Source organism: Bradyrhizobium algeriense, from assembly GCF_003062295.1.
Taxonomy (GTDB): Bacteria; Pseudomonadota; Alphaproteobacteria; order Rhizobiales; family Xanthobacteraceae; genus Bradyrhizobium; species Bradyrhizobium algeriense.
This window is the reverse complement of record NZ_PYCN01000009.1, coordinates 1-57,671: the sequence shown is the minus strand read 5'-3', so window position 1 is coordinate 57,671 and position 57,671 is coordinate 1. Positions and strand designations below refer to the sequence as shown.

The 57,671-nt window shown below is 59.3% G+C and carries 42 protein-coding genes and 11 pseudogenes (1 of these 53 running past the window's edge); 30 read left to right on the top strand and 23 right to left on the bottom strand.

The features are described from left to right. The 5 genes from C7G61_RS18940 to C7G61_RS18920 form a co-directional block, all read left to right on the top strand. Positions 1-958 carry the 3' portion of a phosphoribosyltransferase-like protein gene (locus C7G61_RS18940; protein WP_244608359.1) on the top strand. Its footprint begins 191 nt before the window's first position, so only the last 958 of its 1,149 coding nucleotides appear in the window; the start codon falls outside the window, past its left edge; it ends in the stop codon at positions 956-958. After that, the gene (locus C7G61_RS18935) at positions 955-2,862 is read left to right on the top strand and encodes a hypothetical protein (RefSeq protein ID WP_108517019.1); all 1,908 of its coding nucleotides are present in this window, start codon (positions 955-957) and stop codon (positions 2,860-2,862) included. The genes C7G61_RS18940 and C7G61_RS18935 overlap by 4 nt, the downstream gene beginning before the upstream one ends. A 5-nt stretch (positions 2,863-2,867) precedes the next feature. Further along, the gene (locus C7G61_RS18930; RefSeq protein WP_108517017.1) at positions 2,868-3,983 is read left to right on the top strand and encodes a hypothetical protein; all 1,116 of its coding nucleotides are present in this window, start codon (positions 2,868-2,870) and stop codon (positions 3,981-3,983) included. 119 nt (positions 3,984-4,102) lie between these two features. After that, entirely contained in the window at positions 4,103-6,031 is a 1,929-nt protein-coding gene (locus C7G61_RS18925) for an HAD family hydrolase (RefSeq protein ID WP_108517015.1), read from the top strand. Positions 6,032-6,046: 15 nt separating this feature from the next. Beyond that, a complete protein-coding gene (locus C7G61_RS18920; RefSeq protein WP_108517013.1) occupies positions 6,047-7,042 on the top strand; it encodes a PfkB family carbohydrate kinase in 996 nt (331 codons plus the stop codon). A gap of 4 nt (positions 7,043-7,046) precedes the next feature. On the opposite strand, the gene C7G61_RS18915 is transcribed toward C7G61_RS18920, so the two are convergent. Next, a complete protein-coding gene (locus C7G61_RS18915; RefSeq protein ID WP_108517011.1) occupies positions 7,047-7,550 on the bottom strand; it encodes an NADAR family protein in 504 nt (167 codons plus the stop codon). A 113-nt stretch (positions 7,551-7,663) separates the two neighbouring features. Here C7G61_RS18915 and C7G61_RS43970 point away from each other — a divergent pair, with 113 nt between their 5' ends. Next, entirely contained in the window at positions 7,664-7,981 is a 318-nt protein-coding gene (locus tag C7G61_RS43970) for a hypothetical protein (protein WP_145963650.1), read from the top strand. Positions 7,982-8,572: 591 nt separating this feature from the next. On the opposite strand, the gene C7G61_RS18905 is transcribed toward C7G61_RS43970, so the two are convergent. Continuing rightward, positions 8,573-9,775 carry a tyrosine-type recombinase/integrase gene (locus C7G61_RS18905; protein ID WP_108517009.1) on the bottom strand — a complete coding sequence of 401 codons (1,203 nt, stop codon included), beginning with the start codon at positions 9,773-9,775 and terminating at the stop codon, positions 8,573-8,575. Positions 9,776-11,142: 1,367 nt separating this feature from the next. Here C7G61_RS18905 and C7G61_RS18900 point away from each other — a divergent pair. Beyond that, positions 11,143-11,715 (top strand): gluzincin family metallopeptidase, encoded by a 573-nt coding sequence (locus C7G61_RS18900; protein ID WP_108517007.1) that lies wholly within the window; start codon positions 11,143-11,145, stop codon positions 11,713-11,715. Positions 11,716-12,227: 512 nt separating this feature from the next. On the opposite strand, the gene C7G61_RS44730 is transcribed toward C7G61_RS18900, so the two are convergent. Further along, positions 12,228-12,536 (bottom strand): hypothetical protein, encoded by a 309-nt coding sequence (locus C7G61_RS44730; RefSeq protein ID WP_108517005.1) that lies wholly within the window; start codon positions 12,534-12,536, stop codon positions 12,228-12,230. Between the two features lie 233 nt (positions 12,537-12,769). On the opposite strand from C7G61_RS44730, the gene C7G61_RS43960 reads away from it, so the two are divergent. From C7G61_RS43960 to C7G61_RS18860, 7 genes are all read left to right on the top strand, one after another. Next, on the top strand, positions 12,770-12,967 hold the full coding sequence (locus tag C7G61_RS43960) for a hypothetical protein (protein ID WP_145963647.1): 198 nt from the start codon (positions 12,770-12,772) through the stop codon (positions 12,965-12,967). Positions 12,968-13,032: 65 nt separating this feature from the next. Beyond that, positions 13,033-13,947 carry a ComEC/Rec2 family competence protein gene (locus C7G61_RS18885; protein WP_145963646.1) on the top strand — a complete coding sequence of 305 codons (915 nt, stop codon included), beginning with the start codon at positions 13,033-13,035 and terminating at the stop codon, positions 13,945-13,947. A 348-nt stretch (positions 13,948-14,295) separates the two neighbouring features. Then, the gene (locus C7G61_RS18880) at positions 14,296-14,508 is read left to right on the top strand and encodes a hypothetical protein (protein ID WP_108516999.1); all 213 of its coding nucleotides are present in this window, start codon (positions 14,296-14,298) and stop codon (positions 14,506-14,508) included. Positions 14,509-14,567: 59 nt separating this feature from the next. After that, positions 14,568-16,772, top strand: a complete 2,205-nt coding sequence (locus C7G61_RS18875) for a tetratricopeptide repeat protein (RefSeq protein ID WP_108516997.1) — start codon at positions 14,568-14,570, stop codon at positions 16,770-16,772. Positions 16,773-16,958: 186 nt separating this feature from the next. Continuing rightward, on the top strand, positions 16,959-19,634 hold the full coding sequence (locus tag C7G61_RS18870; RefSeq protein ID WP_108516995.1) for a xanthine dehydrogenase family protein molybdopterin-binding subunit: 2,676 nt from the start codon (positions 16,959-16,961) through the stop codon (positions 19,632-19,634). Beyond that, positions 19,627-21,354 (top strand): ferritin-like domain-containing protein, encoded by a 1,728-nt coding sequence (locus C7G61_RS18865; RefSeq protein ID WP_108516993.1) that lies wholly within the window; start codon positions 19,627-19,629, stop codon positions 21,352-21,354. The genes C7G61_RS18870 and C7G61_RS18865 overlap by 8 nt, the downstream gene beginning before the upstream one ends. 147 nt (positions 21,355-21,501) lie before the next feature. Beyond that, complete coding sequence (locus C7G61_RS18860) at positions 21,502-22,188, top strand: SMODS domain-containing nucleotidyltransferase (protein WP_338026096.1); 687 nt, start codon at positions 21,502-21,504, stop codon at positions 22,186-22,188. A 179-nt stretch (positions 22,189-22,367) separates the two neighbouring features. Here C7G61_RS18860 and C7G61_RS18855 read toward each other — a convergent pair whose 3' ends face one another. Beyond that, complete coding sequence (locus tag C7G61_RS18855; protein ID WP_108516991.1) at positions 22,368-22,580, bottom strand: DUF2188 domain-containing protein; 213 nt, start codon at positions 22,578-22,580, stop codon at positions 22,368-22,370. 334 nt (positions 22,581-22,914) lie between these two features. Next, complete coding sequence (locus C7G61_RS18850) at positions 22,915-23,352, bottom strand: hypothetical protein (protein WP_108516989.1); 438 nt, start codon at positions 23,350-23,352, stop codon at positions 22,915-22,917. 171 nt (positions 23,353-23,523) lie between these two features. Here C7G61_RS18850 and C7G61_RS18845 point away from each other — a divergent pair, with 171 nt between their 5' ends. Beyond that, positions 23,524-24,450 (top strand): ImmA/IrrE family metallo-endopeptidase, encoded by a 927-nt coding sequence (locus C7G61_RS18845; protein WP_108516986.1) that lies wholly within the window; start codon positions 23,524-23,526, stop codon positions 24,448-24,450. 56 nt (positions 24,451-24,506) lie between these two features. Here the strand turns inward: C7G61_RS18845 and C7G61_RS18840 are convergent, their stop codons facing one another. From C7G61_RS18840 to C7G61_RS44725, 3 genes are read right to left on the bottom strand one after another with little or no spacing between them, the layout of a single operon-like run. Further along, the gene (locus tag C7G61_RS18840) at positions 24,507-24,833 is read right to left on the bottom strand and encodes a hypothetical protein (RefSeq protein ID WP_108516984.1); all 327 of its coding nucleotides are present in this window, start codon (positions 24,831-24,833) and stop codon (positions 24,507-24,509) included. A gap of 8 nt (positions 24,834-24,841) precedes the next feature. Then, positions 24,842-25,147, bottom strand: a complete 306-nt coding sequence (locus tag C7G61_RS18835; protein WP_145963645.1) for a hypothetical protein — start codon at positions 25,145-25,147, stop codon at positions 24,842-24,844. Between the two features lie 27 nt (positions 25,148-25,174). Next, a complete protein-coding gene (locus C7G61_RS44725) occupies positions 25,175-25,315 on the bottom strand; it encodes a hypothetical protein (RefSeq protein WP_190241882.1) in 141 nt (46 codons plus the stop codon). Positions 25,316-25,665: 350 nt separating this feature from the next. On the opposite strand from C7G61_RS44725, the pseudogene C7G61_RS18830 reads away from it, so the two are divergent. The 3 pseudogenes from C7G61_RS18830 to C7G61_RS18815 form a co-directional block, all read left to right on the top strand. Further along, a pseudogene (locus C7G61_RS18830) lies at positions 25,666-25,904 on the top strand (transposase); the annotation flags it as partial. 69 nt (positions 25,905-25,973) lie between these two features. Continuing rightward, positions 25,974-26,538, top strand: a pseudogene (locus tag C7G61_RS18825) (transposase); the annotation flags it as partial. Positions 26,539-27,388: 850 nt separating this feature from the next. After that, positions 27,389-28,604 (top strand): annotated as a pseudogene (locus C7G61_RS18815) (IS256 family transposase). A gap of 138 nt (positions 28,605-28,742) precedes the next feature. On the opposite strand, the pseudogene C7G61_RS18810 reads toward C7G61_RS18815, so the two are convergent. The 7 genes and pseudogenes from C7G61_RS18810 to C7G61_RS44720 form a co-directional block, all read right to left on the bottom strand. Continuing rightward, positions 28,743-28,879: pseudogene (locus C7G61_RS18810) on the bottom strand (IS110 family transposase); the annotation flags it as partial. 100 nt (positions 28,880-28,979) lie between these two features. Continuing rightward, positions 28,980-33,713, bottom strand: a complete 4,734-nt coding sequence (gltB, locus tag C7G61_RS18805; protein WP_108516980.1) for a glutamate synthase large subunit — start codon at positions 33,711-33,713, stop codon at positions 28,980-28,982. Positions 33,714-33,830: 117 nt separating this feature from the next. Beyond that, on the bottom strand, positions 33,831-34,952 hold the full coding sequence (locus C7G61_RS18795) for a TlpA disulfide reductase family protein (protein ID WP_244608358.1): 1,122 nt from the start codon (positions 34,950-34,952) through the stop codon (positions 33,831-33,833). A 658-nt stretch (positions 34,953-35,610) separates the two neighbouring features. Beyond that, complete coding sequence (locus C7G61_RS18790) at positions 35,611-35,856, bottom strand: ABC transporter permease subunit (protein ID WP_244608357.1); 246 nt, start codon at positions 35,854-35,856, stop codon at positions 35,611-35,613. A 50-nt stretch (positions 35,857-35,906) separates the two neighbouring features. After that, positions 35,907-36,191, bottom strand: a complete 285-nt coding sequence (locus C7G61_RS43955; RefSeq protein ID WP_145963644.1) for a hypothetical protein — start codon at positions 36,189-36,191, stop codon at positions 35,907-35,909. Positions 36,192-36,453: 262 nt separating this feature from the next. Further along, a pseudogene (locus C7G61_RS18785) lies at positions 36,454-37,218 on the bottom strand (IS5 family transposase). Positions 37,219-37,467: 249 nt separating this feature from the next. After that, on the bottom strand, positions 37,468-37,641 hold the full coding sequence (locus C7G61_RS44720) for a hypothetical protein (protein WP_190241881.1): 174 nt from the start codon (positions 37,639-37,641) through the stop codon (positions 37,468-37,470). Between the two features lie 1,225 nt (positions 37,642-38,866). Here C7G61_RS44720 and C7G61_RS18770 point away from each other — a divergent pair. The 3 genes and pseudogenes from C7G61_RS18770 to C7G61_RS46085 form a co-directional block, all read left to right on the top strand. Continuing rightward, the gene (locus C7G61_RS18770) at positions 38,867-40,051 is read left to right on the top strand and encodes a TlpA disulfide reductase family protein (RefSeq protein ID WP_108516975.1); all 1,185 of its coding nucleotides are present in this window, start codon (positions 38,867-38,869) and stop codon (positions 40,049-40,051) included. Between the two features lie 93 nt (positions 40,052-40,144). Continuing rightward, a pseudogene (locus C7G61_RS46090) lies at positions 40,145-40,298 on the top strand (FAD-dependent oxidoreductase); the annotation flags it as partial. Then, a pseudogene (locus C7G61_RS46085) lies at positions 40,292-40,463 on the top strand (transposase domain-containing protein); the annotation flags it as partial. The pseudogenes C7G61_RS46090 and C7G61_RS46085, both read left to right, overlap by 7 nt. A gap of 455 nt (positions 40,464-40,918) precedes the next feature. Here C7G61_RS46085 and C7G61_RS18760 read toward each other — a convergent pair. Next, positions 40,919-41,136, bottom strand: a pseudogene (locus C7G61_RS18760) (transposase); the annotation flags it as partial. Between the two features lie 1,129 nt (positions 41,137-42,265). Here C7G61_RS18760 and C7G61_RS18755 point away from each other — a divergent pair. Then, positions 42,266-42,622: a hypothetical protein gene (locus C7G61_RS18755; RefSeq protein WP_190241880.1), complete on the top strand. Its 357-nt coding sequence runs from the start codon at positions 42,266-42,268 to the stop codon at positions 42,620-42,622. A gap of 290 nt (positions 42,623-42,912) precedes the next feature. Further along, positions 42,913-43,248 (top strand): hypothetical protein, encoded by a 336-nt coding sequence (locus tag C7G61_RS44715; RefSeq protein WP_190241879.1) that lies wholly within the window; start codon positions 42,913-42,915, stop codon positions 43,246-43,248. Here the strand turns inward: C7G61_RS44715 and C7G61_RS18745 are convergent, their stop codons facing one another. Continuing rightward, positions 43,249-43,938: an IclR family transcriptional regulator gene (locus C7G61_RS18745; protein ID WP_108516971.1), complete on the bottom strand. Its 690-nt coding sequence runs from the start codon at positions 43,936-43,938 to the stop codon at positions 43,249-43,251. Between the two features lie 192 nt (positions 43,939-44,130). On the opposite strand from C7G61_RS18745, the pseudogene C7G61_RS18740 reads away from it, so the two are divergent. From C7G61_RS18740 to C7G61_RS46080, 3 genes and pseudogenes are all read left to right on the top strand, one after another. Then, a pseudogene (locus tag C7G61_RS18740) lies at positions 44,131-44,881 on the top strand (ABC transporter ATP-binding protein). Next, positions 44,865-45,632, top strand: coding sequence for an ABC transporter permease (locus C7G61_RS18735; protein ID WP_108516969.1), 768 nt, complete (start codon positions 44,865-44,867; stop codon positions 45,630-45,632). The pseudogene C7G61_RS18740 and the gene C7G61_RS18735 overlap by 17 nt, the downstream one beginning before the upstream one ends. Positions 45,633-45,662: 30 nt before the next feature. Further along, positions 45,663-45,932, top strand: a complete 270-nt coding sequence (locus C7G61_RS46080; protein ID WP_244608355.1) for a substrate-binding domain-containing protein — start codon at positions 45,663-45,665, stop codon at positions 45,930-45,932. Here the strand turns inward: C7G61_RS46080 and C7G61_RS46075 are convergent, their stop codons facing one another. Further along, positions 45,933-46,076 carry a hypothetical protein gene (locus tag C7G61_RS46075; protein ID WP_244608354.1) on the bottom strand — a complete coding sequence of 48 codons (144 nt, stop codon included), beginning with the start codon at positions 46,074-46,076 and terminating at the stop codon, positions 45,933-45,935. A gap of 263 nt (positions 46,077-46,339) precedes the next feature. On the opposite strand from C7G61_RS46075, the gene C7G61_RS18725 reads away from it, so the two are divergent. Beyond that, a complete protein-coding gene (locus tag C7G61_RS18725; RefSeq protein ID WP_108516966.1) occupies positions 46,340-47,602 on the top strand; it encodes a CaiB/BaiF CoA transferase family protein in 1,263 nt (420 codons plus the stop codon). Between the two features lie 63 nt (positions 47,603-47,665). After that, a complete protein-coding gene (locus C7G61_RS18720) occupies positions 47,666-48,493 on the top strand; it encodes a citryl-CoA lyase (RefSeq protein WP_108516964.1) in 828 nt (275 codons plus the stop codon). A gap of 950 nt (positions 48,494-49,443) precedes the next feature. Here the strand turns inward: C7G61_RS18720 and C7G61_RS18710 are convergent. Then, positions 49,444-49,642, bottom strand: a pseudogene (locus C7G61_RS18710) (IS5/IS1182 family transposase); the annotation flags it as partial. A gap of 896 nt (positions 49,643-50,538) precedes the next feature. Here C7G61_RS18710 and C7G61_RS18705 point away from each other — a divergent pair. Continuing rightward, a complete protein-coding gene (locus C7G61_RS18705; RefSeq protein ID WP_108516962.1) occupies positions 50,539-52,779 on the top strand; it encodes a hypothetical protein in 2,241 nt (746 codons plus the stop codon). 189 nt (positions 52,780-52,968) lie between these two features. Here the strand turns inward: C7G61_RS18705 and C7G61_RS18700 are convergent, their stop codons facing one another. After that, positions 52,969-53,229, bottom strand: coding sequence for a hypothetical protein (locus tag C7G61_RS18700; RefSeq protein ID WP_057902868.1), 261 nt, complete (start codon positions 53,227-53,229; stop codon positions 52,969-52,971). A gap of 963 nt (positions 53,230-54,192) precedes the next feature. Between C7G61_RS18700 and C7G61_RS18695 the strand changes: the two are divergent. After that, positions 54,193-54,949, top strand: a pseudogene (locus tag C7G61_RS18695) (IS5 family transposase). Between the two features lie 105 nt (positions 54,950-55,054). Here C7G61_RS18695 and C7G61_RS18690 read toward each other — a convergent pair. From C7G61_RS18690 to C7G61_RS18680, 3 genes are all read right to left on the bottom strand, one after another. Continuing rightward, positions 55,055-55,639 (bottom strand): anthranilate synthase component II, encoded by a 585-nt coding sequence (locus C7G61_RS18690; protein WP_057846708.1) that lies wholly within the window; start codon positions 55,637-55,639, stop codon positions 55,055-55,057. Next, positions 55,636-57,027, bottom strand: a complete 1,392-nt coding sequence (gene pabB, locus C7G61_RS18685) for an aminodeoxychorismate synthase component I (RefSeq protein WP_190241888.1) — start codon at positions 57,025-57,027, stop codon at positions 55,636-55,638. The genes C7G61_RS18690 and pabB overlap by 4 nt, the downstream gene beginning before the upstream one ends. 117 nt (positions 57,028-57,144) lie before the next feature. Beyond that, the gene (locus C7G61_RS18680) at positions 57,145-57,504 is read right to left on the bottom strand and encodes a Dabb family protein (protein ID WP_057854456.1); all 360 of its coding nucleotides are present in this window, start codon (positions 57,502-57,504) and stop codon (positions 57,145-57,147) included. Positions 57,505-57,671: the final 167 nt, after the last annotated feature.

Here is a 57,671-nt window from a genome sequence, read left to right as displayed (position 1 = left end):
GGCCGACCGACAGGCGGCATACGATTTCATCAAGCGGCGGCTGGTCTACATATCTCTCGCCGAGATGCAGTGTCTGGTCGAAACGTTCGTACCGGAGGTTGTGACGCCGCACTTGCGCCGGATGGTCGCGTCGCGGCTCGGTATCAAGGCCTATGAGGTTTGGGCAGACAAAAAGGGAGCGGATGAATTCAAGCGGAGCTTGCGCAAGACCCTTTTTGTCGGAATGAGCGACGGCAGCCGGATCGATATGCTCCGGCGCGCGAACGCAGGTCGGATCTCGACCGAGCAGGTCATCCCTATGATGAACGTGGACCGGGAGAAGTGGCTCGACCTCAGCAAAAACCTCAGGGAGGCGCCAGGCATGTCACCTTCCGAGAAGTTTGATTGCGTTTATCTCATCGACGACTTCACAGCGTCAGGTACCACGTTCATCCGTCGAAACGAGAAAGGCGAATGGAAGGGCAAGCTGAAGAAATTCAACGACCTTATCCGGTCCGCACGCGTCGACCTGAATGAACACTTCCCCATCTCAGCGGACTACGAGCTGCGTATACACCACTACATATCGAGCGCTCAGGCGCGACTGGCTCTGGTCGAACGCTTGGAACTCGCAAAGGCGGAATGGAGCGAATGGACGTGTTCGGCGTACACGGCCACGGAGAGCCTTCTGCTGCCGGACTCTCTGCCTTTGACGCGCTCCCTCGATGGTCCGATGTTGGACTTGGGTGACAAGTACTACGACCACGAGATCTTCAAACGCGCCGAGAGGCATTGCCGCGAGGCCGGCCAGACCGATATGAAGCTCGGATACGCGAATTGCGCCCTGCCTGTCGTCCTCGAGCACAACACGCCGAACAACAGCATTCCGTTGTTGTGGGCAGAAACGGCGGGGAAGGGCGGTGCACACAAGATGCGCCCGTTGTTCCAGCGGCGTGACCGGCACGGATCCCTGCAATGACCAATCCCTTCCTCAGGCGGGCGACGGAATACATCCGGGACGATTCCGCCTTTCTAGCGATCGTCAGCCCGGAGCCGCTGACCACGTTCGTCGCCAAACACAAGAAGCGCGAGCTTCTCTTCGACTATCCGGTCCGGGTCATCGGGACTCCGGGAAGCGGCAAGACCATGATGGCCAGCTTGGTCGAGTTTCGGCTCATCGAGTCGATCCTCCGCGACCAGAGTAGCGAGAACAACCGCTCGCTTGCCTCAGTCCTTGCACGCTGTGGCTTCACGCACGACGAGCGGCCCCGTGTCGCGGGCGTCAGGATCCCGATGGAATCGGAATATCGCGATTTTTGGGAGCTTCCTTACGAGCCGGCGGTGAAGACCAAGCTAGTCTTGGCCCTCATTCAGGCTCGCACGATCCTAGAACTCGTGCGAAATCTCACTTCCAATCGGCGGCGCGCGATCAATGAGATAAGGTTCATTCCGCGCGACGGCGCGGGGGCGCAACTCGAGCAGATCGGCGGCGCTGACGCCGAGAGCATCGTCGCACGCGCCCGCAGCGTCGAACGCGCGGTCTATTCCATCGGAGCAAGTCTTCTCCCTCCATCGCTCGATAACATCCCGGAGGAGGCGCGCGAGCCGTATCAGCCGTTCGAGGCCATTCAGGAAATCGAGATCGAATGGAGCGGTACGCCGTGCCGCCTTCGCCCCATGACCATCCTGGATGACGTGCACACGCTGCATCCAGATCAGTTCGAGGCGCTCTTCAGAGCTCTCGCGCGACGCGAGATCCGATTCGCGCGTTGGTTGATGATGAGGATGGATGCCCTCTCGCCCAGCGCAGTCTTCCGATCGGCGGGCGCGGATGCCCTGCCCGGGCTGAAGGTCGAACGCGATTATCTCGATATCTTCATGCAGACCGACAGCGCCCGCTCCGACGAGCGCCGTCAGTTCCGCAAGATGGCGACTGACATGGCGGATCGCTACCTCCGTCTCGTGCAACCGCTCCGCGATCGAAACTACACCCGCTTCAAAGATCTCCTCGGCGAAGAGCCGCCGAGCCTCTCGGCCGGCCAGATGAACGAGTTGCGGGCGCTGATCGATCGCGAGCAGAAGAGCCTCAGGATCTCGCAGGACCGGCAGCACAAGATCCGGCAGATCGTCGACCGTTACGTAAAAGGAGCGAAATCGCTCGACCTCGGCGAAGACGTCCGCTTGATGATGTTTCGCGTACTACTGCACCGCTACGTGGTCCGCACCACGGGCCAGACCAGCGATCTCTTCGCCGACGACCCCGAGCCCCGGCAGCCGCTCAGGGTCAAAAGCACGATTGCCGATGCGGCTCGCCTGATCCTGAATCACAAGTTCAATCGGGCGTTCCACTTCGGACTAGACGTTCTTTGCGATGCAAGCAACGAAAACGCGGAGGTTTTTCTGCAGCTCGCAGGCGCGCTCGTGGAGCGAATGGAAACGAAGGCGATCCGGAATCAGGATCCGGCATTGACACCCGCGCAGCAGCAGAGCGCGCTCCGCGACAAATCCAAGGAAATGTTGAAGGAGTGGCGATTTCCCTTCGCAAGAAAGGTGCGCGCCTTGATCGATCGGTTCGCGCAGGACTGTCTGGAAGTCTCTGCCGAGCCCAACGCGTCTCTCGGAGCCGGAGCAAATGCCGTGGGCATTCCGGAGACAGAGATGCAGGATCTGCTCGCTGGCGACAGCGAAATCGCTCTCGTGCTCAAGTATGCGATCGCGTACCAGGCCATCGTCGCCATCCGTGACTACGGTCAGGGAGGAAAGAATTGGTGCCTTCTCGAGCTGTCCGGTCCGGTATGTCTCGCATACGGCTTGACCTTGAATCGCGGCGGGTTCCTCGAGCGTCGCGTTCCAGACCTCGTCTTGGCCGAAGAGAAGGTCTGACGATCATGCGCCGCCACTGGGAGAACTGCATCACTCACTTCGACAAGGACGTCTCCGGCTTCATCGACGACTACTTTTCTCAGACGTCCCGTCGCTGCGTTCTCGTGGCGGGAGCGGGCTTCGACCCACGAGCCAAAAGCATCGCCCACCGGCTTGCCGCCACCATGGGAGACCGCGTACACGGTCTCTTCATTCGAGAGGATCGCGGCGACCCGGCGGTTAACCTCCAGCAGCTCGCCGACGAGAACGAAGCGCGCCTCAAGTGCATCATTGCCGACTGCAAGGTCTCCCTCGTGCAGATCTTCTCGGCGGATGACGGGGCACCCATCGGAGGCCATGGCGCGCGCTCCGTTCTCGAGAAATACGATTGGCCCGCCGAGGTAACCGATATCGTCCTCGACATGAGCGCGCTGTCCACGGGCGTCGGCTTTCCTCTGGCAAGGATGCTGCTCGAATACGCCGAAGCAAAGGCAGGTCTGAGCCTGCACGTGATGGTCGTATCGAATCCCGAGCTTGACGATCGGATCGTCGGAGAACCTTCGATGCAGGTCCAAGCGGTTCGTGGGTACTCGGGCCCCTCCGGAGGTTACGAATCGCTTCCGGTGGCTAGAATCTGGCTGCCTCAGCTCGGACGCGGCCGTGTCGAGACATTGCGAAGAATCCGGACGACGCTGGACAACGTGTACAAGGTATGCCCCGTCGTTCCCTTCCCGGCGCGCAACCCGCGACGCGCCGACGAGCTCCTGGCCGAGTATCAGGCGCCGTTGCTGAACGAATGGCAGGTCGATGCGCGCGATCTCATCTACGTGTCGGAACGCAACCCGCTCGACTGCTACCGCACGATCTCGATCCTGAAATCGCGATATGACGAGACGGTGAAGGACGTATTCTTCCCGCAAATCATCCTGTCACCGTTCGGCAGTAAAGTGATCGCCGTCGGTGCGATGATGGCTGCGATCGAACACAATCTTTCGGTACAATACGTCGAGACACTGCGGTACGAATTCGAGCCCGCAGCGCTGAATGAATCCGAGGCGCCTCCGGACATGGCGGTTCACGTTTGGCTCCACGGTCCCATCTACGGCAGCTACGATCTGGAATCGGAGGCAGTGGCCGGGTAGCTCGGAAAGCAGCCAACGGTCCCGCGCCGGACCGAGGTCTCCAGAATGACGTTACGGATATGGAGAGGTTCGGCTCTCGTACCGCGGATCATCTCACGGCTGAAGGACGCGATAGACCAATGACCACTGTCTTCTCCGTCAAGGTGAACGGACTTCTGAATACCGTCTCTGAGGCATCCGGAAGCGAACTTGGCATCCTTGTCGAGGCGCTCGAACGCGCTGCCGACTACCCCGTCGCGGCGGTCGGAAGCGGAGGCTCCGCCGTCTCCGCCGAGTTCCTGTCGTCCTGCAGGACGTGGCTGCAGCACTCCGCCACGGCGGTGACAACGCCGATGGCGTTCGCCCTCGACCCGGTGTTGCCGAAATGGGGCGTATGGCTTTTCACCGCGGGGGGCGAGAACGCGGACATCCGCGCGGCGTTTCAGACCGCCGTCAACGAGCATGCCCGCCGCATCGACGTGGTGACCGCACGCGGGAAAAACTTGGTCGCCGGCGTGGGTGCCGAAATTGCCAGACTACACATGGTGCCGGTAGCCGATGAGAGGGATGGGTTTCTGGCGACGCACTCGCTCACTTCGACGTTAACGTCGCTGCTGCTAGCGAGCGATCAGGTCGCGGGACATCGCGGGAAGGAGAGATGCGATAAGGTTCGGGCGAGGTCTGAGAACATCCTGTCCGCGGCGAATCGAACTCGTGATATCGAGGCGATTGCAGGCGCTTGGAACGTCGAGCGCGACACGCTGATCATCCTGCACGATCCCGCGCTGACCGCTGCGGCCGTCATGATCGAGACCAGCTGCTGGGAGGCGGGTCTTTGCAAGGTGCAGCGCACCGATTTCCGCAACTTCGCCCATGGTCGGCACGTCTGGCTCGACCGATATGCCGACAGGACCGTTTTGCTGGCGCTCACCTGCGATCGCAGTCTTCCGTTCTGGGAGACCATCCGATCATGCATTCCGTCGATGATCCGCAGCGTGCATTTCGCCTTCGGCGCACCCGGGCGACACACCCTTTTCGACGCCGTTCTGAAATCGTTCGGCATCGTCGAAGGCATCGGCGCGGTGAGGGGCATCGATCCGGGCAAACCCGGAGTCGCAGACTTCGGTCGTTTGATCTACGACAGCCGGGATCTCCTCGTCGCCGTCGAATCCGAAGATGCAGCCACGCGCCGTAAACGGAGATCCGAGCAGAGAGCCGATGAACCGGACAGAGCGGGGCGGGCTTGGAGCTCCCGGCGCGACGAGTTCATCGAGCGCCTCGAAGCCGCCCAGTTCGGCGCGCTTATCCTGGACTACGACGGGACGATGGTCGCTACGAACAGGCGAGGCAAGCCGCCCACCGAGCCAATCATGGAGGGCTTGCGAAGACTTCTGGAGGGCGGCGTCGCGATCGCGCTTGCGACAGGCAGAGGTGGATCGGTCGGTGAGGAGTTGCGGAGCTGCCTTTCGCCGGAGCACTGCGAACGGGTGCTGGTCGGCTACTACAACGGTGCGCACATCGTCCCGCTGTCCGTCGATATCCGAACCACACCCCTGGAGCCGGACCCCGCTATCCTGGATGCTTTCGGTCGCATTCAAGCCGAAGCCACGATGTTCCGGAACGGCTGGCTCCCGAAGGTAAGCCCATTTCAGATCACGATTAGCCTCGACGAGCTCGTGTCGGCGGCGGACGGTGTTGGGAAACTCCGAGAGATCGTCGATGCCTGTTCGGGGCTGAGGATGGTCCGGTCCGGGCACTCGATCGACATCTGTCCGGAATGGGCCGCTAAGCCGCGTGTCTTCGAGGCGGTTCGAGGCAAGATGGTCGACGACAAGCTTCAAATGCTGGCCGTCGGCGACAGCGGTGATAGGCACGGCAACGACTACGAGCTGCTCGGAGGCGAATTCGGGCTCAGCGTCGATCAGGTCTGCGAGCGCGAGATTTCCTGTTGGAATCTGCTGCCCAGTCACGTTTCCGGGCCTGAAGGCCTGTTAAGGATACTTGGCGGCATGCGCCTAGCGGGTGCTGGACGAGCGCAATTGGACGTTTCCATGTTGCGGCGCCCTTGATAGAATGTTCACGGTATGGTCCAATCCGATTCCAGACATGCGAGGCTCCCCCCGGCACGACCCGCGGTCGCGGGCACTGGTCTGACTGCCGTCGACAGGATCTACTCCGACGCCCATACAAGTCCGAAGGAGGCTCTCGGCGGCTCGTGCGGCAACGTTCTGCTGTCGCTTGCCATGCTCGGTCACCCGGTCTTTCCCGTCGTCAATCTCGGTGACGACGACCACGGTCGTTTCCTGTTCGGCGAGTTCGAGAGGGCAGGGTGCGAGACCCGATACGTCTCGATCGCGGATACCGGAAGCTCTCCTGTCATCGTGCAGATCCTCGATACGGCGAGTGCAACCCACCGGTTCACTTCGACGTGTCCACAGACGTTCGTCCGCTTTCCCAAGTGGCGCTCGATCGATCACGAACACGTCTACAAAGCTGCCGAAACATTGAAGTCGGTTTCTGTTTTCTACGCCGATCGGGTGTCGGAATCGATCATCCTGGCGATGGAGGAGGCAAAGCGAGCCGGGGCTCTCGTCTTCTTCGAGCCCGCCAGCGCCGACGATCCATTATTCGCGCGGGCCATGCGCTGCGCTACCGTGGTCAAGCTGTCCGACGAAACCGCGGGGAAACACATCGCCGACGACGGCCTCGACCCCGAAACGATCGTGATCCGAACGCACGGTGGCTGCGGACTGACGGTATCGAACGGCAAAGTCCGACGGCATTTCCCGGCCAGCCTCGCTCCGCAAGTGGTGGACACATGCGGTTCGGGCGATATGGTGACGACAGGGTTGCTCGACCTTGTCTTGAAGCGTTGGCGTCGCGAGGGATACTGGAAATTCGAGGATATATTCGACGGAGTCGCCGTCGGTCAGCGCCTGGCAGCGCTGAATTGCGCGTTTACCGGTGCTCGAGGGCTCTTCCAAGCGGCCGGTGCCGGTCACGTCCGCGAGATGCTCGATAGGGGCGTCGACGAAGTGTGCAGCGCGTTCGTCACGTCGCTCGAAAGCCGAAGTCGCTGAAATTTTATTCGGCAGCCTGCATCGCGACCTTACGGCGTCGCTTGGTGCCGCTCCTCTGGGCCAGATGCTGACGGACCTCCATCAGCATGATTCCCAGCATGTTCTTGCCCCCTTTGCCGGGCACCTCTCCCCACAGCCTATTCACTGCACTGTCCACGGTCGCAGTCTCGATCAGCACGGCATCCTTGGTCTCGAGGAGAATGGCCGCTAGGTCAGCGTGCTGAGTGAACTTCGCCATGAGCACGCCCCTCATGCGGTCGAACTTCACCTTCGACCAGTCGGGAACGATGTCCCACTGGTAGAGACCGTGCGCCGCCATCGCGAGTAACGCCGGCGAAGGTGCTGCCATGAGCCACTCCCGCACTTCTTCCTTGCGGGCTTTCCCGGCCTGGTAGGCATGTTCGGACGTTGGAAAGATGCGTCCCTCGAACGTGATCGCACGCCTGTAAAGGTTGCTGAACACACCGTACGGCTTTTCGCTCGCACGATAGAACCGGATTTCCTTCATGGCCGACCTCTTGTGTGAACATCGAATTTCTGCATTATTGCATAATTATGGCGCGCAGAAAAGGCAAAAATCGAGGGTCTGCAGGACGGCCGGTTAGCCCCGAGGAGGGGGCCTTGGAGGCGGTCGCGCTCGTGCAAAGCTTCAAAAGATCAAGAAAACTAAGCGATAAGGCGTTAGGAGATCTGGTGGACGTGAATCAATCGAGCGTCCACCGCGCGCTGAGCCGTAAACCGCCCCGACTCACACCAACACTGCAGAAATTATGCGGTTATGCAAAAAAGGGAACGCGGATCGATGCCGGGCGCCAGGCCGAAAGTGCCAAGCAGCAGCTCGCTACTGCGGTCGAAGGTGTCTGGGACGGTTCCCCTGAAGGGCTGAACAAGCTTCTGGTGCTGCTTAGGGACCTGGGAACGCTAGTTTCGCGAAGCTGAGCAGCAGGCGAGGAGCTCAGCCGAAGGCTGCCGGACCTCGCTGGACTTTTTTTTGAGTGTGAGCTCGTCTTCGGGCCGCCTAATATTTGATTAGGGCCTTCATGACGCGGCTCGTTCCGCTGCTCCTGAGTCCACCGGAGATCACATCTGCACGACGGTTGCATCCTCGGGAATTGACGTGCGCAGCCGCGGCGATTGAAGAACGCCACCTTCTTAGCTACGAGGAGGCTTATGCCGGATCCGCCCATCGCCGATCTGCACGTTCCGCTCGCAGGTCCTCAACCGTCGAGAAACTGTTCCGACCACAGAAGTGCAAGCCGCTGCTCAATTTCCAATTGCGAAAATGCCGCCGAATCTACGATCGCGTGGAGAGGTCGTAGTCAGATCGAAGCCAGAGAAGTAGGTTGAGGACTGCGGAAACATCAGCGGGCGCAACGATGCAGGGGCATTTCTGGTGCGGTGACCAACCGGTCGTGAAATGAAAACCGGCTAAGTGATTGACTTACTGGTGGGCCCGGCAGGACTCGAACCTGCAACCAGACCGTTATGAGCGGCGGAAACTCGCACTATTCCCACTAGAAGTGCCCATTTTCATTGAATTTTGACTACGTTCGTTTTCTTCCTTTCGGCTGGTTTCTGAGGCGAAGCTGAGGCGGTAGGTTTGGCCGTCATCTTGGCGACGGCGTCCTTTAGGTGGTCAGGGTGGTGGTGCCCGTACACGCGCAACAACGTTTCGACGCTCATGCCGAGATACCCGGCGGCTTGCCATGGGTCGGTACCGTTCTGCATCAACCACGTTGCCGCGGTGTGCCGTAACGTATGCGGCGAAACGCCGGGCCCGAGCTTGGCCAGCGTCACCGCATGCTTGAACGCGGTCTTCACGGAAGATACACCTTCGCCGTTGAACTCGACAAAGTGCCGCGCAATAATCTTGCGCTCCTTCCAGCGTCGCAGGTGTGCCAGCAGGCGCGGTGGGATCGGCATCGGCGGCTGCCTTTTGTTAGTCTCCTGCTTCCCCTGGGCGCGTCGGTAGTAGACGCCACGTTCAAGGTCGACAAAGGACCGCCCGATAGCCGCGGTCGGCGAAGCTGACGCAATGGCGCCCGCGCGCGTCCCGCTATAGACCCCGATAAGGATGAACCGGGCGAGATGGCGAAGGGGCCGCTTATTCGTTTCAACCTGCTGTCCTTTATTGGGTCCGCGGTGCATGGTCTGTATCTCGCGGGCGCGCCAACACGTCCAGATTAGGTGGGCGGCTTCATCGCGAGTCAGCCATCGATCGCGGGCAGGGCCCTTCTTGGGAAGCGTGACCTTCACAATGCCACGGTGCAGCCCTTCCGCCGCATGGTTGGCGATGGCTGCCCTGAGATCCTCCAGATCTCGGCGGGCACCGCCTTTATTGCCACGGTGTTGTTGGTACTCACGGCACTTGGTCCGGGTTACCTCCGACAACATGAGCTTTCCCCAAAACTCTTTGAGGCGCCCGATGCGATTGAGATACTTCTGAGCGTCGGAGTTCTCGACGTAAAGGTCGGGGCGGTCGTCAATGAAAATCGAAAGCACGTCGGCGACGGGAATTTTCTCTAAGTCTTGTTCCTTGCGCGTCGGCGCGTATTTTTTTGCAATATAGTCCTTGAGGACTTGCTCAGCCGCTGCAACTTCGCGTTCAGCGCATCCAGTGGCGTAATATCCCGTGCCGTCCCGGATGACCCAAGTGGCTTGATGGGTGAGCTTTCCGGCCCTGTAGCGGGCTGGTCTGAGGTGGAGACGGGCACCCTTACTTCTACGCGGCATCGGCCACGCATCCTTTCAATTTCATTGAGAGTCGTAAACACCTTGCCTGCAATAATCTCGACCGTAAGTCGCCCGCGCTTGGCTTCTCGTCTCAAGCTGTTCTCGGAAATGGTCTGATCCGGAAACGCGATTGCGGCTGCTACGGACAGCCTGAGCGGTGTATCAGGTCCTATATTCTCCAACGATGTTAGCGCCGGTTTGCGCACGGGTCATCTCACAAATGATTCAACCGAGCAACAAAAACCTTCGACACACTTCGATGGCTTTGTGACCGCACATCAAGGAGCCCCGCGCTGATCTAAAGGAAGCGCCGACGCCGGCGAGCTGCTTGCATGCAAAGTTCCGCGAGAGCCGTGGAATTACTCCGCTACGAGGTTTCCAAGTGAAAACGTTCAGGCGAAGAAGCGCGGCATGTGCTCGGAACACCCTCTGTCGCATTGCCAGGCGATCCTGGAGCTGGAAGCCGGAGTGGCTTTCGATCGTTGATTTACATGAATCAACACAAGCGCACTTTTGTTCGTCGCTCAACTGCAAGCAAAGGAAGCTCGCCACATCAAAACGCTAGGTCACGAAAGCCCGTCTCACTTCATATGGTTTGGTCGCAGGTTGAGCAATGCGATCATATTTTTGTAATCAATCTCATTCCAATGCTGCGGAATTGGTGTGGTATGTGCGCATTGACACATTCAACCCTCAGCTATCTCGGTCCAATAGCACCAAAGACATTCTGGCTTTCATCACGCTCGATATTCACTCCTGCCGTGTCACACTCGCGACACTTGCCGACTCTTAGTCTGTCGGTCCAGTGATGGATTGGATCGAGAGTTTAATTCTTTCAATTGGTTAGAACGCGGCGTGTGTACGATGTGTGCACCGCGAGATCAAAGAAAATCTCACGAGCCAACAGAAGCAACCTCGTAAAGCAACCTCATTGGCGTTCGATGCCGGCTTCCTTCGTAAGCGCTGACCAAAGCTCGATGTCGGCCGTAACGCGTTCGGAGATTTTCTTGGGGGCGACCCATTGCGCCTCGAAGCTGATCTCGACGTGACACTCGCCGAGAGCTTGTAATGACCTCCGGTGGCGTGCCGTTGGACGCGAACAGCCCTATCCATTTCAAGAGGTTCCGAAAGTCCGGGCCCCTGTTCTTGTGCCGAAGGAGGTTAGGAAAATAGCGCGCTACGGTTCTGTGTGGTCGTCCCGGGTCCAAAAAAGCTGTTGCGATAACCTAGAGTTGTAGTCAGAATTGTAGCTCCCATTAAGGGGCTGCGTGACACTTAAGCCAGGTACGAAACGGCGCACAGGTCGAAACGGATCGATTCGGATCAAGGTTCTTCCGAAGGACCCGCTCCTCGCACGCACCCGAAATTTGTGGCCGGTTGAAGCGACGATCGAGTGTGCTACCGTCGGCGACGGCCCGACCAGCGCGCGCGTCGCGATCGTGGACTATAACGCTGACCTCGATACACGGTTTACGCCGGCCAGACTCTTGGCGGACCGCTCAGGATTCGTCGGCATTGCAGGCTTGAAGAACGAGCGGATTCTCGACAACTTCAACTTTCACCAAGTGAACGTCTGGGCGATAATCGAACAGGTCCTGACGGTGTTAGAGGACGATACAGCCTTGGGCCGACCGGTGCCTTGGGCGTCGGGCCTCGGACGCCTGTTGGTGTTGCCGCATGCTGGCTACGATGACAACGCGTTTTACGATCGCGATACCGGCGCGCTGCACTTTTGCTATTTCGAAGGCCCCGACGGCAAGCCGGTCCATACCTGCCTGTCGCATGACATCGTCGCGCATGAACTCGGCCACACAGTACTCGATGGGCTGAAGCCTGGGTACAACGAGGTTTCTTCACCGGAGACCGCAGGGTTTCACGAGTATTTTGGCGATGCGATAGCTATGCTGGCAAGTCTGAAAATCGCGAAATTGCCAAGCTAGTAACGACAGGAGCGCCGGCGCTCCTGTCGGCCAAAAATGTCGTCTCGGCTATCGCCAGCGAATTCGGTGCGGCGATCCATGGCCTAGCCAAGCAGGACTATCTGCGAGGCGCCTGGAACAAACGCAAAATGAGCGATTTGCGCGGCACTTACGAGGAGCACGGCTGGTCCGAGATCCTGACCGGGGTCTATTACGATCTGTTGCAGTATCTCTACATCCGCAATCTCATAGGAGGTTTCCCGTGAGGCGGGCGGGAGGAAGCGCGACCAACAGCAGGCGATCCAGGCGCTGTTTCGCGCCGCCGACCAAACCGCCAACGTGATGCTCCGGGCCATCGACTACTGCCCGCCGGTGGATTTACGCTACGATGAATATGCGCGCGCCCTGCTGCGCGCCGACGAAGTCGCTTATCCCGATGATTCCTACGGAATCAGATCAGAACTCAAACGCATTTTCCGCCGGCGCGGACTCAAGCCGATGCAAGAGGATCGGCGTGTCAGGAGAGATATCGTTCACGCTTTGCGCGAGGCCAAGACATCGAAGCGATCACCGCCACGCCGGCCGACGCCTATCGGTTCCTCGACGAATTCCGCGAGCTCTTCCAGATTCCCTTCGACGCCAACCTCACCATTGTTTCCGTCTATCACACCAAGAAGCGCGCGCGAAGCGGCTACTGGCCGCCCAAAGAGCGGGTGATCGAATTCGCGTGGAGTGAAGACGTCGAGCTCAAAGGCCGCGCGCTCGGCAAGCTCACCAACACATTGCTGCCGCTCTATTGCGGTGGAACGTTGGTTTTTGACGGCAACGGTAACTTCCTGCATCTGGCGATGGTTCTGCCTACGAAAGATCGGCGGAAGACGCTAGTGCAATATGCCCGTTACCTCATTCGCTCCGGTAGCATGGGAGTGAGCGACGGGATCCGCGGATTGGGCGCGCCCGATGGTGGAAATTTTCGTATCCGCGCCACGATCGAGGGAAGACGACTCCGGCTTCAGCGCAATGCCGCGATGCGGCACGCCCGGCCCAATAACGACCACTATGCTGGAGGGCACTGATGACAGGTACGATTCAGATCCGTGGTTACGTCGTAGGGTTCGGCGACTGCATCCTGCTCAGCCTGCCTGATGGCGCCGAAACCCGCCATATCTTAATCGATTTCGGCCGCGCTCCCAACGATCCGTCTAGCCTGGTGCGCTTCCCGGACATCGCGCCGACATCGAGAAGCAGTGCAATGGAAAGATTGATCTTCTGATTGTCACCCACGAGCATCTCGACCACCTGGAAGGCTTCTATCGCGAGCGAGAGATCTTCAACCGCATGGAAATCGAGCGGGTCTGGATGGGCCTGCCGAGCCATCCGGACTACTACCGGGACTTTCCCAAGGCGAAGCTGCAGAAGAGACTCCGCGACGGTCTGGCTGGATTCGCGCGCGACGTCCGCCGCAACGGGATGGTGCTGCACCCCGCCTTCCGTTCGCTCCTCGAAAACAACTTGGCCAACAAGGACCGGATCGACTACCTGCGCAAGCTCGGCAAGCAACCGATTGCCTACCTGGCGCGCGGCAAGGCGAAAGAATCTTCGACGTTCAAGAACATCAAGATCCGGGTGCTCGCGCCCGAACCGGACGTTAGCGTGTACTACACGACGAGTGCCCGAGAGCGGGCCTTGACAACAGCGCTTGCGGCGGTCGGCACCGGCCACGAGAAGCAGGTGCGTGGCGGCGATGAAGGCTTCGATTGGGACTTTCCCGCGGTGGCGCGCGCCGGTGCTGCGGAGCGCGGCGGCATATCGGCCAGCGATTTCGAGCGGCTTCGGCGCGCCATTCGCGAACACGGAGTGACGGCCGCACGGTTCATCGACAAGGCGCAGAACAATACGTCACTGTGCCTGCTCATCGAAGCCGCCGGCAAGCGACTCCTGCTGCCCGGTGATGCCGAACTCGAAAGCTGGGAAATGATCGAAAAGAAATGCGCCTCCGAACTCGAGCCGGTGGATTTCCTCAAAGTGGCGCATCACGGCAGCCACAACGGTACGCCGCTGCAATTGCTCGACCGCCTGCTACCCGTCAAGCGCAAGGCACATGCTCAGGTACTTGTCTCAACCAAGCAGCAAGTCTACGGGACCAAGAACCCAGTCCCCGATGGGTCGCTCTTGAAGGAGCTGAGATCGCGCTGCCACAAGCTGGTGACCACCGACGGCGCGGCTGGCACCGCGGTCGCGCTGTCGTTGTAATACATGCTGGATTCGAAAATTCCCGAATGTTTGCGGGGTCTAAAACAGCTTTGCGCACAACTTTCCGTAGCAAATTGAAGTTGTTCAGTTAATTCCGTTTGATAAACCGATGATTGGCGGGATCTATTCCAGTCCGGCCCGCGATGACTGGGCTTGGTGTTGGTGTGGAGACGGCGCCGAAAAAGCGATAGCGGTCACGGCTGCCCCGTGGCACCTAGTCCCGGTCTTCGAGCCTCGCAGGGAATATTTTATTCTCCGAGTTGCAGGGCCATTGACATACACCCATTTTGAAACGAAAGTTGGATCTTTAGTGATATTCAACCAAAGCGTTGGCTGGGGGTTATATCAATGGCTGCTGATACCGCACATTCAACAAATCCGCTCAACTCCAAATATCCGGAAATCATCACCGAGACGGAATCGGAGAAGCGCGCGGAATCCACGGAAGAGCAGAAGCTGACCTACGAGTCAGGAGCGCCGCGCGGCACGTCGATTATCAAGAAGGTCACCACGACCAAAACCAAAATCCGCACTACGACTCCTTACACTGGCACCGTCTAGCTCGTTAAACGAGACAAGTGAGTGCAACGTCAAAAGGAACATGGATTAGCGAGGCGAGGGTGCCGTTCGTCGCGCTAATCCGCACGGCGTTGCGGGATGCAGGTATTGTCGTGCTGGTCGACACAAGTGGGGCAGGTACGCGCTCCACTGCGCTGGCAGCGGCCCACGGCATTGCCAACCATGAAGTTGTCACATCAAATGGCTCATGGCTGCACGGCGGTTATCTCGCCGGATTTGAAGAGCTGTGTCTTGACCTGATAAAGCAATGCGAGGCCGCCACGCCGCGGCTTCTAGCCAAATACGAGCAAACCTTAAAGAGGCTATGGCCTTTTCGTAGTTCCGCAGCCTTCTTAGTGCCGCGCGATTTGACGAATACGGCAAACCGGGAAGAGCGTACCCGATTTTACCATCACGAGTATCAAAACAAACTTCTGGTGGGCCTTGGTGAATTCATATTGCAAGCGCTCAAAACATCTAACCGCGAAGTCGTTCTCATTATCGACAACTGCCAAGCTCTTTGCGCTACTTCGCGGAGCCTGTTGGAAATTCTCCTAAGACTTCAGGAGAAGTGCAAACGAATTCGATTCGTGATTCTGGACCGCGAGGGCGCATTGCTGATTGCAAATGCGCCGCGATTCGTTCTCCCACCTCTCACCCAACTGGACTTTGAAAGTCAACTTGATGTTGAGAGTCTTGCTTCGGCGCAAAAGGACCTCCTATTCACGCGATCAAATGGCAATCTCGACGTGGGTGCCGCGTTGCTCAAATGCATGGGAAGAGGCCTGGATGCTACTAACCGGTTGAGCGCTCTTGCCATCGTGGATCTGTTTTTAGCCTCTATCCCGCAAGAGCGGCGGGTCGAAATGGCCACTGCATTTGTCGAGGACGGACTTGTTGGCGATTTGATCAATCGCCGAAATGCCGAAACATTGCCTTGTGGTGTGCTAGATCGGCTCAATAGCGAAGCGCACATTCGACGATTGACACAATATAGATCAGGATCAGCTCCGCTGATCCTTGCCCACGCCGTCGCGCTCAGCAACAAGTTCGAGAGGGTCGAAGCGCTGGTCCAGCCCTGTGAAATCCTCATGGGGATCGGGCTTTATGATACCTGGTTCGAATTCTTCGCTGCAAATTATTCAGATCCTGAGTTGCAGAAGCACGGGTCGGGTGATGACCCGATAAACGGGCTCTTTATCAATGCTGCATTCGTTTTGTATGCAATGGGGTATTCCTCTTCCTCACTACCGTTTCTGGAAGCATTCTTGCGGCAGTTTCCACTAAGCCGCTTTGTTCCTACCGCCCTGTACGCACAGTCGATGACCTATGGTCGATACCAGGTGCCCGTAGATATTCCTCGTGCCGAGGCCTGTGCGGTTGCCAACCTGCGGTTAATCGAGGAGAAGTTCGCAAATCATCCACGCTATCAATACATCAAAGTATTTGCGGAGAATGCGTACGCCTACATTAAGGCGCGACAAGGCGACTTCAATAGTGCATTAGCACTTTGCGAGCACGGACTCTCAGAGATTGTCGAAGCATACGGCGAAGGCGCCTTTCTGCTTCATCGATCAATCCTTGTTTACAATACAAGCCAAGTTTATGAGCTGGCCGGAGATGTTGTTCGAGCTGAGGCGCGTCTGCGGGATGCTATTGAGCTCGATCCCTACTATGCCGAGTATTACAATGACCTCGGTAACCTATTGGCCCGCATAGCGGGTCGCGAACGCGAGGCGCTCGATGCCTATGCGCGAGCGATAGAACTTTCACCACCATACTATGAAGCATATTTGAACCGTGGCATTTTGCGCGCTCAAGGTGTCGATGTGACAGGCGCGGAAGCGGATTTTCAGCGTGCATTGGAGATCAAGCCGTCAGAATGGCGAGCGATGCGCGAGCTCGGAAATCTCAATCTGGGACGAGGAGATGCTGCTCTGGCGCTGGCCGCATACGATCGGGCTCTAAGACATGAAGCTCACGACCCGGATTTGAACGCCAACGCTGGCGTTGCTGCGTCCGAGCTCGGATTTACGGAACGCGCAATCGCGCTGGCTCAGGTTGCCATTAGTTCGAATCCGCACCACGCGGCAGCACATAACAATTTGGCGGCCGAATTCTTAAAGCTTGGTCGCTTCGAGCAAGCTCTGGAGCACGCTCTTCTGGCCGTTGAACACGGGAATGATCCCGATTTCGAGGCCAATTTGGGCGTCGTTGAACGCCTGGGCTCGAACGCGAAACCCAGCGCTCTTTCAGCAGAAACGTAAGCACGCAGTGCCTCACAAAAAGAACGAATTAACGTCGATGACAAAAAAATTCCCGAGCCAAGCCTTCGAGCAAGCTGGAGTGGACTCGTCGCGTCAGCAGCGTTGTTTTTGCGTACTACCACATTCCTCTTTAGCCGCGGTCGAAACGCCAAGCAAAAGAGCGGCAACGATTAACCCGAGGTCCGAATGAGACCTGAAGTTGCACCATTCGCTGCCGAGTCCGACTTGCGCAAGGCGAAGATCACCGGAGGGAAAGTCTTCGCTAGCGATTTTCGGGTGAAGGATATCGCTCAGCAGCTTGGTTGGCCTGATGAATGTGCCCATGCACTGATTATCCGTACAGCCTTCATTGACCGTCCCTTCGTCCGCCTGAACGTTGAACGCCTTGGCCCACAGAATCAGCCTTTTCGCACGATCACAGCTGATACCCTGGCGGAGCACGGTTTGGACAACACAGCCGGCACGGCAACGGGCGCAGGAATGTTGCAGCTATGCCCGCCGAACCGAGTACCGCAGTACCTAAGCCAGCCTCTGGCGATTCTTCTGTTTCAAGATTTCCTGACCTTCCGTAGAGCAGCACAGGAATTGCGGGAGGACCGCGGCATCGTAAGCTACGGTACCCCAACTCCAATTGCCGATGAACGGTCGACTGCGGAGCTGTTAACAGACTGGCGATTGTTGATTGCCCCCGCAATACTATCGACGCAGCACTACCTGCTGTCTCTCTCACAACATCAACTATCAAGTCAGTTCGACCACGGGCACCTTCGGCTCGAGAAAGACCAATTTACTCGGGCGGACGTGCATGATCCGGTCGCCAATGCGATATACGAAGAACTGTTGAAAATGGCGCCCGGAGAATTCTGCGTTGAGACGACGACCTTCACGCAGCAAGTTGATCCTGCTTTCCTCGAACCGGAGACTGGCCTAGCGGGGGTCCAAAACGGCACACTTACAATGCTGGTTGGGACCCAAGCGCCTTATGCTGATTTAAAAGACATTCGCAAGGCTGTTGCTGCCGGCCTAGACAATCCTGCTATACGCGATGTCAAAATCCTCAGTGTCGACCTCGGGGGCGGCTTCGGCGGCCGTGATAAGTCGCCGTTCGTTGTCCAATTGGCCTTTGCCGCAGCTTTATCAGATCGCCCCGTCAGGCTGGCATATGACAGGTTCGAGCAATTTCAGGCCGGGTTAAAACGGCATGGCTCCGGCGTTCACACGTTGATATCAGCCAAGCCAGATGGCTCGCTTGATCGAGCGCTTGTTCACTTTGTATTCGAAGGTGGTGCTGAGCTTAATCTCAGCACGCCTGTGATGCAGTTAGGGGCCCTTCACGCGACGGGATTCTACAGATTCAACAAAGTCAGTGCGAATGGTGTAGTTACACGACGCCCCGTTCCTATCGTAGGCTCGATGCGAGGCTTCGGAATTCCACAGGTCGTTTTCAACATTGAAACGGCCATCGACAAGCTTGCTACTCTAAAGCTCAATCGCGATCCTATCGGCGTTCGCCGTCAGAATGTTCTGCAATACGATTCGGATCCGCAAAAAGCAGATCGCGACATAGCAGGTACCCCGCTCTGCTTCCATGTCGCCAATGCGGAAGTCTGTGACAGAGCTGCCGAACACCACCTGTGGAAGAATCGTGACGAAATCCGAAGAGAAGGAGCGGCAAGAGGCCTCTATTGTGGCGTCGGCTTTGCCGGTTGCATGGAAGCCTACGGAACAAGCGGAGATAGCCAATATGCTGCAGTGCAGCTCGAACTCGACGGGCAGATAACGGTCTGGAGCCAATCTGTAGACCTAGGTCAAGGAGCACGCCGGTCTCTAGGAAAAGTCGCCGCTGACACATTCCGGGCTCCCGCCGATGTGTCGCTGGGCAACGCAGAGCCTTTCGTTTCCTTCGCAGAACAGCTGATCGCGAAGGGGACGACTTATGGCCATCAGGCTACGGCTGCATCGAAGACCGCATTTTTCCATGTTCACGTCTTGCGCCAAGCCTGCGACGCATTGATCAGGCTCAAGATCTTTCCCGGGATACGCGAACTGGTTAACTTCGATACTTCGGACGAAGACCTCTTCGATGCTTGGCGTTCGGATGGCTTCCACGTCGGCGAAGGCAAGCCCGTGTCGCTCAGTACGATCGCCGCACACCTTGATAGGACTAGCGCCCCGCGTTTCGCAATTGCGCATGGTTACTTCTCGAACGGCTGGTCTCGGGCCACTTTCATGGACGGGGAGCGGTCTTTCACATCTTTTATTGATGCCCTTGGCTTTGCCAAGGAAGCGACCTGCCAAGCCACCCTGGTGCCAACTCAAGGCGATCCAATTTTCCCGCCAGCGCACTCGGCTGTTGGAAAGACACGAGTCCCCCGTTCGGCGTACGCAGCCGGCGGCCACCTAGTGGTCGTGCAAATTGACCCAAAGTCGGAAAGTTTGCGGGTTACGGCTGCGGTCTCATTCCTGGATGCTGGCGATGCAATCACGGCGACGATCCTCCACGGCCAGGTTGAAGGTGGATTCCAAATGGGACTGGCTCATGCACTTTTTGAGCAGTTGCCGCCAGCAAGCGGTCAGGACCGGTTTGTAAACTTTGATCGATACATGGTTCCTCGAGCATCGGATGTTATTGCGATAGATCTAGAAACGGTTCTGTTACCTCTTCCTGAAGGCGGTGCGCTGAACGAGCTGCAGGCTAACATTCGCCATAAGGGGGCCGGTGAAATTACGATGACGACAGTCGCTCCGGCGATCGCAAACGCAATAGGGCACGCTCTGGGACATCACGATGAAGACGCTTGGCCTTCTGCGCTACCGATCAGATACAAAGACCTGAAAATCCGGAGCCGTCCAGGTGCTTAGAAAAACCACCGATGTCAGCCTCGTTATCAATGGTGAGCTTCATGACCTTGGAGATGCACCTGCCGACATGCATCTCGCGCACTACCTTCGCGAAGTCGTCGGTCTTACCGGAACCCGCATCGGCTGTAGTATCGGGGAATGTCGAGCATGCACGGTATTGGTTCGGCATTCGCCGACAGAACCACCCACAACGAAGCAATCGTGCATGATTAGCCTGCGTCATGTGAACGGGTGGGAGGTAACTACTATCGAGGGTGTCGCAGCGGGCGAACAACTTCATCCAATCCAGGACGCAATTCTTCACCACGATGCCATGCAATGCGGGTTCTGCAGCGCCGGATTTGTGTTGGCTGGTGTGGTTGCTTGCGAGCAAATGGCGAGTCTTGAGGGGCAGGATCTCGACACAGTCGTCGAAGCGGTAACGGGCCATAACTTGTGTCGATGCACGGGCTACGCTCGGTACCGCAGTGCAATCACGCAGGTCGTCGCGTCTTATGCCAAAAAGAAGTCCTTGGACACGCCGTCGTCGATCTCTGCGCATTTCGGAGCGGCTGTTTCAAGGGATCGCTTTCTGTCGACAGAAATGCCGCTCCGCGAAACGTTGTCTTCCGATACTCAAGACGCACTTCGGTACGTCCCGCTCTTTGACAACCCATTGCTCGAACTTATCAGATTGTTGCGCGATGCGGCCGAAATCGAACACTCCCTACTTGTCCAATACTTGTTCGCTGCGTTCTCGATCAAAACACCTCAATATGCGGCCCTGGCAGGTTGGCCAAGCCACAGATACGGAGGCCGTCCCCTTCATGTGCTCGGCGTAGCGATTGAAGAGATGGTCCATTTGGATGTTGTGAATAATCTACTTTTCGCACTCGGCGTCGCGCCACATCTTGGCCGACAACAGTTCCCCTATGAACAAGAGATTTATCCGTTCGATTTCAAGCTTGAGGCATTGAGTTTGGAAACCATTGCGAAATACGTTTATGTTGAAGCATCCGCTCGAGCAGTTGACCCGGATGCGCAGACGAATGAGGAAGATAAGCTCTTCGTGGAGCGCCTGTACAAGGTGCTGGGTACCACTCGCCCAAACCGGGTTGGCTCGCTCTATCACAAAATCGAAGCGGTTCTCGATCAATTGCGGATGCGTCATCCGCGTCTCATTGACTTTGGGCTTTGGCAACGCCGGCTCGAAGAGGTGCGAGAAGAAGGAGAAAGCGAACACTTCGAATTCTTTCGCTCGTTGTTTGATGGCACGCATCCCGCGCTGCCGGGTCTTGAGGTCTGGGATCCGGCAAATCGCGACTACCCGGCATTCAAGCTGTTCGTGACGAGCGGTTTGCCGTTAACGGGCGAACCGATCCCGCACCACAAACACCCCGCGCTGAGGCATCTTGGTAATTTGCACTACTGGATTGTGTGTATGTTGCTTGATCAGTCGTACAGGCGTGGCGGGCGGTTTCATAATGCGGCGCGTAGGCACATGACCGGTCCGCTCCGCAGTCTGGCGACCGAGCTGGCGCGTGACGGAGAGGGGATGCCATTCGACGTCCTACCTTCAGGGTACGCGCCGGGGGCGGATACTTTGGTCAATTTACAACTGACCATGTCGATGCTTGGTGAAATTGCGTTTGCGGAGAAGCGCTTCGCGGCATTCCTGCCCTTTGATTACTCCACTCGGTGCGCTCTTGAGACGACGCAGGAGTTGCGTATGACGTCCTGATGGCCGCAAACACTACCGAAATGACGGAAGTGCGCGCGATTGTTGTTTCAATTGTTACAGGCTATCGGTGGGGTGTTCCTCGATCTCCGAGAATAGATGCATGGCGGAGGAACTTGGTCGCATGGAGGTGGGCTTCTAAATTGGTGAATAAGCGATCTCGACATCGCGTTCATTCTGCCAAACGCTGAATATCACAAGTACAAAGCATATCAGACGAACGGTCAGTCGGCACTGCTCCAAGCGGTCAAGAAATCAATTCAGAAGACCTACAGCACCTCCGAAAGTTTCGGCGATGGCCAAGTCGTCGTCATCACATTCACAGACGGTTTGACCTTTGGGGTGTTGCCGGTTTTCGAGAACAAAGACAGCGATAGCTTCACCTATCCGAACGCGAACGACGGGGGTAGTTGGAAGGTTTGCAATCCGCGAGCAGAAATTGCGGCGATCTCCAAGAGAAGCGAAGCGACCAACAAGAATATGAAATATCTGGCTCGCATGAGCCGCGTCTGGTGCAAACACTGCGACGTGCCAATGAGCGGGATGTTGGTCGACACTCTCGGCTATCAGTTCATTGAGAATTACCAGTACCGCGACAAGTCATTCGTGTACCACGATTGGATGATGCGCGATTTCTTCGATTTCCTTTCAAAGCAAGACCAGAAGCAAACGTACTGGCGTGCACCGGGTAGCGGCTCCTCAGTGACTAGAAAAGGTGTCTTCGAGTTCAAGGCCCGGAGCGCCTATCTTCGCGCGTGCGAGGCCAGTCGTATATATTTGAAGGGGTTCTCCCTGATCGGAAGGCCCCACTCGCGTCTCGCAACCTCGAATGCATGACGAAGGATGACCAGCTCGCGGCGCACTGACGGCGCATTGACCAGCTTGAGCCGGTCGTCGCGATACTGGCTGACCGTTGCGCCCTACAGATTGCTCAGGCTTGTTTGGGACATCCCGTGGGCCAATAGCTGGCGAATGCGCGACCGCTCAAAGACGGCCCCTCGCTTCCTTGGCGTGATCTACTGCTCGTACCGCTTCAGCAGATCAGCGATCGTTAGCTTTCTCATCTCCTTGATGTCGGTGGGCAGTTCCGCCCGATCAATTGATCGCTCCTTCTCACGTGCCCAAGCAATGGCGTCGGCGCGGGTCGCGAAGGATTTTGACAAGGCGGGATAGCCAGCGCGGCGCACCTGCGCTTGCCACGTCTGGCCTCTTTTTCGGATCGTTGGCATGTTTTTCCGTCCAGCTGTGACAGGGCTGTGACGGACTGGGTTTTCAGAGAGATCAGGAAGCGCGAGCGCCAAGCAAAAACTTGAGTGAAATAAACACTCTAGTATTGTCGCGCCGCACCGGGCGATGATGATAACTACGTTTACGCTATAGCCCTCCAAAATGACGCCTGAAAATCAGCCTTAACCGACTGAAATGACAATATTATCCAGACAGTTGATTGCAAACCTCCCAGGGATTGGTTTTGGGGATCAGGTTCTGTAGGTCGTAATCCAGCAGGTTTTGCCGCGCCTCCATCGCGCTAGGTGCGGCTATTCGAGTCTCTCGACCGAATGGCTACTTTGTGACTGCGACCTCAATCAGCTTCGGCTTTTTACGAAGCGGCGTGTGGCGTCCGTCTTCACGATACGGATCGAGTTGAACTGACTGGCAAGCACCTGATAGTCGACGATCAGCTTTCTCGCCAAAAGGTAGGCCAGTGCCGGGTTCATCCGCCTCGGTTCCCACCCATAGCGCTGAGCGACCCTGTCCGGTATCAATCGGCATCGACGGATCATTGACGAGGTCAGCCGCAATCCGCAGTGCGTCCTCCTGGGGCGACCATTCCATGAAGTGTTTGTCGAACGTGGCGAAGAGATCCGCCTTTGGGAGAACACGGTCGAAACTGACCGTCACCAGGTCGCGCAGCTCATGCAATGCGTCTTCGATGTCGTCTTCCGACACATCGACCGCCGTTGCCAACTCGCCTGTGCTTTTCTGAGGATCACCAAACATTGCATCCTTAGTTTCCTCGACGAAGACCTTGGCGATCGCCGTTGCGATTTTCGAATAGCCGCAGGAGGACGCAACCGATACGGCGTTCTTTCGGAAGTATCAGCGCATGAATCCACGAAGCAAGGAGCGCCTGCGCGAGATGTTGAAGATCCTCGACGATGAGGACGATTGATGCATTTATCGAAGCGGCCCAAAAAGGCAGCGAACGACTTTTCCGTCCTGCTGCGAACGGTTCTTGGTGAAGACCGTTTCCCCGTGGACGTCAAAGCCCTTGCCATGGAGGTTTCGAAGAACGTCGAAGATCCCATCAGCCGAATCGAGGGGATCGAAATCAACGGGTTCGAGGGCATGCTGCGCGCCAGCCGGAAGAAGCCGGCGTGGCGAATCCTCTTCAATACGACGACGCGATATCCAGGCCGGGAACGCTTCACGTTGGCGCACGAGTTCGGGCACTACGTCATGCACCGCCGGCCATTGACGGCGGCCGACTACGCGAACGGCGCGAGCCCGATAGGCCTGGACTTCGAATGCTCGCCTTTGCAGAGCAACAAATGGAAGGAGTCAGACAGAGAGCGCGAGGAAGAAGCAGACACCTTTGCGTCGTTTCTGCTGATGCCGATCGACGATTACCGCCAGCAAGTGAGCGGCAGGCAGATCACGCGGTCGCTTTTGAATCATGTCACCAATCGCTACGGTGTTTCTCTATTGGCCGCGGTCCGCAAATGGATCGACTTCACAGACCTGCGAGCGGCGATGGTTGTCGCTCGTGACGGGTTTGCTCTTTGGGGGCGAGCCAGCGAACGAGCACTTAGATCGGGGATATTCATTACAAGCGGGATGGAAATTCCAACTCTATCGATCGCTGCCCGTGGACCAGATGCTCAGAGAGGGAACGCCGAGGCCCCGATTTCCCTGGAGGCAAATGTCTGGGGGTTCCAACGTAGTAGCGGGCCCGTCCGTGAGTTGACGATATTTTCGCAGCGGCTGGGCCTATCAATCTCTCTTCTGCTGTTTGATAGCGCGCCAGCCACGCCGGAACCAGATGAGATTTCAGACGCTGACACGTATGACCTGCTGGCGGGCCTCGTTACGCGATAGAACGCAGGATACAGCCATTAAACTCCCTGGGTTGCTATCCGAGAGGAGCAGTCCGGCTACTGTTGTCCTAGATTCCGATACCACTTCCGCTCGGGCGGTGTCTTCGAGGTGTCATCGTAACGGAAGCACTCGGCAAGATCGTCCACAGATTGGAGTACTCCAAGCAGTACGTGGGCATTGATCGGTGTGCCACCGCCTGTCTCATAGTGACTGACGTAGTTCGCGATAATCGCAGGGACATGCTGGTTGCGGAAGTCTGTCTTCTGTTGCGCACTCAGCACGAGTCTGCCGGCACCGTCGAAAAGGTCGATGGCCGATGAGATGGCGTCGAGAGCATTCCCGACAGTCTTGTTGTCGCTCCGGATGGCATAGTCGGGCGGCACCAGAATCTTCAGCTTGGAGATGATCTGCGACAGCTTGAACTCCAGGTACTGCCGTACGAACGGCTGGCGATGTCCACCTGCCCAGCCTGAAGATGCGTCGTCGCGAGATTCTTGAGCCGGTTCGCATCGAGCTGGCTGGCGTACACGTTCCCCGTCGGGGCTGCACCTTGCAGGCGCTGGTGATGCCAACCCACCTGTTCGCTCGCCGTCTTGTCGAAATACTTCTCCAGCAGCGTGTCGTGGCTGAGCACGATGAATTGCAGGCCGTCGGCTGCCGCTGAAGCCTGCAACTTGGTGCGCAATGCCTCCATCAAGGCAAACTGGTGGCCGCCGTCGAAGCTTCAGGTGATGTCGTCGAGCACCATGAAGCGGGCCGGACCGCTCTGCTTGACCGCCGCCGCGAAGAAGATCGAGCCAGCAATGACGTTCCGGTAGCTCTCGGACAGGACGGCCCGTGCCACCGGGCAGGTGACAGAAAACATCTATGACAGCCCGACGGGACGAATCCTGCTCGTCGTACATGCCGACGGCATCGGTTGGTCGCTGGGGTTGCTCGCGCTGGATCCCGCCCTCGGCGATCTTGCCGCAGTCATCCAATCGCCGGTTCAAGCACGCGCTGGCGTGCTTCGGCCGTCATGCGGGCTTCGAGCAGTTTGTGCTGGGAAGAGGGGACATCAGGACGAGAGTCTCGATGATCGAACGGAATATTACCTCCTGCTAGGTGCACGATGAGATGTTGGTATTTGTGTTGGTATCGGCAAGGGTGCGAAAGAAAATCACGTAATTTCAAATTGTTAGGTGCCAATATCCATTACCTCGGACGTAACGGCGTAAGGTGCGCCAGCCGGGGCGCATTGTCTCGGTCGCGGGGATCGTCGCGATCGGCGTCAACAGTGATGGCCGGCGCGGAGTTCTCGGCATGGATGTCGGCCCGTCCGAGGACGGCGTTCCTGCGCAGGCTCGCCCGGCGGGGTCTGCGCGGCGTCAAGCTGGTGATCTCGGGACGCCTACGAGAGCATCAAGGTCGCCGTCGCCAAGGTGCTGAACGCCACGTGGCAGCGCTGCCGGGTGGAGGTCGTTGAAAAAGTTCGCGCAGACTGATTCCGTTTTCCTTGTGATTCGCGATCGGAGGGGCGCGACATGCTGGGGCGGAAGGAACAGGATCAGCTAGAGCTGTTCGTCACCGGCTCGCTTCGCCAGCTCATCCCCGACGATCACGTGGTGGTTCGGGTCGATCGCGCACTCGATTTTTCTTGGCTACACAACGAAGTCTCTGACTGTTATTGCCTCGGCGATGGCCGGGCGTTGATCCGGAAGTCGCTGTGCGGCTGATGCTCGCTGGGCTGTTACTGGGCATCGTCCACGATCGGAGGCTCAAGTCAATGTCGCCATCCGATGGTTCGTCGGCTACGGACTGCATGACGCTCTTCCCGACCACTCCAGCTTGACACGCATCCGCCAGCGGTGGGGTGCAGAGCGCTTCCGCACGATCTTCAAGCGGACGGTCGAGGCCCGTCTCAAGGCGAAGACCGCAACCGCCGAATGTGTTGGATGAGGTCGAGAACGAGAAGAAGGGGCGCCAGTCCGGCAAAACGTCCGCGTGACCGATCCGGATGCGACAATGGCGACGAATGGTCGTAACCGACGGCTGGAGCCCGCCTACAAGCAGCACACGGCTGTCGACGTCAAGGCGGGCGTCATCCTCGCTGCCCGTACAATCATCTACAGATCTACAGGTCGACAAATACGTTGTGAAACACGTGACTGCCGTCGACAAATGCCGCATCCGCCGACAGCCCCTCTCCGCGGCAAGCCGCAGCAAACGCGATCTGTTCCCTCAACGTCGCAATGCCATCCAACTAGAAAGTTCTCAAGGTTTCGGGATAATGCAAGTCTAACCAAGTCATGCTCGGCGACCGTCGAAATCGCGCCTGCTTCAAGTAGCACAGCGGCTATGTCGTGCAGGTCTCCGCATGGATGAACGACTGTGCAGACAACGCCGTGCACGACCAGCGTTCGATTCCGGGCGAAGTCACCAACATCGTTCAGACTCATTACATTAGAATGCTAGAGAGAACATGCGTGACATAGGCGACTAACCACATCAGTCATTTTCACTTTAACTATTGCATGTCTCAGGCGCGTGACGCTCCAATTGCATCGCCACGCCACGGCTCCGTCGATAACCAGTGGAGCTGTGCTCATAGGGGCGTAGGCCCCGTGATGGAGGCGATGTTTTCAATGGCCGGCGGCTGGCCGCGCGGCGCGCGCCCGTAGCGCCGCTCGGATGAATCTCCCAACTTGGTGCAACCGAAAAATCGTCCACTCGCTTCTGTGAGCGGCGGTGCGAATGTTGGTGTTATCCTAGATTGAGCGCGCCAGTTAAGAGAATAACGTGACTGAAAATGGATGAAATCAATGTGGTGGCTATACAAAATTGGTGATCATGTTGGTGTGGGGATGTCCCGGGTTCTGTTGAATTTCTGAAAAGGTCGGCGTTGCCCCCCTTGAGCCGGTAGGCTCGGGGTGCTGATTCCACAAAGGAGAGCAACGCCATGACGAGAGATATCACACCGGCTGGTTGGCCGGCGACCGGGGCTGTGGACGAAACGTTTGCGGAAGTACGGGCGAGCTTCGATCGGTTCTGCCTTGCGGCGGGGATCGAGGCGCTCGGCACGATGATGGAGGCGGATGTGACGGCGGCCTGCGGGTCGCGCCACGGTTGCGATACGGCGCGGCGGGCGCATCGTTGGGGCCGAACGCGGGGACGGATCGGCTTCCACGGCGGCAAGATCGTGGTCGAGCGCCTGCGGGTCCGGGACGTGGACGGCCGCGAGGTCACGATCCCGAGCTGGGAAACGGCGGCGGAGGAAGACTGGCTCGGTCGCTGGGCGATGAACCTGATGCTGATCAATGTATCGACGCGCCGGTTCGGCCGCGCTGTCCGGCTGCCCGAGGGTGACGTGCCGGCACCGCCCGGATCGGGGATTTCGAAGTCGGCGGCCTCGCGGAGGTTCGTAGCGCTGTCGGCGGCGCGGCTGGCCGACTTCATGGCTGCCGATCTGTCCGCACTCGACCTTCTGGTGATCCAAATCGACGGGCTGCATCTCGGCGACGATCTCGTGCTGGTCGCCGCGATCGGGGTTGACGGCGAAGGCAACAAGCATCCGCTGGCGCTGGTGGAAGGGGCGACCGAGAATGCCGCAACGGTTCAGGCCCTGCTGGACAACCTGGTCTCGCGCGGGCTCGACCCGACGGTGCCAAGACTGTTCATCGCCGACGGCGCGAAGGCGTTGTCGAAGGCGATCCGCCTCACCTTCGGTTCGGCCGCTGCGATCCAGCGCTGCCAGATCCACAAGGCGCGCAACATCATGGAACGCCTGCCGAAAGAGCATCATGCGGCCACCCGTCGGGTGCTGCGCCAGGCCTGGGAGCTCGATGACGCCGACAAGGCTGAAAAATTGATCCGCAATCTCGCGCGTCGCCTGGACCAGCAATGGCCCGGCGTAGCGGCGAGCATCCTCGAAGGCCTCGACGAAATCCTGACTGGTCCGGTTGAAGCTGCCGAAGGAGCTTCGTCGATCGCTCGCTTGTACCAACATCGCCGAGAACATGATGGGCACCATTCGCCGCGTCACGCGCAACGTCAAACGCTGGCGAGATGCCGGTATGGCCTTGCGATGGGTCGCGGCCGGCATGATCGAGGCCAACAAGGGCTTCAGACGATTGAAGGCGCATAAGCAATTGTCGGTTCTGCGCGAAGCGGCTTGACCTTGACGTGATCGAGCGCGCCATCAGGCTTTCGTGGTCGGGCGTAACTGGGCCGGAGAACTCCTTATCGTCAGCGATCCAAGATTCGAGCCGGTTTGGCGATGTGGTTTACGTGCCAGATCAAACTCACATTCTAAGCCTGGACGTCTTCTCGCCCTTCCCGGGCGAAGGCGACGTGACCAGCCACGTCGAACGGCTCAGTTCCAAAACACAAAAATTGCGCCAAACTGCGTCCTGATAGCGGTCGGTCCGTCGGAAGGATGATCGAGCAACATCGTCGTCTCGATGTTGGGTGGTTTCTCGCAACTTCAGTCTGGCCAGATCTGGTCGCTATCCACTCTCTTCGCTGCGCTTGCAATGATGGGGTGTGATTGCCTACGCCCTGATCGCGATTTTCGGCTCGGCGTCCGCGTTGGCGGCCATTTCGCGCAGCGCACGCCGGTACTCGTCCGGCATCAGCTTGCGGAATTTGGGCAGCCAGCCCTTCCAATTGGCAAGGATGTCGGCAGCGCGCCTGGAGCCGGTCGCCTTGGCGTGGCGCGAGATCAGGACGTGCAGCCGCTCGACGTCGGAGTCGAGCAGGTTCTTGAACACGTCGACCCGGCCATGCGCCTCGAGGTCACCGGAGTGATGATAGGTGCCGGCGTTGATCAGCTCTTCCGACAGCACCGGCTCGAGCTCGGCCATCGGGAGGTTGCACAATCTGTCGAAATTGCCGCTCTCGTCGAGCACATAGGCGATGCCGCCGGACATGCCGGCCGCGAAGTTGCGTCCGGTCTTGCCGAGCACGACCACGATGCCGCCGGTCATGTATTCGCAGCAATGATCGCCCGCGCCTTCGACCACGGCGACCGCGCCCGAGTTGCGCACGGCAAACCGTTCGCCGGCGACGCCGCGGAAGTAGCACTCGCCTTGAATGGCGCCGTACATCACGGTGTTGCCGACGATGATGCTTTCTTCCGGCACGATGCTGCTGTTCTTCGGCGGCTTGACGATGATCTTGCCGCCGGAGAGGCCCTTGCCGACATAGTCGTTGGCTTCGCCTTCGAGCTCGAAAGTGACGCCTTGCGCAAGCCAGGCGCCGAAGGCCTGGCCCGCGGTGCCCTTGAGGCTGACATGGATGGTGTTATGCGGCAGCCCGGCATGGCCGTAGATTTTCGCAACCTGACCCGACAGCATCGCGCCGGCAGAGCGGTCGGTGTTGTTGATCTCTTCCTCGATTTTGACCGGCGCGCCGCGGTCGAGCGCGGCCTGCGCCTTGTCGATCAGGCGGCGGTCGAGCACCTTTTCCAGATGATGGTTCTGGGCCTCGGCGTGATAGATCTTTTGGCCGGGCAGTTCCTTTTGCCGCACGAACAGTTTTGAGAAGTCGAGCCCCTTGGCCTTCCAGTGCGCCACCAGCGTGGACTGGTCGAGCATCTGGGTCTGGCCGACCATCTCGTCGAACTTCTTGTAGCCGAGCTGCGCCATGATCTCGCGGACTTCTTCGGCGACGAAGAAGAAGTAGTTGATGACGTGCTCGGGCTGGCCGGTGAAGCGCTTGCGCAGCACCGGGTCCTGCGTTGCTACGCCGACCGGGCAGGTGTTGAGGTGGCACTTGCGCATCATGATGCAGCCGGCCGCGATCAGCGGCGCGGTGGCGAAGCCGAATTCATCCGCGCCGAGCAGCGCGCCGATCACGACGTCGCGTCCGGTGCGGAAACCGCCGTCGACCTGGACCACGATGCGGCTGCGCAGCCGCGCGCGCACCAGCGTCTGATGGGTTTCGGCAAGGCCGATTTCCCAGGGGCTGCCTGCGTGCTTGATCGAGGTGAGGGGGGATGCGCCGGTGCCGCCCTCGAACCCCGCGATGGTGACATGGTCGGCACGCGCTTTCGCGACACCCGCGGCCACCGTGCCGACGCCGATTTCGGAAACCAGCTTGACCGAGACCTGTCCGTCCGGATTGACGTTCTTGAGGTCGTAGATCAGCTGCGCCAGATCCTCGATCGAATAGATATCGTGATGCGGCGGCGGCGAAATGAGACCGACGCCGGGCGTCGAATGCCGCACGCGCGCAATCGTCGCGTCGACCTTGTGGCCGGGCAACTGGCCGCCTTCGCCGGGCTTGGCGCCCTGCGCCATCTTGATCTGCATCATGTCGGAGTTGACGAGATATTCCGTCGTCACGCCGAAACGGCCCGAGGCGACCTGCTTGATCGCCGAGCGCATCGAGTTGCCGTTCGGCAGCGGCTTGAAGCGATCGGATTCTTCACCGCCTTCGCCGGTGTTCGACTTGCCGCCGATCCGGTTCATCGCGATCGCGAGCGTGGTGTGCGCCTCGCGCGAGATCGAGCCGAACGACATGGCTCCCGTGGCGAAACGCTTGACGATTTCGGAGGCCGGCTCGACCTGGTCGAGCTTCACCGGCTTGCGCTTCTCGTCCTCGGCGGTCCTGATCCGAAACAGCCCGCGCAGCGTCAACAGCCGCTCGGACTGCTCGTTGAGGATCTTTGCGAAGCCACGGTAGCGCTCGTGCGAATTGCCGCGCGCGGCATGCTGCAGCATCGAGACGGATTCAGCGGTCCAGGCGTGATCCTCACCGCGGGTGCGGTAGGCATATTCGCCGCCGACATCGAGCGCGGTCTTGTAGACCTGCGCGTCGCCGAACGCGTCCGTATGGCGGCGCGCGGTTTCCTCGGCGATCTCGGCCAGGCCGACGCCCTCGATGCGGGTGTGGGTGCCGGCGAAATACTTGGCGACAAAGTCGGCCTTCAGCCCGACGGCGTCGAAGATTTGCGCGCCGCAATAGGACTGGTAGGTCGAGATGCCCATCTTGGACATCACCTTCAACAGGCCCTTGCCGATCGACTTGATGTAGCGCTTGACGATCTCATAGTCGTCGAGCGCGCCCGGCAGCCGGTCCTTCATCGCGATGATGGTTTCGAACGCCAGATACGGGTTGATCGCCTCGGCGCCGTAACCGGCCAGGCACGCGAAATGATGCACTTCGCGCGGTTCGCCGGACTCGACGACGAGACCGACCGAGGTGCGCAGGCCGGTGCGGATCAAATGATGATGCACGGCGGCGCAGGCCAGCAGCGAGGGGATCGGAATCCGGTCCGAGCCCGCCATGCGGTCGGACAGGATGATGATGTTGACGCCTTCGCGCACCGCGCCTTCGGCGCGCGCGCAGAGTTCATCGAGCACCTGCTCCATTCCCGCTGCGCCGAAGCCGGCGTGGAAGGTGGTGTCGAGCGTGCGCGACTTGAAATGCGTGTCCGCGACATCTGAGATCGAGCGGATCTTTTCCAGGTCCGCATCGGTCAGGATCGGCTGGCGCACTTCGAGCCGCTTGGTCGACGCCATGCCCTGCAGGTCGAACAGGTTCGGCCGCGGCCCGATGATCGAGACGAGGCTCATGACGAGCTCCTCGCGGATCGGATCGATCGGCGGGTTGGTGACCTGCGCAAAATTCTGCTTGAAATAGGTGAAGAGCGGCTTCGGCCGGTCCGACAGTGCCGAGATCGGCGTGTCATTGCCCATCGAGCCCGCGGCTTCTTCGCCGGTGGCCGCCATCGGCGTCATCAGGATGTTGATGTCTTCCTGGCTGTAGCCGAACGCCTGCTGCCGGTCGAGCAGCGGCAGGTTCGAGCGGATGCCCTTGGTCGGCGCGTCGGGCAATTTCTCCAGCACGAGTTGGGTGCGATGCAGCCAGTCGCTGTAGGGATGGCTCTTGGCCAGCGTCGCCTTGATCTCGTCGTCCGGGATCAGGCGTCCCTGTTCGAGGTCGACCAGCAGCATCTTGCCGGGCTGCAGCCGCCACTTGGTGACGATCTGGTCCTCGGGGATCTTCAGCACGCCCATTTCGGACGCCATCACGATGCGGTCGTCCTTGGTGACAAGATAGCGCGCCGGACGAAGCCCGTTACGGTCGAGCGTGGCGCCGATCTGGCGGCCGTCGGTAAAGGCGATCGCGGCGGGGCCGTCCCACGGCTCCATCAGGGCGGCGTGATATTCGTAGAAGGCGCGGCGCTGCTCATCCATCAGGGGATTGCCGGCCCAGGCTTCCGGAATCATCATCATGACCGCGTGCGGCAGCGAGTAGCCGCCCTGCACCAGGAATTCGAGCGCGTTGTCGAAGCAGGCGGTGTCCGACTGGCCTTCATAAGAGATGGGCCAGAGCCGGTTGATGTCCTTGCCGTAGAGCTCCGAGCTCACGGACGCCTGACGCGCCGCCATCCAGTTGGTGTTGCCGCGCAGCGTGTTGATCTCGCCGTTATGCGCGATCATCCGATAGGGATGCGCCAGCGACCATGCCGGCAAGGTGTTGGTCGAGAACCGCTGATGCACCAGCGCCAGGGCGCTCTCGAAGTCCGACTCATGCAGGTCGGGATAGTACTTGCCGAGCTGGTCGGCGAGGAACATGCCCTTGTAGATCACGGTACGGCAGGACATCGAGCATGGGTAATAGTCCGCGAGGCCGCGGTCACGGCGCTGGTAGATCGCCTGCGAGATCGACTTGCGCAGGATGTAGAGATGGCGCTCGAAATCGTCCTCGGTCTTGGCGGTGCCATTGCGGCCGATGAACACCTGCATGCAGGCGGGCTCGGTCGGCTTCACGGTGACGCCGAGCGAGGAGTTGTCGGTCGGCACGTCGCGCCAGCCGAGCAGGGTCAGGCCTTCCGCCTTGATCTGGTCGGCGATGATGCTCTTGATGACGTTGCGCCAGGCGGTGTCGCGCGGCATGAACAGCGCGCCGATGGCGTATTCGCCCGGAGCCGGCAGCGTAAAGCCGAGCTCCCCGGCCTTGCGGCTGAAGAAGGCGTGCGGGATCTGCACCAAAATGCCGGCGCCGTCGCCGGCGCGCGGGTCGGCGCCGACCGCGCCGCGGTGCTCGAGATTGCAAAGGATGTTGAGCGCGTCCGAGACGATCTCGTGCGACTTCTTGCCCTTGATGTTGGCGATGAAGCCGACGCCGCAGGAATCCTTCTCCAGGCTCGGATCGTAGAGGCCTTCGGCCGGCGGACGCGAATTGTGTTCCTGAATCGGATCAGTCGTTTTCGAGGCGACGGTCGCCGACAGCTCTTCTGCCACGATGTTTGCGCGATCGAATTGCGACCCGTTCATGTCCTCGTCCTCTCCATGCGGCAAGCTGCCTCACCGCCATCTTCGGCGCACCTTGGGCGTTCCGCGGCACCCGCTCTTGGGCCACCGCTCGTCCTTGCAAGCCGCATTTTCTTAAATTCAGGCCAAGGCGTTCTTCGTCCCCCAGAACGGCTTTGCCTCCTCATCCTTGTACTTGGCCAAGGCCTTAAGCAACAGCCGCAGGTAGTGCGCCTTCTCTTCAGCCCCCATTGGCCGCCCCGGGCTATCCAGCGACTTCACCGCCGACTCGACTAACTCGACCGCACGATCCTTGTTGCCGCTTTCGTAATAATACTGAGCGACCGCCCCATAGGACAGAAACTTGGGGAGGGCGCTGCCTTCTGGAGAATTCAGCGCGAGGATGTGTTCGGCCAACTCCTTGCCCATCGCAAAGCGATCAGAATGCGGGAAATCAGAGTTGTCCTCCGCTGGATCGAAGAGTTGGCGGATCGCCCCGACCATCCAGTCCTCAGATTTTTTGTCGATCGCATCGCGAGCCAATTGACGCTTAACGGTTGACCCCGTCTGCATGTCATGGATTTTGTGCAGGAGCAGATCCGCATGAACTACGCGAACGCTGATGTCGTCCGGCGTCACTGCAACGCCCTCTTTAGCGGCCGAAAGCGCCGTCGACCAATCCTGCGCCTTCAGCGCCGGCCCAAGTTTGGCCCAGAACGCTTGCATCTGGGCTTTCTCGCGCATTCTAGATTCTGCTTCAGCGATTCGCTCCGCATCCGCTGCTTTGGCTTCATCGCTGGTGCGCCAGGTGCCGTTTAACATTTTTGCAAACACGTCATACAGTTGCATCGGGTGACCGATAAAGGCGACGTGACCGTCACGGTCGATGACGAATGACGTAGGGATAGTGGCAGAAAAACTGGGCGCCATCCAAAGCTTCTTCATTTTTCCCGCGTAATCGAACGCGATCCGAAAATTCAGCTTGGAGCCTTTTTCGGTCAACCACGCGTCCAAGTTCGTTCGCGCCTCCTCGGCCGTTGAGCCTCGCTCGGAAGCTGCAACTGCGATGACCTCAACTGCGCTATTTTTGTATTTTTCTTGCAGTTCCGCGAGATGGGGCATCACCGCCACACATCCGCGGCACCAAGTCGCCCAAAACTCGACAATATACAGCGTTCCCAGCTTAAAGTTGGTGAGGGGCTCGCCACGCACCCAGCTTTCCACCCTCATCGGAGGAGCTGGCGAGTCGATACGAAGGATCACGTTGTTCTCCAAAGCTATTCCCAAACCTTCGCGCGACCGTATGCGCGAGCTCGTTTGTCTCTAAGAAACGGGGCACGAGTTCAATGAACGAGAGCGCGTCTGCATGCACTCCGCCTGACACCGTGTTGCTCCCGTAGCAACGACCGTGCCAGCACTACCAACGCACATACGCACCTATTTCGGCCTAAGATTGCCTCGGCGGCTCAACACGGCGGTGCGTTTGTAGCTGGCGGCCTTGTTCGATGTCAGACATCGGACGCGGGTCGTGCGCTTCGGGCCGTGGGGTTTTGTGCCCCGCCCATCATGACGATCGCGCACCTGATGTTTTGATGATTGCTGCCGTAACCGCCGTCGCGCAGAACCGGCAAATAGCTGTTAATACGAGCCTCGCTCGCTCTGCCCGTCCAATTGCGCTCCTCCTACTCGGTGTTCCTGCTTCCTAAAGAAAGCGCGGCGATCCGACGGTTGCGTTTTTCTTGAGCGTTAGCCGATGAGGTTGCAAATCGCGACAACGTCGTTGCATCGGAGCCGCTCGTACCGCCCTATGTCGTCACCGGCGCCTTCCGTCGCATAAAGCGCCGCTCCAGCGCCTCGAGAACGGCATTGAAGGCAAGCCCGATCACAGTGATGCCAATGATGCCGAAATACATTTGCGGGGTCAGGAAGCTGTACTGGCTGTTGATGATGATAGCCGAGACCAGCCGTCACGCCGACCATCTCGGACGCAACCCACCAGCATTGCGGACGCGCTGGCGAGTCGAATGCCGACAAAGATGCTCGGAAGCGCGGCAGGAACGATGACCTTGCGGAAGAATTGCTGCGGCGTTGCTCCCATTGTCCGCGCCGACTTGATCAAAAGCGGATCGACCTGCTTCACTGAAGCGATGGTGCTATAGATCACCATCGCGATCGACGTCTGATCCCGCGGCGAGCTTTGTGGGAGCTGATCGATCCTCAGACCGATACCTTCGCAAGTCCGTCGTCCCTTCGTCCTTCGGGATAACGGGTTTGCGTTCTACAATTGGCCGCATCGTTCCATTCCTTGCAGTAGCTCGCTTCAGCATCTCGGTTAGAAAACACGCCACGACGAAATTCCGCGCTGCGATCGGGCGGCGTCTCCTTTTTCGGCCGACCGCTGACCACGGTACCACGATATTGGTGCCCGATACCGAGTCCGTTGCGGCGCAAGGACGCGAGATGGCGCCTTTCTCGATGCTCGGCTTTCATCGAAATGGCCATTGTCGTTGCAGGTCACTGACGATCTGGTCCGTGATCTTCTGATGGACAGTGGCTTTCATGGTTCCCGCGTCTATCGGTTGCGAATGCAACCAAAATGACGCGCCTCGTTGCGGGGTTGAGCCATCACGCCGGAAAACGACGGATGGCGGGCCGTAGCCCCCGCGGCGAGTACGCCGCCACCGCTTTCCGCCAATTCTTCATGTGCTTGGCTGCGACGACTTGGGGCCGCCCCGATCCGCCGTGGGCTAGGTGGTGTGGACACTTATCGCATCCATAAGATGATGGCTGCGAGAGTGACGACGGCACGGTAATTTCGAGCGGTTTTTTCGAAGCGGGTTGCGACGCGGCGGAATTGCTTGAGCTTGGAGAAGCAGCATTCCACGAGATGGCGCTGGGCATAGAGATGCTTGTCGAGCGGATATTTGAGCGCGCGTGACGGGTTGTTCGGGATGACGGCGAGCGCCCCCTTGGCAGCGATGGCCTGGCGCAAGTGATCGGCGTCATAGGCCGTATCGGCCATGACGACCTCGGCGGGCAATCCCTCGAGCAATGCGGCGGCCTGCGGTGCATCGCCCTTCTGACCTGCGGTAAGCGTGAAGCGCACTGAAGCGCACGGGACATCCCAAGCCGCGAACGGCCAGATGTATCTTGGTGCTCAGGCCACCGCGCGAGCGGCCGAGCGCCTGATCTTCAGACCCCCTTTTTTTGCCCCGGCAGCGTGCTGGTGGGCTCGGACGATGGTGGAATCGACGATCAGATACTCGAAGTCCGGATCATCGGACATCGCCTCGAAGATCCGCCACCAAACACCCTTGATGCTCCATCGACTGAAGCGCCGGAACACGCTGTTCCAATCCCCAAACGCCTCCGGAAGATCACGCCAGGGAGAGCCCGTACGCACGATCCAAAGCACACCTTCCACGAACATCCGGTTGTCGCGTCCGGTCGAACCCTTCTGGTCAGGCCGGCCTATGATCAGCGGCGCCATCCGCTCCCACGCCGCATCGCTCAAAATCAACCGGTCCATCACACCCAAGACTGCCTCCCAAAAGCAGGCTTGAATCTGATTTGCTCCTAAAAGGGAATCCTTAGAGTCCACACCACCTAGGGCGCATCGCCTCAACCGAAGAATGCACTCATGGGAGCGTGACATGGTGAGCCGAAGCCGGCACGGGACACCGAGTGCAGCGGTCGACGCCGGCATGCTCATGACCGCGAGCCCCTCTTCCGATTAAAGCGGGACACCGGTAGAGCAGGCGATGAGCGCGGGCTTCCCTCAGTTTCGGGTTGAACGTTTATCCTCCTCGATGAATCTTCGGATACCAACATCACCGGCAACGGTCTTGCCGCGGTGTTCGTGTCCTGGTGGGAAGGCGAACTCGACCAGGCCACCCTGCATGCGCGGCTCAACCAGAAAATCGATCCCGCTGACGTCGAGGGCCGCGAACACGACGGGGTAGGCGGCTCCATTTCTCCGTCATTCCGGGGGGGGCGTCGAATTCGGGTGTACCCGAATTCGCGAGTCTTAGTCGTCCAAGTCGGCAGCCGACTTGGATTTGGAACCTAAAATCTCTCGCCGCGACCTCTGGATTGCCGGCTCGCTTTCGCGAGCGCCCGGAATAACGTCTGAAAAGGCGGCTCCACAAGACGAGGAGAAAATCGCCCGGTTTTGCCGAGCGGTTTTATGAGCGCCGAGTATGAACAACAGCTTGAGGGTGGAAGTCCTCTATCCAGCCGCATGACAGCGAACCGTTAGCGAAGCGCAACGGCGCGATCGCGAGGGGGCAAAGCCGCGGGCGGATGGACCAGAATGGGATAAGGGTTGTCAGGCACCCCGGGGTGCTACTGGCCGGACAGCAGAACTGATATGGAGTACCAGTGTGTGGTGCAGGAACTGACTGGCGCGATGACGAGCACTGGTCGTTTTAAGGCGCGCGCACGATCCAATCATCGCCCCTCAGATCGCATTTGGCTGTGGAGTTCTTCAAATCGCAGCTTGGGCCTGGTTTATGTGGCCGCGCGTTAAGGTCGCTACCGGTTCGCTCGCCACGTCATATCCGCGCCCCAGCCTCCAACTCGTTCGCTGAGTTTCGCCTCCCCTGACGTTCAATGCACCTCAACCGAGGCATGACCTTGTCGGGCTCGGTGATGACGCGAGCATAGCGCGGCACCGCGGCGGATCGCGCCCAGGGTTGCCTCGCGATGGCAGGGCCGCGTCCGTCGATTCCGCTCCATTGCGCGAGCCGTCCTCGCGGGTCGATCCACGTCGACGGCTTTGGCTGTTTCGACTCCGATCTGCATCGTCGCTCGCCCCTAATCCTGCCTGGCGGGGAGTGGGATTAGCAAGTTCCGTCACAGCACCAAACAAGCTTTTCCGGCGGCGCGAAGCGCGCTTCGTGTCCAATTTCTGACAGCGGCACAAAGCCCGCCAGGTTCAAAACACCGGTCGTCTTGGGGCGTTGGAGTTTTTCAAAGCGTAATCAGGCGCTTAACGCGCGTTGACGGTACTGGCACGGCCGTTGCTATTGAGATGCAGGAACACTGAGTGAAGGCTGTGCACACCGACGCGCAAGACGAGCGGTGCTCTCCTTGAATCCGTGTGGCCCGTTTCCGAGAGAGAAACAAGCTCGCGCATAAAGTCGCGCAACCTTCGGCAATTAGCTTTGGAGAGCAACATGGTGCTGCGTATGGAGTCCCCAGCTCCTCCGATCAAGGTGGAGAATTGGCTTCGTGGCCAGCCCCTCACAAACTTACAGTCCGGGAAAGTATACATCGTCGAATTTTGGGCAACTTGGTGCGGATCATGTGTGGCGGCGATGCCCCATCTGGTGCAACTGCAAGAGAAATACAAAGACAGCGGACTTGAGGTCCTCGGAGTCGCAGCTCACGAACGAGCTCGAACGGCGGACGAGGTCCGAACCAAGTTGGACGCGTGGTTGACCGAAAAGTTCTCGAATCTGAACTATAGGATCGGGTTCGACTACACAGGCGAAATGAACAAGCTTTGGATGGACGCCAGTTTTTCCGGCGAGATTCCCACCTCGTTCGTTGTCGACCGTGACGGCCACATTGCCTTTATCGGTCGTCCGACGCAACTCGATGACGTTTTGCCGAAAGTTCTTAACGGCACCTGGCGCACCAGCGAAGAAGCTAAAGCCGCCGATATCGAGCGGATCGCCGAAGGCGAACGCAGAACGCGCGAAACGACGCGCGAGCGAGCGTTGACCAAGCCGATCTTCGCCAAACTCGCGCCGGCGATGAAGGCCGAGGATTGGGCGACGGCGCTTTCGGCGGTCGAAGAGGCCGTCGCTATGATGCCGGACGACATCAACTTCCGCGTGCTTCATGCGGATCTGTTGCTTCACAAAATGCACGACATGCGGACCGGCTTGCCGGTTCTGCGCCAATTGGTTCGTAACGCAATCGACAAAAAATCCGAGGTGTGGATGGCCGGGGCGATGCGCCAACTGTTCGATCCGACGAACGACAACTCCTACTTTCCGCCTGCCGAGCGCTTGGCGATGGGCAAGGAGCTGTCCGAACACATCCTGGCACTGAACCCTCCGCACCGCGGCGACGGCCCCAAGTTCCTCTCGTATGGGGCGCTTGCTCAGTATTATTACGAGAGCGGCAACAAGGATCGCGCGATCGAGTTGATCGAGCTGGCACTGAAGTCGCTGGACGGTCCGGAGCCTATCCCGGACGAACTGAAACAGCACGTTCTGTCGTTGTTGCTCCAGACCTTGGCCAACTACAAGGGTGAGAAGGTTTGTTACGGGGCTTTTTGTGCGGCTCCGGAAAACAAGTCCCCGAAACTGTCAAAGCGCAGCCGCCGGAGGAGAAAACGGGAAAAGGGGTGATAATCGGAACTTGCTTTACTGCCGAATTCGTCCATTTCTCCGGCGGGCCGTCGGCAAGTAGGCTTCATGCAGCACAGTGTTTGATGGTTTGCGCATGTCGGAAGTCCGAATCTTGCGATGACCTCCGGCCGAATTGCGGCGGAAGCGATCTTCCAGGTGAAGTCGCGCCGCGATCCCACAACGGCAAACGATCTGACGCTCTGCAAAGAACACGCTGAACGACTCCTTCGTCATGAAGAAAATGCGCTCTCGGCGGACAGCCATGGTGGCGGCCGGACCTGGGCGACCGTCGCCACGGTTCTGCAGACGCGCGAAGATGAATGACGTCGATCCGCATGCCTGGTTCACACAAACTTTCGAACCGGACGCGCGGGGCTGGCCGATGTCTCAGATCGATGCTCTCATACCGTGAAACCTCAAAGCCTGAATGGCTTCAGCTAAACACTTTCGCGAAGAAGGTGAAATGGGTAGAAGGCTTCGATCGCATACCCAGGCTCCGAGCACTATTGCGTCGTTTCGGACGGCAGCGCTGAGCATCGGCCGTCATCGCGTCCCTGATCGATACGGCCTTACGCCACGTGCGGCATAAACCGCTAAGCATGATTGGCCGCATCCCCGCGGGCTTAGTGTTGCTTATCCAAGTGAGGGGCTTTAGCATTGAGCCCCGCCTTGTGCTGTCGGCTTCCCCGAACCGCCCTTCGGCTTGATGCTCTTCACGGAGGCCGAGACCTCGATCAGCGTGCCATCGACCGAGAAGTGCTCGCTGGACAAGAGCCACACGCACGTGCGGCAGGTTCAGCACAGTGACAAGAACTTGGCCGCGATATCGCCGTCCAGCAGCCGATCCCGGTTCTTGCAGAACACGGTCGCATCCCACAGCAGCCGCCTCAGCCACGTGTTTTCGTCCTCCAACCTCTTCAGGCGTTTGGCCTCCGAGACCTCCATCCTGCCGAGCTTGGCTTTCCATTTGTAGATATTGGCGTCACTGACGCCGTGCTTCCAACACAGATCCGCGGACGAAACGCCAGCCTCGTGCTCCTTTTAAATCCCGATGATCTGCTCTTCCGAAAGCGGCTACGCTTCATGGTCCTTGTTTTGGGCCAGAGCGAACTTCAACCTGGATTAAGGCCGTGGGCAAGGTCCAGCTGCGCCAGCCTCTCGATCCTTGTCCGGTTTCTGACAGGGGCACACAAAACCTGTGAGCTTCACAACACCGCGCGCCATTTGCGCAACGCGAACTGTTTCAACGCGCAATCAGGCGCTTAATGCGCGCGAGACGTGCTGGCACCGCCCTTGCTCTTTCCCGCCATAGGGCAATAGGGGGCCAATTTGAAGGAGCTGAACATGAGCCGCACGACAGGATCTTGGGCTTACGGATAAAAAGCGCCGATGCCAAGGGGAGAGACTAAGGCCAAAGAAATTCGCGACTCTTCGATGCGGTTTGGGAGCATACCGCAGCATGCGATAGTTGCGGCTAGAACGGCCGAGGGTCCTTGAAGAATCGCACGGCACTACCGGCTACTGAGTAGGAGCGAAAGTTCAGTACCGCTTACCTCGCCTTGCCGTCTGAGGGCAGGGCGAGGAGCGCCCGATCGTTGGATCGCTCGGGGGGCAGCTTGCAAAGTGTGCGGTTGCTCATGGGCCTTGCTTAAGAGTGAATGCGCGGGTGGGAAATTGACCGTCTCATATCATAAATTAGAGCTCCCCAGAATACGGGACCGAGTGGACTTTGCTGCCTTTATGTTGGGAGTAAGCCACATCGACGCACAGGTACGGAGCTGGCGGTCGCCAAGTTTTCGTTTTCAATTCTCCCGATTTGGTCCAGCGTCTATTTGAAGACACTGATTGTTACGGCGCGACTGAGTACCATTACAGAAGCATTGTCGATGCATAGACGTCGGTCGGGCCCAAACTCTGCGAGAACTCCGAGGTCATCAACCAAGCAACCCTTGATTGATTCCGAGCACAGCGCTGGAAGCGATCACTGCGGCCCTATTCGGGTTCGATGGACGCGACCACGAGGCAATCTGGCAGCGGCGCGTGTGGTGGCAGTGCAGACGTTCGGAGAAGCAATTTCGAGGACGGCGAGGTGGCGGTCGGCCGCCTGATGCTTATTGTTGCATGGTGTGAACGCCGCGAGCGGATTCTTTCACCAGCCGAGCCGGCGGTCGATCGGTCGAAAAATGCGATAGCTTTCTTGCGATGGAGGACGACATGCAGGAAGAGGCGCCGTCGCCGCCCAGGTCCCTTGTATTCGAAGCGCCGCTGGTCCGGCTGCTCGCGATCAACTTTGCCGCGGGCGTGTCGCTGGCGGTGCTCCTGGTCGGTGGCCTCATGCTGCTCAATCCCGGCAACATACGAGACCTCATCCTGGCCGATAACACCCCCGGCATCGCGCTCGGGCTGCTCCTGTTCGGCTTCATCATCACCCTCAGCTCCAGCGCGATGGGCACCGCCATCATGGCGATGGGGCGACGGCAGCCCGAGGGCCCGCCGCGAGGACCGGGACAGTTCGTGGCTGAGACGGTCGGCGACAAGACGCGCAGCCGGCAGCTGCATGATCGCTTCTGATTGAATAAGAGCCTATGCTCCGGGCAGCCGGTCTCAAGGACGAAAGCGGCACCTACGCTCAGCTCTGCTTTCGAGGGCGAAGCGGAATTGTTGTCCTTGATCTGAGACTAATTCATTCGGCGTGCGTTGCGCGCTGCGTGTCCCCCGAACATCGATTTTGAGGCTGACCTTCGCCTGACCCAGAAGTGCCGACAGGAACATCCCGATCAGAGGAAACTTCGGAATCTGGCGAGCTCCGTGATGTGATCGGCTGACAAGACTTCCGTTACGAGCGGAGGCTGTGGCGCTGTGTGGATTTCGTAAAGATGACGTGTGGCCTCAGGCTTGGTCATAAACTTTCGTATGCAGTCGTCCAGCGTGCCTTCCGCCAGCAGATAGGTGCTTCTGTCTGCACGGCGCTCATTGTTTATGGAGGGCCATTTGCGAAGCATGGCGGGCGCATCGAATCGAATGTGAATGTCGTTCGCGTCCATCATTTCTGTACTCGATCGTTCAACGTGGCTGCTCTGCCTCTGAACAGTCGTGAACTGCCTGATTGCCTCATGCTGCGCCATAAGACACCGCCAGCCTTTGCCGAAGCCGCGTCGACTTCTTTACAAATGGCGCAAAGCGGACGCCCTCAATGATCAGCATTCGCTCGCAGGCAGCAACCCCGCTAAGGCTTTGGCTTCCGATTTGAGAGCATCGATTGCCGACTTGCGGGCGTCGGCATCGAAGCGCGTCCTGATCGCTGATAGCGAAAGGGCGCCCCTCAGTTTGCCGTGTACGTCCATCAACGGCACGGCCGCCGCGGCGACCTCCGGATCCCGCTCTCCGATCGAAACATAAAAGCCTTTATCGCGGATCTTCTTCCCTTCTACGTTCGTTGGCTCGCGGTATGCAGTAAGAATTCGCCCGGCGGCGCCGCGATCAATCGGCAATCGCTGGCCTTCTTCGAGATGATGTCGAACTGAACGTGGAGAATTGACGCGGTAAAGACAGATGCGTTCGTCGCCATCTGCAACATAAAAGGATGCAGTTTCCCCCGTTGCCTCAACCAGGCGACGAAGCGATGGCCGGATGACTTCGCCAAGATCCAGACCGCGCTGATAGAGCGCCCCAAGACGCCACAACTCCGGTCCCGGTCGAAACAACCGGTCCGTGCCGCGGACGAGAAAGCCGTCAGCCTCCAACGAAGAAGCCAATCGGAGTACTGTGCTCTTGTAGAGGTCCGTCATCTCCGCAATCTGCGTCAGCGTGATCGCAGACCGCTCCGCGTTGAAACTTTTCAGGATCGCGAGCGCTCTCCTGACCGCGTCAACTCCTGTCTTGCTCATCTCTGCTCCAGTTCTGTAGAATAGAACCACTGCCATATTAAGGCGCCAGAATCCATTACAGAAGGAGGTAAGCGGTTCTGTATGGCAGAATAGATTGACTCTTCTCACACACATGACTATGGATTGCATATAACAGAACGAGTTCTGAAGCGCGAAGGGCAGCCAACGCTGGCCGTTGACTTGCGCGAGGTAATGATCCCCTTCGGCGCATTCATCGCAGTCAAAAGCGAGAACCTCCAAGTAGGCGACGCGGAGTTCGTTGCGGTCATGGGACCAACCGGTTGCGGCAAGTCCACCATCCTGAGCACTGCCACAGGTCTCTCAAAACCCGCCTCGGGAGACGTTCAGATTTTCGGCAAGCCGCTCACGGGACTGAATGATCAGTCCGGCTACATGCTCCAACAGGGGGTCCTACTGCCGTGGAAGACCGCGCAGGACAACGTTGGGCTCGGGCTCGCCTTTCTGGGCAAGTCACTCGAGGAGACGCGCGCCGAGGTTCGGCAGTGGCCCGCCAAAGTCGGCCTGACGGGATTTGAGCAGCGTTATCCGCATCAGCTATCAGGCGGGCAACGCAAGCGCGCGGCGATGGCGCAGACGCTCATCATGGAGCCGAGAATCGTTCTGATGGACGAGCCCTTCTCGACGCTCGACGTTCACACGCGCCGGCTGACGCACCGCATCCTGCCCGATCTCTGGCAGGCCGAGCGCCGCTCCTTGATCTTCATCACCCATCATTTCGACGAGGCGATTACGCTGGCCGACCCGCGTCGCCGTGATGTCCGCAGGCCCTGCCAGCCGGATGGTCGGCGAGGTCAGGATCACGCTGCCTCGTCCCCGGGACGTCTCCGCGCTGCAGACCAGGACGAGTTCGTCGCGCTCTATCGCGAAATCTGGTCGCTGCTTGGGCGCTGAAGTGGAGAGGAGCTATGCCGCGCAGAAATAAGGTCGTTGTCACGCAAGTCGCGATCGTTCTCGCTCTTGTCCTGATCTGGGAGCTGGGGGTGCGATTAGGCCTCATCGACGCCTTCTTCTTTCCGGCGCCGTCGACCCCGGTCGGCAGGATAAGGAACGGGACGTCGACCGCGGATTTCTGGGGCGATGTTGGCATAACGCTGGTCGAGACGATCCTATCATTCGTAGTCGGGATTGCGATCGGCACTGCGCTTGGGATCTGGCTGGGATTAAGCCCGTTTGCCGCTGATGTCGTTCAGCGCTTCATCATGTTCAACGCGATCCCGCGTATCCTGCTGGGGCCGATCTTCGTCATCTGGTTCGGTCTGCGGCTGACCTCGAACGTTGCGCTCGGCGTGACCCTCGTGCTGTTCGTTGCGTTCTTCAACACTTTCCAAGGCGTGCGCGAGGTCAATCCGGTCGTCCTGGCGAGCGCGCGACTGCTGCGCGATTCGAAATCCTCGCTGTTGCGCCACGTCTATCTACCCTCTGCCACCACCTGGACCCTGTCGAGCCTGCGGGTGTCCGTCGGCATGGCGGTCGTGGGCGCCGTGGTTACGGAGTATCTCGGCTCATCCGCCGGGTTGGGGCACCTGATCGCGCAGGAAGGGGTGCTCGATGCGATGGGCGTGTTCGCCGGAATCATCGTGCTGTCCGCATTCGTGGTTGCGCTCGACGCGCTCGTCGATCGTGCCGAAAAGAGGTTGTTGGTCTGTCGGCCAGCGCCGGCTCATGCAGCTTGAACATGTACTTGGCTAATGATGGAGGTGTATATGCGCGTTTTAATCCGACTGATCTTTGGTGTTGCGGCCGCTGGCCTCTGCCTCTTATCGGCTGACGCCGGCGAACCTGAAAGGGCGAAACTGAAGATCGTCGTCGGCTCCCACATTCTCAATTACATGCCTGCTGAATTGGGCGTAAAGCTCGGTACCTTCAAAGAAGAAGGGCTCGACGTCACTGTTCGAGAGTTTCCAGGCCGGCGGCTCCAAGGCGCTGCAGGCGCTGATTGGTGGCTCGGTGGACGGCGTCGTGCGGTTCTATGATCACACGATCCAGATGCAGGCGCAGCGCGAGGAGAATCCTGCGTCTTCGTGCTCAACGACATACCCGGCATTCTTCTCGGGGTGCGCAGCGATCGCCGACAAGGTGAAGAGCGGCGCCAACCTCAAGGGCCTGAGGCTCGGCATCACGGCTCCTGGATCAACTCGGTATCAACGGAGCAGCTCGTTGTCCCGACCCGATACAAGACCGATAATCGCGAGGTGAACGTCGATGTCCTGAAAGCGTCGAAAGCGCTGTTTTCCCAGAGCGGCCTGATGGACGCCGAGGCGGCCAAGGTACCGCTGGCTGTGTTGAGCGATTTCGACTCCAGGATCGCCACCGCCAACATCGACCTCAGCAAAAACTTCAACCGCAGCGGCCGAAGATACCGCAAAGAAGGCTTCGTCAGATGTCCCTGCCGCTCACCGGTATCCGTGTCCTCGACCTGTCGAACGTGTTGGCAGGCCCGTTCTGCGGCTACCATCTCGCGCGCCTGGGCGCGGAGGTTATCAAGATCGAAAACCCCAATGGAGGCGATCTCGCGCGGCGCCTTGGCGCCGATCCGCAAAGGGCAGAGCGCCTTCAGGGCCTCTCCTTCGTCGCCGTGAACGCCGGTAAGCAGTCGGTGGCGCTCGATCTGAAGTCTGAAGCGGGAAGGGAAGTGTTTTTCAGGCTGGTGTCCGAGGCCGACGTCCTTCTCGAAAACTTCCGGCCCAAGGTCATGGAGCGGCTTGGTCTCGGTTTTGACGCGTTGTGCAAGCGCAACCCGCGCCTCATCTATTGCGCGATCTCAGGCTTTGGGCAAAACGGTCCTTGGTCCACCCGCCCGGCCTACGACCAGATCGTCCAGGGCCTTTCCGGCGCGATGAGTGTTACCGGTGATGCAGCCACGGCTCCGCTGCGGACCGGCTTCCCGATCTCCGACACCATTGCCGGGCTAACGGCCGCTTTTGCCATCTCCGCGGCGCTCGTCGAGCAGCAGCAAATTGGCAGGGGCCGGTTCATCGACGTGTCGCTGCTCGAGGCGACAATCGCGGCCATGGGATGGGTGGTTTCCAATCATCTGAACGGCGGAGTCGAGCCGCAGCCGATGGGGAACGAGAATTTCACGGCTGCACCCTCCGGCACGTTCCGCACCGCGACCGGCCCGCTGAATATAGCCGCCAACGAGCAGAAGCAGTACCGGACCCTTTGCGATCTGGTCGGCCGGCCGGATCTGAAGACAGATCCGCGCTTCGCAAAGCGCGAAGCACGTAAATTGAACCGCTGGGCGCTTAGCGATGAGTTGAATGCGGCGTTGAGCTGCAGGCCTGCGGACGAGTGGGAGGCGCTGTTGAATGCCGCCGGCGTCCCTGCCGGCTGTGTGCTGACCGTTCCGCAAGTTTTGCGCGAGCCGCAGTTGCTGGAGCGCGGCTTTGTCGAGACGCTGCCGCTCGATAGGGCTGGCGAACCACCATTACGCATTACGCGCCCCGGCTTTCGGCTGGATGAGGCGTTTCCTGTCCCCGCGCTCCCCCCCTTGCTCGGTGCGGACACAGAGCGATGGCTGGCTCGGCTCGGTCATACCTATCCGGAAATTGAGCACCTTATCGCAAGCGGTGCCGCCGGAGCGCCACGTCAAGGAGGAGCACATTTTTCGCGGGTCCGCCCGGCGACGGATGGAGCAGCGTAACGGGCAGGAGTTGCACGCAAGCAAGCTTCGGCAGGACATAGGCTGACGAGATTGGAAAACAGAATGAGCGAAACGGAGCTGCGAGAGCAGGCTGCCCATTGGTGGCGGACCTCCATCTGCGACATTGCGCCCGGGCGGATCGCCTACCGCGGATACACGATCGACGAATTAATTGGTCATATTTCCTTCACCGCGACAATCTGGCTGATGCTGCGCGGCGAGCTACCCACACCGGCGCAGGAGCGGCTGTTGCAGGCTGCGCTGGTTGCATCAGTAGATCATGGCCCGCATGCACCTTCCATCGCCATCGCGCAGATGGCTGTCAGTTGTGGGCTGCCGCTCAACGGCGCGATGGCTTCCGCGATCAACACGCTCGACGACCTGCATGGCGGAGCGGGGGAGCAGGCGATTGAGCTCTATGACGAGGTCCTGCGCCGCAGCGAGACCAAGGATATCGATGAGGCTGCCGCTGAGGCGATCGACCATTTCACCGCCACGCGCAGCAAATATCTGCCCGGCTTCGGTCACCGGTTTCATCCCGTCGACCCGCGCGTTGACCCGCTGCTCGCACTAGTCGATGCAGCGGTCAGTGGCGATGTCGTCAGCGGTCGCTATGCCAGCGCTGCGCGCGCGATCGAGCGCGTCATGCGCGAGCGCAAAGGCAAGCTCATCCCGATGAACATCGATGGAGCCACTGCAGTCATCTACGGGGAGCTGGGCTTTGCTGCACCCCTAGCCCGCGGCATCTTCTGCTTGTCACGCGCGGTAGGCATCCTGGCCCATGCATGGGAGCAGACCGGACGCAAGGACCGCAATAAAGGGCCGATGCCCAAGCAGTTCGCCTACAAATATCAGGGGCAGCCAAAGCGCAGCCTGAAGGAAGCGCCATGATGTACCTTGAGGGACCACCGCAGCTCACCGATCGCGCGTCTTTTCGGCCATGCCCGCCAAATTGCGTCGGCCCGGAGTCCGCTCGGATTGGGCGGACGTCAACCGTGGAGGCAAGCCGGCTGACTGCTTCATCGAGGGCCGTCGTTCGACGCGTAGGGAAATCTCTATCTGATCGACATTTCCTTGGCCGCATCTTCAGGCTTGCACCCGGTGGCTCCTGGTCCTTGATCGTCAATAACGGTTGGGCGGAATGGCCTGGCAGCATTCTCGCGTCCGACAACGTCTGGGGTGTGCCGTAAGATCGGCAGGTTTAGCTCATTCTTCGGGACGAGCGGTCCGGACGTGCTGGCAATGGACGCCAGACGCTGTTCGTAGCTCATGCATAGCTGGGCCACGTCTTCGTCCTGGCATCGGATGGCGAGTGCATCGCTCCGCATCAGTCCTGCGCTGGCTCGACGTGTACGAGCGTTGCCTTGGGTCAAGATGGCGCTTTGTTTATCACAGAATTAGCAACCGGTTCGGTACGTTCAGTATTGATCGCAGAGTTGGTGCCTTGTAAAGCCACGCTCAAAAAAGCGGCAGCTTCGGCAAGCTGCATCTTATCGTCATTTCGATCAGTTGTTTTTATCGAAGGAGAGCACGGGGCGACGCGTGATCAACCGCTGTATCGACCCGCCGATGCCGGGCTTTTTGCCGGACTCCCCGGCGCTCGGTTATCGGCAACACAGATACAGGGCGCGAGATGATGCTGATACGCGTTGGCAGACCGCCATCGCCGCGCAACTGGCCACTGGTCACCAATATCCGTAACACCTCGTGGTCGCACTGACGCATCTGGCTCAAGCCGGAGAGCCGCTGCTTGCTGCCCGCCAAAGGTTCAGTGCGTGATCGCGGCACAGACGTCGCGTTGATGTAACTTGCTGCCATTCCGGCCAAGGTCGTGTGGACACTTATCGCATCCATAGCATGATGGCTGCGAGAGTTGCGAAGGCGCAATAGCTTCGGGCAGTTTTTTCGAAGTGGGTTGCTACGCGTCGGAACTGCTTGAGCTTGCAAGCAGCATTCCACAAGATGTTCCTCGGCATTGGATGCTTCGAGCGGATATTTGAGCGCCGGTGACGGGTTGTTGGGAATGACGGCCCACACACCGAGACTGTCTCCCGAAAAACCGGCCTTGGATCTGATTTGCCGCCTCAAGGGAATCCTCAAGAGTCCGCAGCACATGGGGGGCGCCGGAGGATATCGCGGGAGAGCACCTTCGGCGGCCCATTCGCGAGATCGCACGCGAGAGGTGGGAAATATTCAGCCAGCAGCACGGTCGGTAGGTACGCATCCGAGGGCGGCCGCCTTGCAGAGGTTGGCTATTGCATGATTACAGGCAGTATGGACACCATACCCACTGCCAATAATGCGAAAGTTATGGAGGTTGTCGACACAGGACGGCGGCGGTTCAGTATGGCCAACTGTTCGGATGGCGACGCCTGGCGCGACAGGGCGCTCTTGGAGCGCTTAACCCAAAGATGGCGAACACGGGTTTATTGCGGCGCTGGATCAGTAAGCTCTTCGGACTCGCATCTCCTTCCCGGAGAACAGGACGTGCGGCAGCCGAAGGTCTGCCAATCGATATTCGCCGGGTATTTTTGCCTCACCACAATCCACCAGTCCGTTTCAGGACGCGAGCATTCTCGTGGCGGCGCTCCGGTATTCGGGATGGTCTTTGCCAAGTCCCTATAGACAAAGCAGCCGGCATAGGGCGGAGTCTCAAGGATCGCCGTCACGGCCGATTCTGTCGCAGCCTGACAGCGCGGATCCTTATGGCGGTCACGGCGAGGCAGCACCAGGTCGCGGTGATGCACTGCAGCTGACTATCCTACATGACGCGGTCATCCCCGTTGCCTCCAGTAGCACGCCAGACCCCATGGAATTGCAACCGACGGTACCTGGGTTTTCTTGTGCATCCGGAAAAACGCCCTTCGTCAGCTACTCGTCAGCCAGCCTGTCTATCCAGACAGGCTGCGCATTCTCGCCCATATCGGAGATGGAATATGACGGGCATTGACCGACCTGGCAAATCGCACGTTGGGGCTGCAGGAGCCGACAGCACGTGGGGATCGAGCAGTTTGAGCCCGGAGCCCGGTCCCGCCCCCGGGCAAGGCAGGCAATCATTCGACTCCGTCGTGGAGCGGATGCGCTCCGGGCCTCAAGATAGAACGGCGCCGCTCGTGAGCCAGCCACCAACTTCGGGTGTGGCAGCCCCAAGAGGCGACGAGAACAAGGCAGCAAAGCGAAAAATGCGCAGCCTGCTTGAGGACCTTGATGCTTGTCGTAATGTGGCCACGCAAGCCCGGAACCCGTCGGAGGCGCAAGAGCTGATCGATCAAGTCGTCAAGGCTGGCTCAGCAGTTCTGGACTACTACGCGGGCCTGCCCCGAGATATGGCGCGTAGCATTCTGTCCGACAAGCAGGCTCGCCGACTCCGCGACGAGACGCTCGATGCGGCGGACGAATGCAACGCCGTGGCCACCTGGACTATCCACGACTTGGAGGCGAGCAGGAAGAAAGCAGCAGCCGTGCTCGACCAGATGCGCCAATCCAACGCGCCGCCCGGCCAGCTGAGCCGAGCGGTTTCCAGCGTGGCGAAGCACTACCTGGCCTGCATGGAGTGGTGGGGAAAGAAGGCATTGCGCTCGGAACGGATGCAGTCCATCTGCGCGGCCACTGCCAACTTGCCAAGCACTACGCCCGAGATGCGGAAGGCCGAAGAGGCCGCACTACGGCTGCATACCGGCTGGGCACTTAATACGAAGTGCATGTATCTGCAATCGCGGATCGCTCTCGCGCAGCTCATGATTGTGCCGCAGGCGAGCACGTTCGGACCAGCCGTGAGGGAAATCCTCATGGGTGAGAACGGGCGAGTGCGTCTGCTCGGGACCTTCATCGAGGATGTTTTTCCGGCATTCCTCTCGACGGCCGACGCGGTTCTAAACAGCAACGGAGCGGCACTCGACGCAGAGCACTGCACCGTTCTGGAAGGAGTCATGGAGCGGCTTTCGGAATTTGCGTCAGGGGTGAACGGCATCGTTGCCAGGCTAAGGGATGCCGGAACGGATGCCGACCTTCCATTGGAACTGTTGAACCAGATCGTGGAAGGTGCATGGGTCACCGCGCACGAAGTCACGCGACTTTTGGCAGTGCAGCCAAAGAGGCCAGTCCTGATTGAACCGCCTGCCCAGGCTGCGATACCGGAAAATACCGTCTTATTGGCTGAGGGCCACGCGGCGCGCAGGAAGGGGAAAGGCAAGCGCGCACCGGCCGCAGGCGAGAGGAGTTCAACTGCCGGGCTGCGCGAGCCGCAGCTCGCCAGGCCCGACGCTGCCACGGCCCCGACAGCCAAGGTTATCGTACTCTCGGATCTGGGTACGAAGAAACTCGCGAGTGCAGAGGAGGCACGCGCGAGGGCGTCATCATCGGCGACCGGGCACCTGGAGATGTGGCAGGCTCCGCCCTCCAGGAACGCACTGACGGGATTACTCAAGCGATTGGACGAGCTGCTGCAGTTCGATCTGCCGGCTCAGCAAAGCGCCGTCTCGCAAGCGCGCCAGATGAAGCCCGAGGACGCCGACCACGTCGTGGATCTCGTCGTTAAGCGCCTGCAGACGCAGGCCGCCGAGATTGAGGCCTGTGTAGCCGCGCTGGAGGAGCCTCGCCGACGTGGCCTACTCACGCCTGCGCAAGTGCCCGAAGTGCACGAAAAAATAGTCCGGCTTAAGGCGATGTTGTCCGAGGTTCAGGGACAGACAAACTCATTGAACGCGCGAAAGGCGGCGATCACGATCGATTGCATGAAGACCTACGCGTTTCCGTCGCAGAAGTACCTTGAACAGTTGCGGGCGGCCGAGGAACTGGCGTCTGTGGATCCACCGCGCGCCTTGAAGGGCGAGCCAGGGACGCTGTTCGAGATCAAGCTGCAGCCCAAGGCGCTGCGTAGTGGTGCGATGCCAAGCCCGATGTGGGTGCACATCCATACGAAGCGGCCGGTGCATGCGTGGCAGTTGGCGTCGCTGGGTGACGCCGACTTCGCCGCTTGCCACGTGAAGTCCAATGAACAGCGTGGCTACAATCGGCATTGGCAGAGCGCCCAAGCTGCGACGGGGCACGAGAACGTTGTGATTCACCGTGGCAAGCTCACGCCTGCGTTCTGTAAGTCGTTGTTGAGCATTGTCCCGTGGTACCCCCTTCCCGAGGCGGAGCACGCGTCGATGCAGTTCGCGCGCCTCGGGATGTAGTTACCTGAGTGTCTCGCGCCAGAGCGTCGCTGTGGTGACGCCATTAAGCAGACCGTTATCACCGAGAGGAAATCCTCGATGAGCTCGAAGCCGGCGCGGGCTCCCTCGAACAGATCGACAACGGGGTCCGACTGAAATTCGATTGGGAGCGTCGTGACCCCGACTTCCTTCCGCTTGGCAGCTGAACCGTCAAATGCCGGCGATCGGCGGCACACCGCTCGAGGATTGGGACGCCCGGAGATAATTTAGCGCGGTAAGGACTCTCCTCCTGTCGTCGCTGTCGCCTATGAACTGCCGGACATCATCGTTGAGCGAAGCGTCATTGAGTCGACCGGCGATGGCCTGCTTGTTGTTATCAAAGAGCCAGCGGCCCAAGCCGAGAAGATAATCTACATGGCCCTTGGCGGTGCGCTCAGTGGCCGTCTTCTTGAGTGCGTTCTCAAGCCCCAAATGAGGGGCGCATCCTCGGCATAAAGAGGCTGCCTTCTGCGACGGACGAAAACCCCACTTGATTGGAGCGGCTGCGGCACCGAAATGCCCGGCATCGCCTTACCGCCGCTACCTTGCGACTACTCGGGAGTAGTCCTCCCAGCGCGGTTGCGTCATGGACATAGGTTCCGGTGGTGGCGCGCCGACTGGATCAGTGGGGGCTGCCTGCGAGGGTCTGAATTGGCAAATTCGCCCAGCTGGCGCCTAAAGGCCGCCGCATCTGCGGACGAGAACTCCGGTGTCCTCTCCTGCGGGTCCGCGTTGCCCGATTGTTGATGTAGTCGGTTAGTTAAAGGGAGATCCATCCGTTCTCACTTTCGAAAATTTAGGCCGATCCGAAGCCAGGCTCGGATCTGATGTGGAATTTCAGACGGCAGACCGAGAACGATCAAGGCTTCAACTGCGAATCTGCTTCTGGACGTCGGACCTCAACAACAAACCACCGTACGTTCCCAAGGGGCCGCTTCCAAGCAGCTGAGCATCGGGCACTCCAATGTTCTTCCGGTGTCATCAGCCGTCTTTCGGGCGTCCGGAGACCACACTTTGCTATGTGGAGCTGTCGAGAACCTGACGACCCAGCGCTCTTCAGCCGTCCGGCGTCAGGGCAGCATCATGCGCGCGCCTACGATCAAGCGGAGACCTTAGCGTGCCGCATTGACTACAACCGAGCGCGCAGTTGTAAGTCCGCAAAACACCTTAAAGGATCATGGTGCAACTTTCTCGCGAGGAGCGTCACAAAACGGCTCGCCCGATCGATGGCCTTGCGGTCTCATTTGTTGATTCCGGGGGAGCGCACGGGATGATGCCTTTAGCTCGGCCGCTAATCGGACGCGGCGAGGGGCTCTCTAGGATTAGGTGCTGTGGACTTTTGGGGATTCCCTTGAGGCGGCAATCAGATTCAAGGCTGCTTTTTGGGGGACAGTCTTGGGTATGATGGACGGCTTGGTCTTGAGCGACGCGGCGTGGGATCGGATAGGGCCACTGATCATCGGCCGGCCCGATCAAAGGGGATCGACGGGACGCGACCACCGGATGTCGTGGAGGGCGTCCTTTGGATTGTGCGCACGGGTGCTCCCTGGCGTGATCTTCCAGAGCTGTTTGGCGATTGGAACAGCGTTTTCCGGCCCTTCAGTCGCTGAACACCCAGGTTGTTTGGTGGCGAATCTTCGAGGCGATGTCCGCTAATCCGGACTTCGAATACCTGATCGTTGATTCCACCATCGTCCGAGCCCATCAGCACGCTGCCGGGGCTAAAAAAAGGGTCTGAAGATCGAGCCATCGGCCGTTCTCGCGATGGCCTGAGCACCAAGATCCACATGGTCGTTCGAGGCTTGGGATGCCCGTGCGGTTCACACTAACTGCGGGTCAGAACGGTGATACACCGCAAGCCGCAGCCTTGATAGAGGGATTATCCGCCGAAGTCGTCATGGCTGACACGGCCTATGACGCGGACCACTTACGCCTAGCCAACGCCCGCCAAGAGCGGACTGTCATTCCCAACCACCGGTCACGGGGGCTCAAATATCCGCTCGACAAGCATCTCTACGCCCAGAAACATCGTGTGGAATGCGGCTTCAGCAAGCTCAAGCAGTTCCGACGCGTAGCAACCCGCCTCGAAAAACCGCCCGAAGCGATTGCGCCGTCGTCACTCTCCAGCCATCATGCTGTGGATGTGATATAAGTGTCCACACGACCCATCTGCTTAGTACCTATCAGACCCGCAGAAGCTGACGAATTCGCTTCCGTGCGTCCAGCTGGCAATTGTGCGACACGCTCTCCGATATCCTCACGATCTACGAGTCTCTGCGAGTCGCAAGAAGTTCATCAGTAGCAGCTGCCCTTGTTGAGTGAGTATCGATTCCGGGTGGAACTGCACGCCATAGGTCGGGTGAGAGCGATGTGCGAGGGCCATGATCTCGCCTTCGTCCGAACGCGCTGTCACTGCGAGTTGCGGTGCGCATGACCCGTCGAGCTCAACAACAAGCGAATGGTAGCGTCCAACGCAAAGTGGGGACGAAAGGTCCTTGAACAGTCCGCGGCCGTCATGGGCTACGTATGAGGACCGGCCGTGCATGGGACGACGTGCACGCGCCACGCGTCCGCCGAACGCGCTCCCAATGCACTGGTGTCCAAGGCAGATGCCCAGAATTGGGACGCGACCTGACAGTTCGCGGATGACGGCGGTCGAGATTCCGGCCTGAAGTGGTGTGCAGGGACCAGGGGAGAGGACCACGGCGCGCGGCTTGAGGCCGGCAAGGTCGCTGACGCTGACGGCGTCGTTCCGTATCACTGCCGTTGCTGCACCTAGCTTGCGGAAATAGCGGGCAATGTTGAAGACAAAGGAGTCGTAGTTGTCGATGATGACAATCAAAATGCACCACAGCTCCCAGCACGAAATGCGTCAAAGATTCGCTGCGCCTTGGCGAGCGTCTCCTCGTATTCGGCCTCTGGATCCGACATCGCCGTGATCCCGCTCCCTGCATAAAACACAGCCAAGTCATCGTCGAATATGACCGTGCGGATCGCAATGTTCGTATCCATGTGCCCGTTGAAGCCGATAAAGCCGATCGCCCCGCAATAGACCTCTCGCGCCACCCGCTCGATCTCCGCAATAATTTCCATCGATCGCACCTTGGGCGCCCCGGTGATGGAGCCGCCGGGAAAGCACGCTCGCAGTAAGGTGACGGCGTCTTCATCTCCGGCAAGTTCACCCGTCACGGTCGACACGAGGTGGTGCACTGAGGCATAGGATTCCAGGGCACACAGCGCTGGAACCTCGACCGACTGCGGCGTGCAAACGCGTGACAGATCGTTGCGCAGGAGGTCGACGATCATCGTGTTCTCGGCACGGTCCTTTTCGGACGCGAGGAGGAGTTCAGCGCGGCGCCGGTCGTCCTTGGAATCAGCGGAGCGCGCGATCGTGCCCTTGATCGGGCGCGTTTCGACCTGCCGTCCATTAAGTTTGAGGAATCGTTCTGGCGAGCTCGAGGCAATGGTCAGCCTGCCATAGCGCAGGAGGGCCGCAAAGGGGGCCGGGTTCAACGACCGCAGCCGACAATAGAAAGCCAGCGGATCAAATGAGCTCGACAGGCGGGCGCTGAAGCGCTGCGCAATGTTCGCTTGGAAGATGTCGCCAGCCAGAATCAAGTCGATGACGCGCTGCACCGCCGCAATGTAGCCCTCACGGCTGAAGTTCGAATGCCATGCGCCCGCTGTGGCGGGGAGGTCATTCCGCGGCGCCCTTGGGCCGGCGAGCCGCGCTGCAAACTCATCGGCCCGACGGCGCGCACGCTCGCGCCGTCGTGCGAGATCCTGCTCCGGCCATCCGGTCGAGACGAGCCAGCATTTTTCGTCACGGTGGTCGAAGCTGATGACCACATCATAGAAATGCAGGATGGATTGCGGCAACCTCTGACCGGAAATTGCCGGCGCGGGCAGTCGCTCCAGTGTCCTGTTCAGATCATAAGCAAAGAAGCCGGCCGCACCACCCTGGAACGGCGGCAGATCGGGACGATGCTCTTCGCGGTACCTGGCGAGCAGGGTGCGAAGAGCTCGCCACGGATTGCCCGCAAGAGTCTCTCCGTTGCAACTCGCCTGTCCGTCCGCGACCATATAGGTGCTGAAGGGGTCGCAGGCCATATAGGAGTAGCGCCCGAGCAGCTGCGGTGCAGCGCTATCGAGGAACGTCAGGTGCGGTCGATGCGCGAGACAGCGCATCGCGGTGACAGGCTCAATCCACTGCAGTTCGCGGACGTGCATCGCCTTGTCACTCACCGACGATTGGCGTGCTGGTGAGACGCGCTCCGATTACGAATCCCCACCCCGACGAGAGCGACGCTCGTCTGGCCCCGCAAGGTCTTGAGATCGATTGCCAGGTTAACCCCCGCCGGTGGACCCGAAGCGCCCACTACCTTGGCTTACCGCTGCCGTCGAGGCGAACCGCGCATCTGTGGCTACATTATAGTCGGCCGCGAACCGCAGCTCCCGGAGGGATCGTACCCGCCTGATCGATTCCTGGTAGAGATCGTGCGCTTTGTATGCTGCGAGCTCCGTCTCGTTGTCGAACTCACCATAAACCACCACGTCGATCTCGTTGCCAAGCTGGTCGGTCTTGCGGTTGCGCGCAACCTCGAGCCGGCGTGCATGCGGGATTGTGGTGAGAAGCGAAAGGCCTTCGATGATTTGGTCGATATGGGCCTGATCTTTGGCGCTGAACAAGACGATGTGACGAATCATGGATGGCCTTAAGGAGTGATGTCGCAAGGAGGTCGCATAACTAGACGACCGATTCCATGAAACCCGCGTGCTGCAGCAGGCTGGATTGATGGAACGGACGGGTTGTTGGCGGATTCCTCGTTTGCGGTCGGCGAAACGAGGAGCTGTATCATGGCAGGATGGCGGCG

Bases quoted from the DNA above. Each gene is read 5' to 3' on its own strand.
- C7G61_RS18935 (WP_108517019.1), top strand. From the start codon at position 955: ATGACCAATCCCTTCCTCAGGCGGGCGACGGAATACATCCGGGACGAT.
- C7G61_RS18930 (WP_108517017.1), top strand. From the start codon at position 2,868: ATGCGCCGCCACTGGGAGAACTGCATCACTCACTTCGACAAGGACGTC.
- C7G61_RS18925 (WP_108517015.1), top strand. From the start codon at position 4,103: ATGACCACTGTCTTCTCCGTCAAGGTGAACGGACTTCTGAATACCGTC.
- C7G61_RS18920 (WP_108517013.1), top strand. From the start codon at position 6,047: ATGGTCCAATCCGATTCCAGACATGCGAGGCTCCCCCCGGCACGACCC.
- C7G61_RS18915 (WP_108517011.1), bottom strand. From the start codon at position 7,550: ATGAAGGAAATCCGGTTCTATCGTGCGAGCGAAAAGCCGTACGGTGTG.
- C7G61_RS18905 (WP_108517009.1), bottom strand. From the start codon at position 9,775: ATGCCGCGTAGAAGTAAGGGTGCCCGTCTCCACCTCAGACCAGCCCGC.
- C7G61_RS44730 (WP_108517005.1), bottom strand. From the start codon at position 12,536: ATGCAGGAAGTTACCGTTGCCGTCAAAAACCAACGTTCCACCGCAATA.
- C7G61_RS43960 (WP_145963647.1), top strand. From the start codon at position 12,770: ATGACAGGTACGATTCAGATCCGTGGTTACGTCGTAGGGTTCGGCGAC.
- C7G61_RS18885 (WP_145963646.1), top strand. From the start codon at position 13,033: ATGGAAATCGAGCGGGTCTGGATGGGCCTGCCGAGCCATCCGGACTAC.
- C7G61_RS18880 (WP_108516999.1), top strand. From the start codon at position 14,296: ATGGCTGCTGATACCGCACATTCAACAAATCCGCTCAACTCCAAATAT.
- C7G61_RS18870 (WP_108516995.1), top strand. From the start codon at position 16,959: ATGAGACCTGAAGTTGCACCATTCGCTGCCGAGTCCGACTTGCGCAAG.
- C7G61_RS18855 (WP_108516991.1), bottom strand. From the start codon at position 22,580: ATGCCAACGATCCGAAAAAGAGGCCAGACGTGGCAAGCGCAGGTGCGC.
- C7G61_RS18850 (WP_108516989.1), bottom strand. From the start codon at position 23,352: ATGTTTGGTGATCCTCAGAAAAGCACAGGCGAGTTGGCAACGGCGGTC.
- C7G61_RS18845 (WP_108516986.1), top strand. From the start codon at position 23,524: ATGCATTTATCGAAGCGGCCCAAAAAGGCAGCGAACGACTTTTCCGTC.
- C7G61_RS44725 (WP_190241882.1), bottom strand. From the start codon at position 25,315: ATGTTTTCTGTCACCTGCCCGGTGGCACGGGCCGTCCTGTCCGAGAGC.
- gltB (WP_108516980.1), bottom strand. From the start codon at position 33,713: ATGAACGGGTCGCAATTCGATCGCGCAAACATCGTGGCAGAAGAGCTG.
- C7G61_RS18790 (WP_244608357.1), bottom strand. From the start codon at position 35,856: ATGGTGATCTATAGCACCATCGCTTCAGTGAAGCAGGTCGATCCGCTT.
- C7G61_RS43955 (WP_145963644.1), bottom strand. From the start codon at position 36,191: ATGGCCATTTCGATGAAAGCCGAGCATCGAGAAAGGCGCCATCTCGCG.
- C7G61_RS18770 (WP_108516975.1), top strand. From the start codon at position 38,867: ATGGTGCTGCGTATGGAGTCCCCAGCTCCTCCGATCAAGGTGGAGAAT.
- C7G61_RS18755 (WP_190241880.1), top strand. From the start codon at position 42,266: ATGCAGGAAGAGGCGCCGTCGCCGCCCAGGTCCCTTGTATTCGAAGCG.
- C7G61_RS18745 (WP_108516971.1), bottom strand. From the start codon at position 43,938: ATGAGCAAGACAGGAGTTGACGCGGTCAGGAGAGCGCTCGCGATCCTG.
- C7G61_RS18735 (WP_108516969.1), top strand. From the start codon at position 44,865: ATGCCGCGCAGAAATAAGGTCGTTGTCACGCAAGTCGCGATCGTTCTC.
- C7G61_RS46080 (WP_244608355.1), top strand. From the start codon at position 45,663: ATGCGCGTTTTAATCCGACTGATCTTTGGTGTTGCGGCCGCTGGCCTC.
- C7G61_RS46075 (WP_244608354.1), bottom strand. From the start codon at position 46,076: ATGCCGAGCCTCAGGCCCTTGAGGTTGGCGCCGCTCTTCACCTTGTCG.
- C7G61_RS18725 (WP_108516966.1), top strand. From the start codon at position 46,340: ATGTCCCTGCCGCTCACCGGTATCCGTGTCCTCGACCTGTCGAACGTG.
- C7G61_RS18720 (WP_108516964.1), top strand. From the start codon at position 47,666: ATGAGCGAAACGGAGCTGCGAGAGCAGGCTGCCCATTGGTGGCGGACC.
- C7G61_RS18705 (WP_108516962.1), top strand. From the start codon at position 50,539: ATGACGGGCATTGACCGACCTGGCAAATCGCACGTTGGGGCTGCAGGA.
- pabB (WP_190241888.1), bottom strand. From the start codon at position 57,027: ATGCACGTCCGCGAACTGCAGTGGATTGAGCCTGTCACCGCGATGCGC.
- C7G61_RS18680 (WP_057854456.1), bottom strand. From the start codon at position 57,504: ATGATTCGTCACATCGTCTTGTTCAGCGCCAAAGATCAGGCCCATATC.